This window comes from Photorhabdus namnaonensis, assembly GCF_001684335.1.
In the GTDB taxonomy this organism is placed as follows: Bacteria; Pseudomonadota; Gammaproteobacteria; order Enterobacterales; family Enterobacteriaceae; genus Photorhabdus; species Photorhabdus namnaonensis.
In genome coordinates, this window is the sequence record NZ_LOIC01000072.1 from 277,264 (window position 1) to 334,934 (window position 57,671).

A 57,671-nucleotide genomic window follows, 5' to 3' on the forward strand; every position below is an offset into this window, starting at 1 on the left:
ATGGAACTGGTGCAAAAACATATTCGCTGCCGGGATATACAGGAATGGCTTCTCCAATTGGTGGAACTCTTGAATGCGGGTTATAATACAACCGAGCAGCGCAATGTGGTGTTACGCTATATTTTACTGAATGGACATACGCCGGATCTCTCCCAATTTGTCCATCAACTGATTGAACAATCTCCGGAGCATGAAACGATGTTGATGACTATTGCAGAACAGCTTGAACAAAAAGGGCTTGAGCGAGGTATTGAACTAGGTCGAGAGGAAGGTATTGAACTAGGTCGAGAAGAAGGTATTGAACTAGGCCAAGAAAAAGGTATTGAACTAGGTCGAGAGGAAGGTAAAGTGGAAACGGCTCGCGCCTTATTACGGCATGGCGTGAGTTTGGATATTATTGTCACCAGTACCGGGTTGAGCCTGGATAAAATTGAAGCGTTAAAGCATTAAATTAATCTTTTCTGTATACAGTAAAATGCCGATATTCAAAATCGGCATTTTTGTTCTTATTTATACCCTATGGATTTCAAGACGCATCGCGGCAACAAGAGCACGAATCCCCGGGAGCATAGATAACTCTGTGACCGGGGTGAGTGAGTACAGCCAACAAAGAGGCAACTTGAAAGATAACGGGTATAAATCCTTGAATTAATGAAGGGCTTATGGTTGCTCCCCTTGTGTTTCATTTATCCTTCGAAAAAAGCAAATCATAGGTTCAACACGATCTTCATTTACTAATTCTTTTTATCCTCAATTGATCGATAAAATAGAAAATAATCACCCCTTTATAATTTCCCTACCCCTAAAGCCAAATAAAACCGCACCAATACCCAAAATGGGTACCCATTGCCATACCAATTAATAATTATCAATCACTATTAATTAATATTCCCTCTAAAGATTCATTACTTATAATCATGCCGCTTTATTAAATTCGAACTAAATAATCTCGAAGTAAATTTTTCCAGCATAAATAATAACCGCCGCAAGGCAGGTTGCTGCGGTAGCTATAGCCATAGCTCAGTGCTAATCAAAATCAAAACAAGGTAACAACGCTCTGTTTATCTTTTAAACGTAAAGAACTAATCAAGGAAAAATTATGCCTACAACTTCTGAACAAATTGCTGTTGAATATCCTATTCCTACTTACCGTTTTGTTGTTTCCATCGGTGATGAAAAAGTCGCCTTTAATAACGTTTCCGGGCTAGATATTTCTCATGACGTCATCGAATATAAAGATGGTACAGGCAATTATTATAAAATGCCCGGTCAACGTCAGGCGATCAATATTACCCTGCGTAAAGGCGTCTTCTCCGGTGATACTAAGCTTTTTGATTGGATTAATTCTATTCAACTTAATCAGGTCGAGAAAAAAGATATTTCAATTAGTTTAACCAACGAATCCGGTACTGAAATTTTGATGACCTGTAGCGTGGTAAATGCTTTCCCAACCTCATTAACCGCTCCTTCTTTTGATGCCGCCAGCAACGAAGTCGCCGTGCAGGAAATTACCTTGACCGCGGATCGAGTCACCATTCAGGCAGCTTAAGACTCATTTATAAAGCTGTTTACTCAGAATATTGCATAATAATTGGAGGTTACATGCCAACAACACCAACTTATCCCGGCGTCTATATTGAAGAATATGCATCACTGGCTCTCTCCGTTAGCCAGGGGAACACGGCAATCCCGGTTTTTATTGGCCGTTTCTCGCCGAAAAAAATCAGCGCAACGCCACAAATAACACGTGTGAGTAACTGGTTGGATTTTACTAATCAGTTTCATGTGGGTTGTATTACGTCGGTAGCAGTCAAATTAACGAAACCTACTCCACCACCGGCCCCTTCCCATCCTGAGAAAAACGAAGGCAATACAAAAGCCAAAGATAATGTAAAAAATTTTGCCGCCCAAAATATTACGCTTGATACAGACGATAAAAATAACAGTGATTCTTACGATGTAACTACCGTCACCTACACAACAAGCAGTGATGCCTTAAAACTTTATTTCCAAAATGGTGGCGGACCTTGTTATATCCTGCCAATTCCTGATTCAGAAGATTCTCACACGCTGGCATTAATTCCTGAGTTAATTAAGCAGGCTTTAGAAATTACCTTAATCGTCTGCCCTGAACAAGATTCTAATTACCAGAGCAAAATATATAACAGTCTGACATCTTCATTATTAAATGAAGGCTATTTCCTTATCACTGATAATCAAGATAAAGAAACCGCACTCAATGTGAGCCTGCAATCACAAACCGCGACTTATTATCCCGCGGTTAAAGTCTCACAACTTATTCAGGTAGAGGAGAATAGCATCGCGATTTCAGGTTATCAGGATGCAAAAATTACCCATCTGGCGGAACTCAAAAAACAAAACCCAGAACTCTATAAGCAAGTTATCGAGGCAATAAAACGAAAAATTGCAGATAACAAAAAACTCATTCCTGCCAGTGCAATCATGGCAGGCGTGTACTGTGCTACCGATGCTCGTCGTGGCGTCTGGAAAGCACCGGCGAATGTTGTTCTCACGGGAATTAGCGATGTCGCGGATCGACTCAGCGACAATGAACAAAGCACTATGAATCAAAAAGGCATCAATGCCATCCGTTATTTCAGCAACAAAGGATTTGTCGTCTGGGGCGCACGTACTTTGCAAGATGATGACAACTGGCGCTACATTCCGGTTCGGCGTCTCTTTAATGCGGCAGAACGGGATATCAAACAAGCCATGCGAATTGCCGTTTTTGAACCCAACAGTCAGCCCACTTGGGAACGGGTTCGGTCAGCCATTGACAACTATCTCCATCAACTCTGGCAACAAGGAGCGCTGGCCGGCAATAGCCCGCAGGAAGCCTATTTTGTCCAGATTGGTCAAGCTCTCACCATGTCCGATGGCGATATTAAACAAGGCAAAATGGTGGTTAAGGTTGGCATGGCGGCGGTTCGTCCGGCTGAGTTTATCATCCTGCAATTTTCGCAAAATGTAACACAGTAACCGTACTGAGGCGCGGTTCGCCGCGCCTGTTCTATTGAGGAACCGAGAATGGAAATAACACAGCCCGGCGTCACCATCACAGAGAACCTGATATCCCAGAAACCAGATGAGGCATTTATCGGTATCCCGGTTTTTATCGGCTATACTCAACCGACTGAAAATAGCCATGTCAGTGATAAAACCGCCGCCAAGCGAACCAAGACGTTATAATCCAATGACCAGCACATTATTACCGGGTTGGGTCAATATCAATTGTAACTATTTAATTATTTATTGGGACACCAGTAAACCATCAAGCGATAGCTCAAGCCCGGATAGCCAACCCAATAATTAAGCAGCGCAAGTGATGACTCGTATTCTGAATGTATTAATTAATAACCGCCAATTAACCGACATTCCCGGCGCCTATACCCGAATTATTCCCCGACAGGAGAACTTAAATAGCTTAGGTAATTTCTGGCAAGCTCTCGGTAATCACCCTCGCCTCTCTCTAATGTATTCCATTACCGTACCCATGAAATTACAAGATATTAAATATAATATTACCCCGATTAGCCAAATTTCCGCTTCTGTGGATCAGAAACCAAGCCTAAATAATTTACAAATTAATCAAGCTCTGACAGATAAATTATGTGCCGATTTAGGTGGAATTGAAGCCGATACCGTTACTTCCGAAAACATGAAAGTCTCTGGATATAACAGGAAGAATATCAATGATAACTAATCTATATATTATTTATTTCTAATATATTTATCATTATAAAATCAACAGATGGCAATATGCCAGACAAAAAACAGGGAGGATTAATTACCTTGGAAAAATAATACCACATCAAATTTAATATTATCTAACGATATAATAAACAGAAAAGAGACCAATAAAATGAAATTTAATTATCAAATAAGTGAACCATCCTATAGCGGTTATCATTCAGATATTCCTGTAGCAATTTTCTCTGAACAAGACTTTACTAAGGCTTATGAAATATACCACGCTAAAAATTTTAATTATTATGGATTAAGGGTAGAACAAGAGCCTTATGCAAGATATTTCAGGGCCTTTCATCATACGGATATTCATCAACAAACTTATTCAATATTTGAGTTAGAAAATAAATATGAGGAGATGATCTATCTTAATAAAAATCGACAATTTAAACCTGATGCCGACGCTATTACTGTAATGTCCAATCATATTTCTTATAATTATGATTTTTACGGCTACACTTCATTACAATATTTAAAGACTAAATATTCCGAAGAGTTGAATCGTTATCATGAATCTAATTTTGAAAATGAGGAGCTTAATAACATAGTTCTGATTGATTACTTTGAGGGATGGCGTCAAGAACATAACCTGGCTTCTAAGATTGATATAGAAACTTGCCTTGCCATTGAAGATAGTATTGCCTGCATTTCGATTCTGGGATTACTGAAAGGTAATATATCAGATGATATTAAACAAAAAATTATTTTCCCTGAAGGGATCACCTTTGAAATGCAGCAAGATCTGCTTAATAATGATTTAGGTAATAAAATAGGTGAATTTAATCAGAACGTTATTGCAAAACTTCAAAAATTAGCAAAAGCGGAAGATACGGTTTCAAAAATATTATCACCTTATCAGTATATTGAATCTAGAGTTAAAGAGATTTCTGGTAATCGTGTTAATTTAGATAAAAAAGTTACTGTTATTGTTTCAAAGAGAAGACTTGATAAATGCAAACCTAAGATTAATAGAAATTTTGATGTATGTAAAAACCACCCAAAACCCATAACTAAATATTTCACAGTTTATGATTTAATTAGAAACATTAATCACAAAGAGTTTAATAAGATTGAATATAGTGGTAAAGATATAGAGTATCGATTAAATAGCGATATTGAAAATGTTTTAATTAAATTGCACGATGTTGCCGGTGATTATGAAAAATATATCAATAAATTTAGAAACAATGAAGATGTGAAATATTATATCAATGAAGGAATTAATAAACTTTCTGGCTCCACAGGAACAACAGTAGATGAATTTCTTGATAAATATATAGAACATATGGATGAGATAAGCTATACGGAAAGTGAAATTATAGCTGATTATTACCTTAATATAATCAGACAAATTTTTGAGGCTATCTCAATGACTCTCCCTATCAGCCCGCTCAAAGGTTATTTAGCCAATATTACGGCCAATACCATCATACCACTTATTCAATCAGCGATTGTGAACACTAATGAGGAGAGTCACGCATTACAACAAGAGGCTTGGGTTAATTTTGCTGTTTCATCCTCTTTCCATGCAATTTTCAGTAATCGGGCAATCAGTAGAAAAATTGCTAAAGGCGCAAAGTTAATTGAAAATAGCGGTGGATACATTACCAACAAATTCAACATCAAAAAAATAAACATTAATTATAGAGGAAATTCTCAATTAGCCAGAGAGAGTGTCAAGAAAATTCCTGGCTCAAGCACTAATCCGTGGAAATTAGAAAATATCCGCAATAGGTATAAATGGTTTTTTGATCGAAAATATTGGTCAAGATTTAATACTGAGAAAAAGACAGAAGTTTTACAATCATATCTGATGAAAACGCAAGAGGCCAAAGAGTTGGCTGAAATTGTTGGCTGGGAAAAACTTAATAAGATGATAAAGGATTCGGTCACATTAGATTATGAAGGGAATCTAATCAATAAAATATCCTTCAGGAAACTTGAAGATGAAGTAGCAGCAAGAAGTTATACTTTAAGAAATGACAGAAGACGAATTAATGATATATCAATTTTCCTCGATGAGGAATTAACCTTTTCAGATCAGCTAGGAAAAATAATTAATGTTGAAGATATTTCAGGGAGCAGTCATTTAAATAAAGCAGCCAATTGGATTGTCAGTAAAAGCACATCAAACGCTAATGACGCACACCATGTTACAGGAGTACTGTCCAAATATATTAACAAAGATATCAGTGATTTTAATATATTGACACAACTGCACGATGAACTCTATCGCTTAAAACCGGGTGTTAATTTAAGATATTATCGTGGCTTCGGTGATCAAATATTTCCACATATGGAATCATCTAAAACGATTCTTCCTTATTATTTGACCAGAACCAAAAGCGTTAACGGCGTTGATCCTTTCCTCATCTATTCAACTTTAATTGAAATTCATCCATTTGGTGACGGAAATGGCAGAGTCGCCAGATCAGCTTATGCTCTGGCTTATATTAATAAGCATAGAAAATTCCAAGCATTAACAAACTCATCAGAAAAATTTTTGACCGAGAATGCTAATAGACCTAAAACATTTGTTAGATCGCCGACCGGGGATACTCGTCAGGATGCATTTTATCTACCAAGAGATAAAGGAGAAGTTGGTAAATTTAAAATATTGGATAACAGTGATTCAAACTATGCGGTGGGGGTTGATGAATCTAATCCTAAATTCAATGTCTATACCGCCTGGAATAGAAATGGCACTCCTGCCACCAGTAAAACCGCCATATTTTCCGCTCATGGCGGCCGTGAAAATTCAGCCAGACCAATTATATTTCCAAAGAGTAAAAACCTTATATTTTGGGCGCCAGATGAATACCGGTTAGATGATCCTCTTATTGAACGATTTGTTAATGAGTTTAATAAATTAAATCCTCACTCAGCGGTTGGTGGAAATTATGAGAAATTCTGGACCACATTCCCTAACAGATATAAAGATTATGATTTATTAAAATCGCTATTCACCGAAAAGAAATTTGAACAATTAAAGGACATTGGTAATATTATAGAAAAACATACAAATTTAAGAGCAGAAGATGCAGCAGGTATTAGCGCCTCAAAATTAAAAAATAGTTCAGTGCCAAAAGTCGCAGAATATCAATTTTCATGGTATGAAAAAGATAAAGAAAAAGAGTATGTTCTGGCATTAATCGAAAACAGAAAAACAGTAATAAGGGTAAATGATGGCACACCGGCAGTTGACTTAATAAGCATTAGCCCAAATGTTCCTATTGATAAAAAAGTCAGTATTAAAGATCTTATTGAATTCATTAAAGAAAAAAATTATGAAAATATTCATGTATTAGCGTGTAGAGAAATTTGGGATAACGGCAAACCCAGAAGTACAACTCGTTCTTATGCGGTCACTCGTGGCTATCGAAACGAACATGAAAAGTATTGGGAAAATAAAGAATTAACAACCCTGCCACAATCTAAGGCTATGGGTTCAAGCAGAACTAGACGAGATACTTATGCTATTAACGTCAATGAATATCTTAATGAACCACGAGATATAAAATATCTTTTAACATCGATGTTATTTACTAATAGTAATAACACCATCAGTTATAGCGAATATGTGATTGGCATGGTAACACTAGATGATAAAGTCATTACTTTTGCTGACTCTTTAAAACAAGAAAATTATGATATTTTTTTACCCGGCAGAGAAGAAGATAGCCCTGAATTAATGCAAATACAAACAGTACTGGATAATCATGCTCTATCCAATTTTAATATATATAGTAATAACTTGCTTGATTTCAGTGAAATAACAGTAGGAAAATACCTATATTTTAAAGGCGGAGAGAAATCAGAGGGAAATGTCATTTTAGAAATTAATGATTCAGAAGGTTTCCGTTCATTGGCGATAAAGGTTACAAATCTAAACATGATGGGAGTCTATCTGGCAAATATTATCAATAGCAATTCCCAAGATTTTAAAGCCGGAAGAGTAGAAAATGGGAAACTTGAAACAAGTATTCTAAATGTTAATAATTTATATCTAAATCGTAAAAGTGAAAACAGTTATTACATCAAAGTAAAATTTAGTATTATAGACGTTAAATAATATAGCATAATTTATATGTAAAACCCGGGGGCTATATTTAATAATATAGCCCTCGTTATTTCCAATGATAATTAATTTTTAAAATCCATACATTTTGTTATTTTTCTGATTAATCAGATAATTATTGCACTAAAACGTTGATAGTAAAAACAAGACAAATCTGAAAATAGATCTCAATTAAATACCCATTATTCAACTTTATGATTAAATACACATAGTTAAACAACAAAGTAAAAACGGATAACATTATGCTGTAAACTAAAACTATTGCACTAAAGAAACATCTATGAAAGTTTGTTTGTCAATCGAAAATAGATGCATTATTTAAATATTTATATTCGTAGTATCAGATTATCTGAATAATCATTATCAGATAAATCTTAAAGGTAAAAAATTTAATTATTATAGAGGAATTATCAATGTTAAAATACTTCACCGCGGATAATAAGCTTAATAAAGGGCATATTTCTCCGCTCAAGAGAAAAGGATTACTGGTGGGTAGTGATAATGCGCCAATCGATATACCGGTGATAGCGCATCGTTATGATAGCAATAATCAGCTTGAGCAGGCCAGCTCTTTGAGAAATAGTGACTCTGGTCAGGAGATCCCTTTTCATGATGTTGTTACGGGATTTCGTGGTGACCAAGTAACCTCTTCAGAATCGGGTTCAGGAGCTATAGGAAAGCATTGGGGGAAAAATAAATTAGACCACAATATTACCGGTATTAATGTGGTTAATGGCGCATCGGGAACTGTGGGAATAAAAATTGCCTTGCGAGATATTCGGCCCGGGTATCCGGTCATTGTCACGTCAGGGGCGTTAAGCGGTTGTACTATGGTGTATGCCGTGAAGGATAATTATTTCTTTGCTTATCATACCGGCCAAAAACCGGGCGATGATGAATGGAGAACCGGCCAGGATGGTGTTGTCACTACCGCTCAGAGTCATAAAGCCCTTTTATCAGATAGCAGACCAATTGCAGTTAATAAACAAAATAACGATTTAGTGAATATTTTTGCAGAATATGATCAGAGTGTTATTACCTATATGGGAAAACAGGCAGTTGTGATTGATAATACCGCAGAAAATGTCAGCGTTTTTAACTATGATGAAATCAAACCCGGAAAATCTGCTATTAGAGCCGGTTATAGCTACGCGCTATTAGCTAATGATAACGGCAAAGTGAGCGTCAAAGTATTGTCGGAGGACGCTATCGTTTCCCCTGGCAAGAACGGTAATAGTATTAAGGTTATCAATTCACTCAAAAAACGGTTGTTATAGCCTGCCCGAATGACACACTCCACCGTTTTATAGCGCCTAACCTGATATCCGAGATAGCTATCTCGATATTAATAAGTTGCAAGAATCGGTAATATCAGGCAGGGCTTGATTAAGTAAATAATCTATAATGGCAACTTTCTTAAAAAGAAAGTACCATTATATCTGACACGATTATCTTTTCACTCTATTATTAATTTATTGGTAAAACCAAAAATAGATAAATCAAACCAATTTCTTTATTCCAATCAATATAAAAACAACCCCAATCAATTATCCTGACTTTACCACCCTAAAAACAAAATAATCTAAAAAAAATAAAATAAAAATATTTACCAACAAAGAATTTTATAGATGCTAAATATCACTTAACATTAAAGTTACATTTCGTTATTTATCTTTCCGCTATAAAAAACAATAGAAAATTGTCGATAAATAACATTATTAAAATAGGCTACATCAATTAACAATCACCATTATTATTAATTGATAATCCGCCTAAAAATTCATTACCTATAATTACTCTGTTTTACGAAAGGCAATTTAGATAATCGTAAAATAAGCTATTTAATATAAACAATAACCTATATAAATCAGGTTGTTGCGGTAGCTATACCCAATCGTTAAGTAATAAGAAAAACAAAATAACAGACGTTTTTCTTATATTTCAAATGTAAATAATAAAGGAAAAAAATCATGGCTATAACTCCAGAGCAAATTGCTGTTGACTATCCCATTCCTGCTTATCGATTTGTTGTCTCGGTTGGTGACGAGCAAATCCCTTTTAACAACGTTTCCGGGCTTGATGTTCATTATGATGTCATCGAATATAAAGATGGCACCGGCAATTACTATAAAATGCCGGGTCAACGTCAATCGATCAATATTACCCTACGTAAAGGGGTCTTCCCTGGCGATACTAAACTGTTTGACTGGATTAATTCTATTCAACTTAATCAGGTTGAGAAAAAGGATATTGCAATTAGTCTGACCAATGAAGCCAGCTCCGAAATTCTCATGACTTGGAATGTGGCAAACGCCTTCCCAACATCATTCACCTCCCCCTCTTTTGATGCTGCCAGCAATGATATTGCCGTTCAGGAGATAGCACTGGTCGCGGATCGCGTCACTATTCAAGCACCTTAATACGCCCACAATAACGATCTATTACGGTGTTTATATTGAACAAGATAATTATCTGACAGCATCAATTACCGGTACACCAACACATGATGATCAACATTCTCATGGCTCATCTATCCGGCTGAATTCATCATCCCACAGTTTACGCAAAATATCGTATTATAATTCGGAGGCAATAATGCCAATAACCCCAACTTATCCCGGCGTTTATATTGAAGAGGACGCCTCACCGGCCCTCTCCGTTCGTTCGGGTGCAACGGCGGTGCCTGTTTTCGCCGTCGCAAATGATAATTCATTAATACCCGACAATTCCTATGTTCGTATTAGTAGCTGGTTGGAATATTTAAATCTAAAAAGCGGGCAATTCGATCCTACTAATAAGCTTGATGCCTCACTGCGCGCCTATTTTATTAACGGCGGTGGATATGGCTATCTTGTCAAAACCACAAATTTAGAAGGGCAGGTCCCAAAGCTTGACGATGTGACATTACTGGTTGCCGCCGGAGAAGATATTACGACCGCTGTAGGAACACTTTGCCGATTAGGCAGAGGATTATTCGCTATTTTTGATGGCCCAACAACCCAAATAACCTCAACTCAAACACCCGATGATGTACTTAAATCTTATCCGGCAACCCAATATGGCGCGGTTTACTATCCTTGGCTAACCGCTGCATGGGGAGAAAATAAGGCCTCCATTGATATTCCGCCTAGCGCCGTGATAGCCGGTATTTATGCCAGTGTCGATAACAACCGAGGTGTTTGGCAGGCCCCCGCTAATGTCCCTGTTCAGGGCGGACTACAACCTAAATATCCAATGACCGACGACCTGCAAGGAAAATATAACCAAGGTAAAGCACTGAATATGATCCGTACTTTTCCCAAGAGCGGTACGCTGGTTTGGGGAGCCAGAACCCTTGAAGACAGCGATAATTGGCGTTATATCCCGGTTCGCCGCCTGTTTAACAGCGCGGAACGGGACATTAAAAACGCTATGAGTTTCGCAGTCTTTGAACCTAACAGCCAACCAACTTGGGAAGCGGTGCGCCGGGCTATTGATAACTATCTCCATTCTCTCTGGCAGCAAGGCGGATTGATGGGCAACAAAGCTGAACAAGCTTATTTTGTTCAAATCGGTAAAGGCGTCACCATGACTGATGACGATATCAAGCAGGGCAAAATGATCGTCAAAATCGGTATGGCGGCTGTCCGTCCCGCTGAATTTATTATCTTGCAGTTTACGCAGAATATCGCTCAATAATGGGAGGCAGCATGCCAACAACACCGACCTATCCCGGCGTCTATATTGAAGAAGATGCGTCATTATCGCTCTCTGTCAGCCACGGGAACACCGCAATACCCGTTTTTATTGGCCGTTTCCTGCCTAAAAAAACCAGCGAAACGCCACAAGTGACGCGTGTTAGTAGCTGGCTGGATTTTATCAATCTATTCAATGTAGGGTGTATTACGTCAATCACCATAAAATCAACTGCGCCAACTCCACCGCCTTCTCCTTCTGGGAATGTTGAAGGCAATACAGCTACTGCCGATATTGCTCTTGACGCAGACGATACAGACCCTAGTTACACTTACGATGTGACTGTCGGTACCTACACAACAAGTAGTGATGCAGTAAAACTCTATTTCCAAAATGGCGGCGGACCTTGCTATATCCTGCCAATTGCCGACTCAGCAGATACGAAAACTACAGCATTAATTCCAGAGCTAATTGAACAAGCGTTGGAAATTACGTTAATCGTTTGCCCGGAACAGGATTCTTCTTACCAAAGTGCGATATACAACAGCCTGACACCCACATTATTGAATGCCGGCTATTTCCTTATCGCTGATAACCAAGGTAAAGCAAACGCCCCTAGTGTTAGCGTGCAATCACAAACCGCGACTTATTATCCGGCGGTTAAAGTCTCACAGCTTCTTCCAGCGGAAGATAGCGTTGTCGCAGTTTCAGGTTATGAAGATGCAAAAACAAAACCCGATGAAGTCAAAAATCTGGCGCAACTCAAAGAGAAAAACTTGGATGTCTACAAAAAAGCGGTCAAAGCAATACAAGACAAAATAGCCGCCAATAACAACATCATTCCTGCCAGTGCTGTCATGGCTGGAGTTTATTGCGCCACTGACGCCAGCCGCGGTGTCTGGAAAGCGCCGGCGAATGTTGTACTGAGCGGAATCAGTGATATCACCGAACGGCTCACTGACGATGACCAAAGCACCATGAACCCGTTAGGCATCAATGCTATTCGCTATTTCAACGGGCGTGGCTTTGTCGTGTGGGGCGCTCGTACTCTGCAAGATGATGACAACTGGCGCTATATTCCGGTTCGACGTCTGTTTAACAGCGCAGAACGGGATATTAAGCAAGCCATGCGCACCGCCGTTTTTGAACCCAATAGCCAGCCCACGTGGGAACGGGTGAAGTCCGCTATTGACAACTATCTCTATTCCCTCTGGCAACAAGGCGCATTAGTGGGAAATAAACCGCAGGAAGCCTATTTTGTCCAGATTGGTCAAGGTATCACCATGTCCGACGACGATATTAAACAAGGAAAAATGATTGTTAAAGTGGGGATGGCGGCGGTACGTCCGGCTGAATTCATTATCCTCCAGTTTTCACAAAATGTAGCACAGTAACCGTGCCGGGACGCGGTTGAACGCCGCGTCTATTTAGTCTTACAAGGAGACGATAATGGAGATAAAACAGCCGGACGTCACCGTCACCGAAAACCTGATATCCCCAGAACCGGATGACGCATTTATTGCTATACCGGTTTTTATTGGTTATACTTCGTCGCTGGTCAATAAAACAGCTATCAAACTCAACAGCCTGGCCGATTTTACCCGGTCATTTACCCTGTCATTCCCTGAGTCAGGATTAATGTACTATTCCGTGCGCCATTTCTTCGAAAACGGTGGCCAGCAAGCCTATGTCCTGTCGCTGGGTAGTGATGAAACGCTAAACGATTTCCCATCATTTATCACCGCGCTGCGACAAGTGTGGATTACCCAAGCGATTTCCGCAGAGAACGACATTACCCTGATTGTCACCCCGGATGCGATTCGTTTTAATCGGCCGGATACTTCCTATATCCAACGAAATCTCTGGTTAAAATTTTGGCAATCGGTACTCAATCTGTGCAAAAGTCGGCGCGGCATTATGGCATTGCTGGATGCCCCGGATGACCCAGAACTGGCCGCAAAATGTTTAGCGCAATTTTCCTCCAATGATAGGCAATGGGGCGCCGTATACTGGCCTCAGCTAAACAGTGCCTATCGGGACCAAGCGCAAAACCCTATCGTGCTTTCACCCACCGCCGCAGTCGCCGCCGTTATCCAGCGTAACGATAACCAGCGAGGTGTATGGACCGCCCCCGCCAACATCGCGTTAGCCAAAGTGATTAGCCCGGTCCACTCTTATATTGAAGCTAACGCACTTTTTAACCCCGATGGCGCCTCGCTGAATCTGGTGCGCAGCTTTCCCGGCAAAGGCATTCGGATCTGGGGATGCCGAACCTTGGAAAACACCCCCGGTTCCCTCTGGCGCTATATCCAAATTCGCCGTCTGGTTTCTTATATCGAAGCCCATATGACCCAACTTGGCCGCGCTTTCATCTTTGAACCCAATAACGCTATCACCTGGATGAAGTTTAAAGGCCAAGCTTATAACTGGCTGCGTCAGTTATGGTTAAACGGCGGGCTACGGGGCACTCAGGAAGATCAGGCATTTGAACTGTTATTGGGAGTGGGTGAATCAATGAGTGAAGCCGATATACGGGCCGGGAAAATGATCATGAAAATTAAACTGGCGGTGTTAATTCCAGCGGAATTTATCGAACTAAGCCTGACATTTGATACCCGAACCACCCGCTAAGTTAAACCGAGGCAACATATGAACAACCTCTACACTCCGGCTGTGTCACACCGTTTTATCGCCAGTTTTCTTTTTAACAACATTCCCAGCCCCCTCGATATCGCTTTTCAACGCATATCGGGCCTCAGCCGTGAATTGCAAACCACTCAACACAGCCAAGGCGGGGAAAACGCCAGAAATATTTGGCTGGCCGAGAAGATCCAACATGGCAGCCTACTGCTAGAACGCGGCGTGATGACGGTGACACCGCTCACGCTGGTGTTTGATCGTGTCCTGCGTGGCGAGAAAGCGGTCTATGCCGATGTCGTGATTATGTTACTGAATGAAAATTCGTTACCCGTGGCAAGCTGGACATTAAGCAACGCGCTGCCGGTTCGCTGGTCCACCGGCGATTTCGATGCCAATAGCAATGCTGTTTTGGTCAACTCGCTGGAATTACGTTATCAAGATATGCGCTGGTTAGGAGTAAAAGTATGACCGTCGAAATTAAAGAGCTGATTATTCAGGCCAAAGTGACTGATTCCACGAGTCATTCTCCTTCATCACCAACCTTAGCCCAAGAGACGTTGGATAATGCCCGTCTGATCGAGATAGTGAAACGGGAAGTGCTAGAAGCGTTGCGTGAAGCAGGAGGCGATTATGAGCCTAATTGAACGCAGCCTATCCAAACTCACCCTTACCGCCTTTAAAGACCGGGAAGGGAAAATTTCCGTAGGCAGTTTACAGGCAATGTATAACCCCGATGGAATCCAACTGGATTATCAAACTCACTATCAACAGGATGAGAGTGTTAACAATGCCAGCCAAAGCAGCCGCTATATGTTATCGCAACCCGCCGGTCTGACATTAGTGCTATTATTTGACGCCACTATGCCGGGCAACAGCATCCCGGTAGAAACACAATTGGCAACCCTGAAAGCCTTGTGTGCGGTGGATGCCAGCACCAACGCGCCCCACTTCCTTAAAATCAAATGGGGCAAAATGCGTTGGGAAAACAAAGGCTATTTCGCCTGCCGGGCCAGTGGTCTCACCATCCATTACACCCTGTTTGACCGGGACGCCACCCCGCTTCGAGCCAGTGCCACTTTATCGCTGATCGCGGATGAAAGTTTTGTGATACAGGCCACCGAGCAACAATTAAAATCGCCGCCAATCACCGCAGTCAGCGTCACCGATATGCTCTCCCTGCCATTAATCGCTTTAGGCGCCGGTGCGACTCTGGCGGGCGGTATTGATTATCTTTCTCTCGCCTGGCAAAACGATCTGGACAATCTTGATGATTTCACTCCCGGGCAAACGCTACAAGCACAGGGGGACGCATGAAAATCCCAGCGATAGACATTAAAATAGCGGGAAAAACCCTCAGCCAGTTTTCTGTCATTAGTCTGACCGTAAACCATCAAATCAACGGCATCCCCACAGCCAATATCACTCTTGGCGTAGCCGGTGACGCCAACGCGATTTTTGCCGCCCAAGCTCAGGCTGAACTCACCAACTGTCGGCCCAATCAAGAACTGATCGTGCAACTGCAAAAAACTGTGTTGTTCAAGGGGATCATTGTTCGGCAAGCGCTTAAGTTCAAAGGTCAGGACAGTTTGCTTACCCTAACAGCAAAACATCCTCTGCAAAAACTCACTGACGGTTTCCATTCACAGCTATTCAGCCAACAGAGTGATGAAGCCATTATCAGAAAGCTATTCAATCAGGCAGGCATACCCGTCACGATCAAACAGGCTCCTCAGCTTAAAACTGAACATGAGCAAATGGTGCAGTTTCGCTGTAATGACTGGAAATTCTTAAAAAGCCGACTGGCCGCCACCAATATCTGGCTGTTGCCCGGTAACGAAACTGTCACGCTGGCGACACCGGAATCACTTAACCAATCAACCGTGCATACGATTAAACAACGGGCCGACCATCAGGATATTGTACTGTTTGAAGCAGATATGCAATTTGATAATCGGTACAACCCCAAAACGGTGAGCGTACAATCCTGGGATATCGCCCAACAAAAACTGTCTCAGGAAACTCAGGCAAAAAACAGCGGGCTTGGTAGTGGTCAACTCGCGTCAGACAGTTTAGCGACTTTGTCCGATCAGGCATGGCAATGGACTTTCAGTTATCCCCAAGATAATGAACAAGCCAAATACCTTGCTCAGAGCCTCTTGAATAACCTGCGAAGTGATAACGTCTCCGGCAATTTTGAGGTGACAGGGGATAGCCGCTATCAACTAGGGGAGCTGCTGGAACTAAACGGCTTTGGTCAAGGGATGGACGGTGAAGGCGTTATCACCGGCGTCAGTCAAACCATCAATCAACGGCAAGGCTGGCGCACCCGGTTAACCTTGGGACTGTCGCCGGAGACAGAACCCGCTGTTCCACCGGTCAGAGAACTACATGTAGGTATTGTTGAAAAATATCAACAAGATAAGCTATCGCTGGATCGTATTCCGGTCAAAATCCCGGCGTTAAACCTAACCAACAGCGTACTTTTTGCCCGGCTAGGTAAACCTTATGCCAGTCATGAAAGCGGGTTCTGTTTCTATCCTGAACCGGGGGATGAAGTGATTATCGGTTTCTTTGAATGCGATCCTCGCTTCCCGGTGATATTAGGCGCGATGCACAACCCGAAAAATAAAACACCGATAGAACCCAGTGAGAAAAATCCAATAAAAACTCTGGTCATTAAACAAGGGGATAATCAACAAGAACTAATATTCAATCATCAAGATAAAATTGCCGCTCTTAATAGCGGAAAAAATTCGTTATCTCTGCGACAGGATAAAGATATCACGCTAGATTCAGCGAAAAATATTATCACCAAAGGCCAAGAAATTAATATACAGGCCGAGAAATCCCTGTCAGCTGCTGGAAAATCCAGCGTCGATATTAAAGGTGCGAAAATTAACTTAACACAATAATAGGACCGTGAGATGACAGACAACATATTAGCCGATATTTATGGCCGAGGTTGGGCATTTCCGCCGCAATTTTCTATCCAAGAGAATATACCATCAGGAATACCCACCGGCGTCACAATGGCAGCAGGCGCGGAAAATGTTCGTCAAAGTATGAAAATTCTTTTTCTGACTGAACCCGGCGAACGGATTATGCGAGAAGATTACGGTTGCGGCCTGAATGATCATCTGTTTGCCAACATCAATGATGAACTGATAGCAGAAATCCAAACTCGAATTGAAGAACGGGTATTGCGCTATGAACCGCGTGCAAATATTACCGAGATTCAAATAATTCAGAGAACAGACTTGCCCAATACTCTGCATGTTCAGGTGACTTACGCCTTGCGAGGCAGTGATATCAATCAACAACTTGAAGGCGTCCTTGAAGTGAGTGAAGGCCGAATACAGGTGAACCTATGAGCAAACAACTGATAGTTGATGGCGACAACCTGCTATTTGAACCGTTATTCGGCAACCGACAAGTGACAATCCTGGGACCGGCAACTATTCGGGCCAGCGGGCATGCACAGATCCAGAATAAAAAAATTGCCATTGTGGGCGATGAAAAAAAGGTACAGCTTCAAGCGCAGTATATTGCTCCCGGTTATCCAATACCCGGCATGGGAATGGTCACCATTGCCCAGTTAGATGCCAGCCAGCAGGCAAATTTTTGCCGCAGCCCCGCCACGGTAATTATCGTCGGGCAGCAATTTACCGCCCGTTTTACCCCGACACAACCGGCGAATAATCCATTGAGTGGCCCGGATGTGACAACACCGAGTATGGGAAAAGGCCGTTTTATTGCCAGTCAATATATCGTTACCGCCGGATAAATAACACCTTCAATCTTATTTTTAAACAACAACCATCTCCTGCAAACATCTCAGGAATATATTCAAATCACAGGTGGTATAAATATGGGACAAGCCGAGTTAGATAATAAGCTCTCTGCTATCGTGCCGGATACTGCATTCAAACTTGATGAAAGAAGTGCGCTGGATATTTTAAACTGGCTCAAAGAATACGCCGCAATTATTCCTTTCGAACAAGAGAAAAAACAGTTCTGGGACAGTTTCTACTTTACGCAAGAAAATAATCCTCAACAATTAGCGGATTTTTACCAGAACATTAATAAAGCGGATGGTCTTTTACCGGCCCATCAAGCTTTTATACTGGCTTTTTTAAAGCTCTTAGAAACACCCAAAGTATTATTTAATACCTTCCCGGCACGACACCGTAATCTTTATTACCGGGAATTATTGGGACTGAACCCCAAAAACGCTCAGGCGGATAGTGTCGCCATCGGCATTACCCTGAATACGGATAACGCGGAATTTCTGGTAGCGCCAGGCACACTGTTCGATGCCGGGCAAGATAGCGCCGGTAATCCATTACACTACGCGTCAAATGCAAATTTATTGGCGAATCAGGGAGCATTAACCGACTTGCGTTGGTATCGAAAAGATAACGATGGTTGGCAATCAGCGATACCCCTTAGCCTCTCAGATAACATTAAATTACCGGAAAACGGTATCCAACTCTTTAGCCCAACCGCCAATGACGCGCCAGTTTTATCCGGTTATCTGATTACCTCCTCTCTGTTTGCCATGTCCACAGGGGAACGTCATATCACATTAACGCTGGAAAACGATTGGCAGGGTACAGCGGAACATCTCACCGCTAAAATCAGTGCAAAAGATCACTGGTTATCGTTATCGGCAAATCTTATCGACAAAAATAAAATTGAACTCGGATTATCACCCACTGATGATCCTATCAGCCCGCCAGATAACCTTGATGGCATGACATTCGACGTACCGGTATTAAAATTAGGCACTACTCAGAAACCCATATTGCCCAAAATTACCGGTATTGAAATCAATATCAACGGCAACCACAGTGTGCGCTATGCCTCTGATAGCGGCATTGAACAAACCGATAAAACCAGCTTCCCCTTTGGTCAACTGCCATTATTAGGTTCTGGTTTTAATCTGGTTGCCCCTGAATGGTATGGTTCTGCAAACGCGACACGGACCCTGACCCTGATTCCTCAATGGGTTGGCTTACCTACAGAGAACTTTTCAACGTGGTACGGACAATATAATCCTAAACCTGCCGATAATAGTGCGTTTAAAGTACAGGCTTACTTAGTCACATCTCAGGAAAGAAAGGCCATTGATGGCCTCCAGTCATTATTTGGCGGAACCGATGCACCACAAGGACAAAGCCTGACATTTACCTTACCGGCAATGGATTATCCTGTTGCAGACAGCCCATCGCCCAATGACTGGCCTGCGTCAGTGCGCATAGAATTGACGGGGCAGGATTTTATGCACAATCAATACTGGCAAGATCCGACAGGTAAAAATTTACCCTACACCCCGCAAATCAGTGCGTTACAAGTTACATTTAACGCCTCAACGAAAACAGAGCAAGACAAAGCAGAACAATACACGGTTTATCCCCTCACTCCTTTTGGTTGGGGAAACGCGAACGCTGAAACGCTTTCATTCGCTCATGACGCACTCTATTTAGGCTTCACTAACGTGTCACCGGGACAAACCTTATCCCTATACTGGCAATTGGTCGGTGTTCAAGAACTTGCGCTATCCTGGTCTTATCTGAATCAACAAAACACCTGGCAGCCATTAAATCAACTGGTTCACGATCAAACTCACAACCTGTTTGACCGGGGGATATGGAGTACATTATTGCCACAAGACGCGTCAAATCAGGCAACCTTAATGCCGTCAGGACGATACTGGCTAAAAGCGGAGATCACTCAGCAAACCGCCCCGCAAAATTACCCAAAAATGCAAGGCATACTGTACAACGCCGCCACCGCTAAATTAACCAACCCAGAAACCATTGAAAATACTCATTTTATCAATGGATTGTCCGCCAATAGCATCAAGCAAACCGTCAGTGCGTCCGACGCCATTAGCAGAGTGACTCAACCTTGGGCCTCTTGGGATGGTCGTCCAAAAGAAACAGAACAAACTTTTCTCGCGCAAGTTCCACCCCGATTATCACATCGTAATCGTGCTTTAAGTTGGAGCAACATTGTCACTTTACTGAAAGAAAATTTCATCAGCATCTTTGATGTCAAATACCCTTCCTCCAATGAATTAACCAGAATCCCGGCCCCAGAAACGCAACAACTGATTGTGATCCCTGATAGCCGTTACAAAGATAACGACGATGCGCTGCGCCCGATCCTGAATCCGGCCAGACTGGCGGAAATGGTCTACTGGATAAGCCAACTCAGCAGTCCCTGGACCACCCTTAAGATTGACAACCCTGCCTACGTTGACGTGCTAATCAGCTATCAACTGGTGTTTACTGCGGGGGTTAATCCCGACTATGGCCGTCATCAGTTACAACAGGAACTAAGCCGAAAATATATGCCGTGGGCAGAAGATCCTACTATCAGCGTAACAACCGGTAATCGTATTGATTATTACCAGTTATTAGCCACCATTCAGCAATCACCTTTAATTGAACGGGTCACCAGCTTAACGTTGAAAAAATACATCCAAACCACAGAAGCGATGGGTGACAGTGTAGAAGCTGATGATAATGAAGTGCTGATTTTAGTTTGGTCAGAAAATAATTCACCAAATAAAGGAGCAGACCATGAGTAATCAAGATGCCCTGTTTCCCACCGTTAAAGACGATATCGCCTTTGATACCTTACTGACTCAGGCTAAAACAGTGATTGAACAACAATCCGGCCAACTTTGGAGCGACACGGGTGAAAGTGATCCCGGCATGACTTTACTGGAAGCCTGTTGTTATGGTGCGTCCGATCTGGCCTATCGTCTTTCGCTGCCACTCACCGATCTCCTAACCCCTGAACAACAAGAACAGACACCCGGTGACGGTATTTTTCCACAAGAATTTGGCCCGCAACAAATGCTGACTTGTGGCCCCATTACCGTGGAGGATTATCGCCGGGCCTTATTGGATTTGAATAGAAGAGATAATATTAACGGCAACAGCGCGGATTATTTTTTCTTTAACGATGTACAGCTAGTTCGTGAACCTGAAAATCAACGCTATAAATACTGGTATGACAAAGAAAAACGTGAATACAGTTTTATTGAAGCTACAGGCAGACAACAATTAACACTGAGAGGAAACTATTGGCTTTATTTACTGCCTAGTCGGGAAACTCAAGCTGACAATACACTGGCTAAACAAAGTCTGACGGCTTTCTTAAAAAACAACCGCAACCTGGGAGAATCTGTCAGTAAAATTATCTGGCTACAACCGACGGATTTCCTGTTGCAGCTTGCTATTGAGCTGGATGATGATGTAAAAGATATTGCTGACATCTTCGCCAAAATCTATATGACAACGGAACAGACTGTACTGGAAAAACCATTACGTTATACCACTCAAGCCATGAAAGAATTAGGTTACAGTAATGAAGAAATATTCGCGGGACCTTATTTACATCACGGCTGGATACCTGAATTACCCGCGGACAAAGATTACACCAAGCCGACAGAATTAAAACTCAGCCATTTGGCTAATCGCTTATTGGCTATCCCCGGAGTACAAAGTATTACCCAATTAGCATTAGGCAAACACGATGAACACATTTCTCCGTTGGCGGACGATAATTGGTCCTGGACAATCGCTCAAAGATATTATCCCAGGCTATGGGGCAGTGATCCCTTAAGCTTAATTACTTCACCAGCAAGCCCGCTCATTATTACCGCCAAAGGCGGGGTAAAAGTCGCCGTATCTAAACAAGATATAGAGAAAAAAATTATTATTGCACCATTAATTCAGACACAACCCGAACTATTAAACTGGGGCAAACATCGTAAAGTTCTGGACTACTATCCGATCAGCAATAAATTACCCGCCTGCTATGGATTACAGACCTATGCGGAAACTCAACAGCAAATACACTTGCACCAATTTATGCTGCCTTTTGAACAGATGCTGGCTAACGGCTGCGCTGAACTTGCTATTTTGCCGAAATTGTTAGCCTTTAAACAACGGGGAAATGCAGTATACGGTGCTCAATGGCCTTTTAAAGACAATACTGTTGGTTATAAAGTTCATCAGCAAATCATGCCTGATTTAATCAAACAACTAAATGATGATTCCCAAATCAATAATGATGACGGAATTCACCCGCAAAATTATGCAAAAGAATTATCAATCCTAAATTACTTATTGGAATATTTTGGCACCCATCGCGCAGCCAGACCACTCACTCTGGATTCATTGGATTTTCTCTCTACTCAGCGCGGCTATTTGGCGCAACAACCTGAATTGACCTATCAGCGTAATAATATTCGTGTTGATAAAGTATCCGCGCTGCAAAAACGGATCGCCGCCCGCATTGGCTTAGGTGGAGAATGTTTTAAAGACAACCCCAACTTGGCTAATTTGCCTTTCTATCTGATTGAACATCTTCAGCTATTACCGGTAAAACCTGACAAAAAGTTCGATAGCGAGCAAAAGCCCGATAATCTGGAAATAAAAAGTGAACCCAATGCTAAAAATCATCAATTAATCATTACCCAGAAAGGAACAGCGGACCAATTATTGCACGGGCAGGTCATTAATCTGATTATTATTGAGGGCGACAGGAAATTCATATTACGAGGCCAAATGATCACCGATATTACAGGAGACGCCTTCTCTCTTAACACCCGTAATAGCACCGATCTAGAGCGCAATTTAAACCGCGTGGAACAAGCGTTTAAGCAAGGTAATTTACGCTGGTGTAATAGCCCGGTATGGATGGAGGATATGGATTACCAACTGGTTTATGCCAGTGACACATATCAAACGGGAACAGAAGATGAACGTTGGATCACCTCCAGCACCCAAAGTCCCTTCCCTGCCATGATCGAAGTCAATGATGAAATTACGCTGAAATATGTTATTACCCCCGATGGACCGCCAACAACAATATTAGCTAATAGTGATTCTCCAACCGATTATGAGCTTAAAGCACAAGTTGTAGAATTTGATCGCATTAAAGGCCGGATATTAATTAAAAAAATACCGGGCCAACAATATAATTTTCCAAAACCAGAAGACGCATGGCGCTATCATTGGTACTTTTCCAATGACAAATATGCCCTGGCTGACCGCTTTTCATTTATGGTCAGTGTGGTAATTAATCGTCAACTTATTGAGAATGATAAAGTCGATCCTTATAAACTGGAGGCGTGGGTAAAAACGGAGATCTTAGCTGAATTCCCGGCACATCTTTCCATGATTTTCCACTGGCTATCACCAGAACATTTCAAAAATTTTGCCAGTACTTACAAGCGTTGGCAAAACAATGGCGCGCCTCTGGGTGATGAAGCCTATAATATTTTAGAAACATTAACGTTAGGGCGTTTACCTTCAGAGGCAACCGGTACGGGTAATATGCGAATCGCCACCGAACAGCAGCGCAAAGAGGTTATTGGCGACTCTGGAACCGAATGGAACGAAAAGGTAATAGAAGATAATCAGTTATTATATGTACCTAAAATTCAAGCTAATATTCAATCTAAATAAAAATAGTTGCAGAAATTAATATCGCACTATAAAAATAACCATCAATTTCATTACTAAATAAAATATCCTCCGATTATTCTCTTATGATCAGGCAATATTTACAGGATATTTAAAACAGAATAATTCAATATTATATATAAGGTCACTAAAATGGAAAAAGAATATAATCTATCTACTGGGCAATCCAATACAGAAAATGCCAATCCTGAATCAATAGGGCCTTCATCAGATGAATTAAAAAATCGTTTTAAAGCGGGCAGTATTCCCCTACAAACTGATTATTCAGACCTGATTGATATTGCTGATATCGGGCGCCGAGCAGTGGGCAAAGCACCAGATCAAACTAATAATCCAAATTCAGCGCTGGAACTGGATAATAGCTCTGGACTGAAAGTAAAAACTAACCCTACCGGCGGTATTTCTGTTGATTCAAGCGGCATAGCCGTTAAATGTTGGCCGAGCGGTGGTATTACAGTCACTGACGGTTCTGGTCTTTATTTAAAATTAGTGGGAGGTAATTCCGGTAATGGCTGGAGTGGTGTAAGTGGATTGGGACTGGGTTCAGACGGTGTAAAAGTTAAGGCGGGTAATGGTATTAATGTTGATGGTAGTGGCGTCTCTGTAAAAGCTAAGGCCAACAGTGCTATTGCCGTTGATAACGAGGGGGTAGCTGTTAAATGTTGGGATAACGGTGGTATTACAGTCACTGACGGCTCTGGCCTTTATTTAAAATTAGCAGGGGGTAATTCCGGTAATAGTTGGAGTGGTGTAAGTGGATTAAGCCTAGGTTCAGACGGTGTAAAAGTTAAAGCAGGCAACGGCATTAATGTTGATAGTAATGGTGTCGCTGTAAAAGCCAAAGATAACACAATTAACGTTGACCCTACAGGGATATCCGTAAGACTTGGTTGGGGAATAAAAATAGGTGATGGATTAGATGTCAAGGCCGGCAATGGTATTACTGCTGATTGGAATGGTGTCTCTGTAAAATCCAAAGATAATACAATTAGCGTTGATCCCACAGGAATCTCTGTGAATCTTGGTTGGGGGGTAAAAGTTGGAGGAGGATTGGATGTTAAGGCCAGCAATGGAATTAATGTTGATAGTAGTGGCGTCTCTGTAAAAGCTAAGGCTGGTAGTGGTATTAAAGTAGACAGTGATGGCGTAAGCATTGATATACAATCAATTGCATCAGCACTCGCAGATCTAATTATTCCATCAGGAACAATTGTGCCATTTTATAGTAATGGTAGTTTACCTAATGGTTGGGTATGGTGTGATGGGAATAATGGAACACCTAATTTAAATAATTATCACGAAAAATATGATTCAGATGGTTATGTTAATATAATTTCAGGCTTTAGTTCAATAACAACGGAGCATTGGCAATTAGGATACGGAACACATTTAAACATAAATACATTTTTCATGAAGTATATCATGAAAAAATAAATATGTCAGTTATAACAATATATTTTACAAATAGATTTACTCATATTTATTAATCAAAAAGGAAACATTAATATGCCTTGGGAGCCAAATCTGTTAAACCGGATAATCATTACTATTGATGCTAATAATTCACAGGTAGCTAAAAAAGTATTGCATGGCTCCCTGCTTAATCAAGCCAATATAAGTAACTTATTTAGTACATTCTTTACTCAATATCCCATTAATCGGGATATCCATTTAGAAACATTAACCTTGGATCTTGGAGAAATAAACTTTCATAGTTTTAATTCACTATTCCCGGCACGGCTTAATACTGCTCTGAATAAAGCATTAAGCCAATATCAAATTAATCATCAGGAGAAAAAAACATCCCTAACACAATCAAAATCGCAAAAAATAACCAAAAAATCTTCTTTATTATATGATAATAATTCAATTAATATTGAAGATTTCATTCATTATTTAAATCAAAAGAATTTCCCATTCAAGTCAATAGAGATTAAAACTTATCATCAAAATATTGACATCAATATCCAACAATTAGTTAATCAATTAGCTGGAATAGAAGATAAATGGGTTTTGTTTTTAGCAAAAAGCTGTTTATCTGAACCAAGTCTACAACGGTTATTAGCGCTCAAGCAACCCATGTTATTAAGCGCTATTAACCACAGATTATCCGCAAGGATAAACAGATCACAATATTGGGGGGAACCTGTCTCCCCCGGACAACTGATACTCAATGCGTTGCAATATATACAGATAAATAATACACAGGAGATACCTAAACTGGATGCCAAAGTGCTATTACATATCACCACTGAATTAGATAACGGTATACTTAATGCAGCATCTATTATTACGTTATTTCGCCAGATTATCACGCACAATATTCCATTAAATAGTTGGTTAAAACAGATCTGGCAAACTATTACTGTTGCAAAACTCAGTAAAAAACATCTATCGGCTAAAGAATATCAATATTTATCTGAGCGTTTAATTTCAAATCATATGAATAAAGATATGCTCAGTGAAAAATTAATTGTCACTAATCATGACAACATTAATACTCAGGAAGATCAATATTTACCTGAGCATTTTATTTCAAATCATACAGATAAAGATATACTTGGTAGAAAATCAATTATTACTAATCATAACAATATTAATCCTCAGGAAAATCAATATTTACCTGAGCATTCTATTTCAAATTATAAAGATAGACTCGGTAAAAAATCAATTATTACTAATCATGACAATATTAATACTCAGGAAAATCAATATTTACCTGAGAATTCTATTTCAAATTATAAGGATAAAGATAGACTCGGTAAAAAATCAATTATTACCAATCATGACAATATTAATACTCAGGAAGAGCAATATTTACCTGAGTATTCTATTTCAAATCATACGAATAAAGATACACTCGGTAAAAAATTAATTACTACCAATCATGACAAAATCAATGCTAAGGAAGATCAATATACTCCAAAACATTTTATTTCAGATCATGCAGATAGAAATAAATCTAATAAGAAATTAACCGTTACTCACGCTGATATTAAAGATACTCAGACACATCAATACACTGCAAATCAGGAAGTAATATCCGAAAACCAGAGAATATCACCAATATCGAATAACCGACATATTACAGGAAATAACGCTAACCAACTACAGAATATCAATAAAACACATTCTGAATACGTTCTATTACCTAAACAAACCCTTCCATATCAGGTAAATAATGCTGGAATATTAGTTTTATGGCCGATGCTACCCGCATTATTTAATCAATTTGGCTTACTTGAAGAGCAAAAATTTATTCATCGTCAAGCCCCATTTAGCGCAATTAATTTCCTCAACTATCTGACTTGGGGAAACGAAGAAATACAGACAGAACTAAATATATTGAATAACGTTCTGTGCGGATTAATGGCTGACGAAGTTATTCAATTAACTCCTCTTGAACTGGAAAAGCAGTTAATAATAGATCAATGGTTAGACGCTATTATCAGCCAACTTCCCGGCTGGGAAAAATTAAGCCGCAATGACGCCCGCCAGCTGTTTTTACAACGATCGGGTGAATTACTAATAAATGAGAAAGAAATCAAAATCACAATAAAGCATCAGCCATTTGATGTGCTATTAGCCGATTGGCCGTGGCCATTAAATATCGCCAAATTTCCCTGGCTGGATCGCCATTTATTAATCGACTGGCAAAAAATTTAGAAGGTTTATATGGATTACCTACTGACAAATAACCCCTATAGAGTGACTGAATTACGCTGGATTTATCCCCATTTGGAGCGTATCGATCTGCTATTACAGCAATACTATTATCAAAAGAGCGACCTGTACGATTCATTACCAGAAAGTTTTTTATTAACCGAAGATGAAGTCGAACAATGTTTAACATCACCGCAAGGTATTCCTCATTGGCTAACTCAAGTAAATAATCCTATTCACTATCCAGAAATCGAGGAAAACCCTGCCATTGATGCATTATCATTATTAATTGAACGTTTTGAACTGACCGAATTTGAGCGTGATGTTTTACTATTAGGTTTATTACCCCATTTTGACAGCCGTTATCATGCATTATTTGCTGCGCTGAATGGTAATAGTAAAAAACAATGGCCCAGTTTCTCATTAGCGATTGAATTATTTAGCCAACGCCAAAGTGATCGACAATTACTGCAAAACAGCTTTTTACCGCAAACACCGTTAATTCATAACCAACTCTTACGGCTTAATAATCACGAAGAAGCTATTTGGTTACAAACACAATTCTCAACTCACAGCGCGGTATGGCATTTTTTATCGGGACAACGAACGCTTTTACCACCAGTAATAACCTGTGCTAACTGGTGTATTCCTACCTCACATAATTGGTATCCACAAACTCTTTATCATTCACTGGAAAAGATATTATTAAATGAAACCGATAAAATACGTCCACTGGTCATACTCAGAGGAAAAGAAGGCAACGCCAGAGAATTAGCGGTCAGTAATATTATGGCATCTCATGGCATTAATACCTTAACCGTTGATTTAGCCCACCTGTCGAATGAAGAAAACAGAGTCAGAATATCCAGCTTATTAACGGACGTAATACGCGAAACCCGGTTACATGATGCCTGTTTATTGATCCGAAATTTCTCTTTGTTTACAGCGGAGAAGAAAATACTACACCATGAATTATCTATTTTACTAAATCAGCCAAAATTACGCGTGGTTTGCTTGGTAGAATCGGGAGATGGATTAGTCTGGCTTAAACATCTACCAATGGTGCAGATTGACATGCCAGTAATGACTTTAGCAGAAAGAAAATCAATGCTAATAGCAAGTTTACCGGAGAATGTCGCTCAGGGCATCAATATTACTCAGCTCTGTCAACGCTTTTCCTTTACCGCGGAAACATTACCGCTCATTCTTGCAGAATCGCATCAATATCAAATAATTCGGCAACCAGAAGATCAAATAAAAGAAACAGATCTGCGTAAGGCATTAAGTTCTCGCGCGCAACAGAATTTCGGTAAATTAGCCCAACGCATCACCCCAAAACGCAATTTTAATGATTTAGTGGTTTCAGATACATTAGCGCAACAATTAAAAGAAATTATCGCAGCGATTAATTATCGTGACCAAATTCTAAGCGCAGGATTTCAGGAGAAAATCAGTTACGGTACCGGTATTAGTGCATTATTTTACGGTGAATCAGGTACCGGCAAAACAATGGCTGCCGAGGTCATTGCCGGTTATCTTGGGGTTGATCTGATTAAGGTTGATCTCTCTACCGTGGTAAATAAATATATCGGTGAAACGGAAAAAAACATCTCCCGTATTTTCGACCTAGCGGAAGCAGATTCCGGGGTGCTATTTTTCGATGAAGCAGATGCCCTATTTGGCAAACGCAGCGAGACCAAAGACGCCCAAGACAGACACGCCAATATCGAAGTTTCTTATTTATTACAGCGGCTAGAGAATTATCCGGGATTAGTGATTTTAGCCACCAATAACCGCAGCCATTTGGACAGCGCGTTTAATCGCCGTTTTACCTTTATTACCCGTTTTACTTATCCCGATGAAGCATTACGTAAGAAAATGTGGCAAAAAATTTGGCCTGAACAACTGACATTATCCGACGAAATTGATTTCGAACATCTGGCTAAACGGTCTGATTTAACCGGAGCGAATATCAGAAATATCGCCTTATTATCATCCATATTAGCCGCAGATGATAATATCGGACAGGTTGAAAATAAACATATAGAACGGGCCGTAATACTTGAATTAAATAAAACCGGCCGATTGGCATTTTAAAAATTAAGTAGAATTGGAGTCAACATGACAACTATCATTGCTTCTGATAATGTGATTATTGAGATTAATCAAGCATTAAATGACATTTTAATTAAATATTTAAATATTCCTGGTCAAAATATTGACATTCGTTTTGATCTACCAGAAATTAATTCCATTCAATCAGAACCGACAGTCAGTGTATTTCTTTATGAGATACATGAAGATCTGCAATTACGTTCTGCTGAACCAAGACGTTATAACCCGGCAACCAGTACATTATTACCGGGATGGGTAAATATTAACTGCAACTATTTAATCACTTACTGGGAGCCGAATAAGCCATCGAATGACAGCGCCAACCCGGACAGTCAACCGGATAACCAAGCGGCACAAGTCATGACGCGGGTTTTAAGAGCATTGATTAATAATCGCCAATTAGCCGGCATTCCCGGTGCTTATACCCGGGTTATCCCTCAACAGGAAAATTTAAATAGCTTAGGCAACTTTTGGCAGGCTCTTGGTAATCGCCCTCGCCTCTCTCTATTATATTCTATTACCGTGCCGATGAAATTGCAAAATATTGAAGACAATGTTATCCCAGTTAGTAAAATATCCGCCTCTGTGGATCAAAAATCCAGTCTGGATAATTCACAAATCAACCAAGCTTTAATAGATAAATTGTGTACAGAATTAGGTGGTACAGAAGATGTACTTCTCGCTCTTGCTAAAGTGAATCTAACAACCAAGCCTGATACAGAAAATAATCAAAACCTGGAGAATCAAAGTGTCATTGTCGAAGTTTCCGGCATTACCAGTACAACATATTTACCACAAATAAAAGATACACTTACCAAATGGAAAAACAGCCAAGAGGCTATTATTAATATAAATGGTGTCGGTATTGTTGTTTCTAAAGAAAATGCTGATAAGCTAGTCGGGATTTAAAATAAATTCTTATATTAAAATAACAAAAATAACGACCAATCATTTATATAATAAATAATTATTCACTAAAATTAATTATTTTTAATATGTTTATTTGAGTTTTCTATGTTATAGATTTAATCCATTAACAACATAAATATCAATTGGCAATTTCATAAAAAACAAGGCTTTCCCTATTTTACTAATATATTAAGGAGCAACTATGCCTATATATAGAGATCAAGAAAAAATTGATGAATCTGATAAGAGTAAATGGCTAAAAGATAATTCACAACAACTCTTAGCTTATAATCAACTTCCTGACGATGATGATAATTATGATTCAGATGAAGATGAGGATGGCCCACTGCCAGATGACATAACTTCCGGTCAATTTAAGACGTTGGAATATCACACAATAGCCAAAGCTATTAATGAAGCAATAGACCCAGAGGTATCTTTTATTTTATATCGTGGAGTAAGCAGCAACACAGCCTTCAACATGTATAATAATAACAGTGCTGGAGGAGAGCCTGCCAATATCAATACCCCGCCCCCCACAATAGAAAACGTTCGCCAACAAGTAGGAAAAGGCGCATATTTGCCAGAGTTTTCAGTAGATGAAAGTGTATTTGATCGTTTCTCAAGGAACAGATACGGAGTAGTTGTTAAAATAAAATCAAAATATTTATCACCAGGGAGTGAAAGTGAATCAGGATTTGTCGCAAATAAAGATGCGCCTATAGAAATTTTAAAAATATATGACAGGACATTCGGCAAGGCTGAAAAGTCCTTACCCAACGCATCATAATTTAGGATAAAAATATCACTTCTAAAATATATTTCTTACATCAGCCTAACAGGTGATAATATGGAACATGAATATAAAGAGAAAGAAAAGCAAAAAAGACCACCATTACAGTCAAAGAATGCAACTCATGATGAAAGCAATTCATTAGGGTTAGAACTAGGGAAACATTCCAATTCCGTGACACCTGCCGATCCTCGTAACAAATGGTTTACTTATGAAGGTGATAAAGAGATAGATCTGACTCCAGAAAGAGTAGAAGAAATATTCTCAAATAAACAGCCTAAGATTATTATTGCCGGTGATGGTCATAATAAACCACCATTTCAATACGCAAAAAACATACCTGATGTTAATAGCAGTTTTGATGCTGGCACACTTCAACTTTATATTGAAGCAACAGATGAACAGATAAATAAAAATAAAGCAGAGTATATACCAAAAGATTTTATGGCAAAATCATGGTCATTCATGAATAAAAATAGGCGAGCTGAAATTGTTGGATGGGAGGATTCAGCATTATCAAACGCCATGAAGGAGATGTTTGATCTATCGATGACATCAATAAGTGAACCAACGAAGTTAACAGAAAAAGATATTTCTTCATTTTATGAATTCTATATGACTGCTATTCAGAGCTTTTTACCTAATTTCAAAAAATTAGGTAATGAATTAAATGAAATTATGGCAAAAGCTGGCAGTAGAGGGGAGCTGGAGAACGTTGCGCCAGAAATGCTCCGTTTTACTTCTGGTACATGGCGTGATGAATATGTCAACCCAACGTTAGCAGAGAAAATTGCAAAACATGCCGCTGAAAAAGAAAATCATACATTTGTTGTCTCCATAGGAGATGCCCACCTCAGTATTAATCCTATGCAGGAACATTTAAATAAAATGAGGGAGAAATATAATTTCAAACACCAAATTATATTTACCAGAGATAAAAACCCTACACTTTCGGCTCACACAAAAGGAGGAAAGAAATAATGGCCAGATATAGAATGATCTATTCTATTAATATATTGATAGTTGTTCAAATCAATTCTTAAATGAAAGTAAAATATAAACAACAATTTAAACTTCATTTTCCCCTAATATATATTTTAATCAAGAATTAGGTGATAACATGTACTCCATATTCAATAAAAAAGATAGCCATGTAAGTAAAAAAACAAATCCAATGAAACATGAAGCAGCCAAAACAGGCCATCAAGGAGAGATTTCCACCGATTCATTTTTTAATCCTAACGGGATCTCACGGTGACGCTTTTGGGTTTAATTGGGATGCTAATACTAATGGAGTCAGAAGAAAAGACTTACGTGAAAAGCTATTTTTTAACGAAGACAAAGATGATAGAAAAGGCGAATATGATAGGAGTGAACCAATACATATCAAAGATGTCAGAAAAACTACCTATCAGGAGATGGAAGAAATGATTAATTCTTCAGATTATCATGTTATTTTAGGCTATTGTTTTAGTCGCAATGATCAGGCTTTGCGCTTTTATACCAATACCAATCCAGTAACAAGTTATGTTGATAATTAACCTGAACTTCGATTAAGAAGGAAATTCAAGACATCACAGTCCGCTCAGTTTCTTGCTTAATATTCCTTCAATATAAAAAAAGTATGCTATTATCCGCCTATGAAGAAAAAAAATACACCAACGCCGCATGACGCCATTTTTAAACAGTTTCTAGGTCATATTGATACGGCCAGAGACTTTCTAGAGATACATTTGCCTGCGACATTACAGGCAGTTTGTGATCTGGATACATTGCAATTGGCATCAGGGTCGTTTATTGAAGACAATCTGCGTGCGCATTATTCCGACATTTTGTACTCACTGAAAACGGTGCAAGGTGACGGTTATGTGTACTGCGTCATCGAACATCAAAGCTCTCCAGACAAAATGATGGCGTTCCGATTAATGCGTTACAGTATTTCAGCCATGCAACGCCATCTGGAGCAGGGACATGAAAAATTGCCGCTGGTCATTCCGGTGTTGTTCTATCACGGGAAAATACAGCCGTATCCCTGGAGTACCAATTGGCTCGACTGCTTCGATGATCCGGCTCTGGCGAAGGAGCTCTATTCCGGTCCATTCCCGCTGGTAGATGTGACGGTAATTTCGGATGATGAAATCCTGACGCATAAACGGGTCGCGCTACTGGAAATGGTGCAAAAGCATATCTGGCAGCGTGATATGATGGAGTCACTGCAAAAACTGTCTATACTGCTGGCGTATGATTACCATACGGAAGAACAGTTAAGAAGCGTGCTAAACTACTTATTACAGGCGGGAGATACCGCCGATCCAGAGGGTTTTATCCGGCGACTGGCAGAACAGTCCCCGAGGTATGAGGAGGTACTGATGACAATAGCGCAAAGATTAGAACATAAAGCACGTCAGGAAGGACGTCAGGAGGGACTCCAAGAAGGACGTCAAGAAGGACGCCAAGAAGGACGTCAAGAAGGACGCCAAGAAGGACGTCAAGAAGGACGCCAGGAAGGGCGTCAGGAGGGACGCCAAGAAGGACGTCAGGAGGCAACATTAAAAATTGCTCATGCATTGCTGAACAGCGGAATCGATCGTGAAACGGTGATGAAGACCACCGGTCTGAGTCAGAACGAACTTGAGCAAATACGCCACTAACTCGTGCTGAGAGTTCTTAATCAGTATTCAACGATTCGTGTTAAAAGAGAATCTTACGGTGACTGGCAGGACAGTCACCGAGGTATGAGGAAGTACTGATGACAATAGCGCAAAGATTGGAACATAAAGCACGTCAAGAAGGATATCAGGAAGGACTCCAAGAAGGACGTCAAGAAGGACTCCAAGAAGGGCGTCAAGAAGGACGCCAGGAAGGACGTCAGGAGGGACGTCAGGAGGGACGTCAAGAAGGAAGCCAGGAGGCAACATTAAAAATTGCTCATGCATTGCTGAACAGCGGAATCGATCGTGAAACGGTGATGAAAACCACCGGCCTGAGTCAGAACAAACTTGAGCAAATACTCCACTAACTCGTGCTGAGAGTTCTTAATCAGTATTCAACGATTCGTGTTAAAAGAGAATCTTACGGTGACTGGCAGAACAGTCACCGAGGTATGAGTCTTGACCGTGAAACGGTGATGGAGATCACCCAAAGTGAACTGGAACCAACGTCCAACAAACTTACTTTTGATACGTTATCGGCATAAAAATGCTTGAGTCAATGCACAAAATGCATAGAAGCCGCACATTTACATTCCAAGCGAAAGACCCGGTTTGAATCCACATGCTTCTGAAATCTCTGTTCTCTCTTTTCACCCCAATAAACATTCTAACTAATTTCACCAACAATCATTTTTATGATTATATTTTCATTCAGTAATTAATTAAATTATCAAAGCACAAAACTACCTGACAATGAAAAATCGCATAACCACATGATATTACTCAACATTAAAATCACAGCTTGTTATTTGTTTGCATGTTTACATACAGCAATAAATTGGCCCTGATACATAAAACTATCAAAACCCACCACATCAATTAAAAATCGACATCATTATTAATTTGATGCTATCGCATAAAGATTCATTCTCTATAATCACCTCGCTTGATAAAAGCGATTTAAATAATCATTGAGAAAATCCCAAATGAAAATAATAACCCGTGTAAATCAGGTTATTGCGGTAGCTATACCCAATCATTAGGTCCTAAGAAAAACAAAAAAAATAGACGTTTTTCTTATATTTAAACTGTAAATAATAAAGGAAAAAATCATGGCTATAACTCCAGAACAAATTGCTGTCGACTATCCTATTCCTACTTATCGATTTGTTGTTTCGTTTGGTAATGAACGCATCCCCTTTAACAGCGTCTCCGGGCTAGATATTTCTCATGAGGTCATTGAATATAAAGATGGCACTGGTAATTACTATAAAATGCCGGGTCAACGTCAATCCGTCCATATTACCCTGCGTAAAGGAGTATTCCCCGGCGATACGAAACTTTTTGACTGGATTAATTCTATTCAGCTTAATCAAGTCGAGAAAAAAGATATTGCAATTAGCCTGACCAACGAAACCGGCTCGGAAATTTTAATGACCTGGAATGTAGCAAACGCGTTCCCTACGTCATTAACTTCCCCCTCTTTTGATGCCACCAGCAATGATGTCGCCGTTCAGGAAATCACGCTGGCAGCGGATCGCGTCACTATTCAAGCGGCTTAATACATCCATAATAATGAGCCATTCCGATATTTATATCGCACTATAACTTGGAGACAATATGCCAATAACCCCAACTTATCCCGGCGTTTATATTGAAGAGGACGCCTCATTGGCTCTCTCTATTCGTTCGGGTGCAACGGCAGTGCCTGTTTTTGCCGTCGCAAATAATAATTCATTGATATCAGATAATTCCTATATTCGTATTAGTAGTTGGTTAGAATATTTAACGCTAAAAGATGGGCAATTTGATCCCACTAATAAACTTGATGTCGCATTGCGCGCCTATTTTATTAACGGCGGCGGATATGGTTATCTCGTCAAAACCGCAAGTTTAGAAAGTCAGGCGCCAAAGCTTGACGATGTGACACTACTGGTTGCCGCCGGAGAAAATATCACCACAGCGGTAGGAACACTTTGTCAATTAGGCAAAGGATTATTCGCCATTTTTGATGGCCCAAAGACTCAAATAATCTCAAACCAAACACCAGACGATGTACTTAATCCTTATCCAGCAACCCAATATGGCGCGGTTTATTACCCCTGGCTAACCGCTGAATGGGGAGAAAATAGAGCCAGTATTGATATTCCGCCCAGCGCCGTGATGGCCGGTATTTATGCCAGTGTCGATAGCAGCCGAGGAGTCTGGCAAGCTCCCGCTAATGTGGCGATTCAGGGGGGATTACAACCTAAATATCCCGTTACTGATAATCTTCAAGGGCAATATAACCAAGGTAAAGCACTGAATATGATCCGTACCTTTCCTAAGAACGGTACGCTGGTCTGGGGAGCCAGAACCCTTGAGGACAGCGATAACTGGCGTTATATCCCGGTTCGCCGCCTGTTTAACAGCGCGGAACGGGACATTAAAAACGCCATGAGCTTCGCGATGTTTGAACCCAATAGCCAGCCAACCTGGAAAGCCGTGCAACATGCGATTGATAACTATCTCTATGCCCTCTGGCAACAAGGCGGATTAATGGGCAATAAAGCCGAGCAGGCTTATTTTGTTCAAATCGGTAAAGGCGTCACCATGACCGATGACGATATTAAGCAGGGCAAAATGATCGTCAAAGTCGGCATGGCGGCTGTCCGTCCCGCCGAATTTATTATCTTGCAATTCACGCAAAATATCGCTCAATAATGGGAGGCAATATGTCAACAACACCGACCTATCCCGGCGTTTATGTTGAAGAAGACGCGTCATTATCGCTCTCTATTCGTCATGGGAATACAGCTATACCCGTTTTTATTGGCCGTTTCTTGCCTAAAGAAATCAGCGCAACCCCGCAAGCGATACGGGTTAATAGCTGGCTGGATTTTACTAATCTATTTAATGTAGGTTGTATTACGTCAATCGCTATTACATCAACTAAACCTAAAGCGACTCCAACGCCGCTTCCTCAAGATGTTGAAGATAATACAGATTATACTTACGCTATAAATGTAGTTACTTCGACAACGAGCAGTGATGCGCTAAAACTTTATTTCCAAAATGGCGGCGGCCCTTGCTACATTCTGCCAATTGCTGATTCAGCAGATGTGAAAACTATAGCGTTAATTCCAGAGTTAATTGAACAAGCTTTGGAGATTACATTAATCGTCTGCCCTGAGCAGGATTCTTCTTACCAAGGGAAGATATACAGCAGCCTGACCCCTTTATTGAATCTCGGCTATTTTCTTATCGCTGACAGTCAGGATAAAACAGCGACACCTGACGTTAGTGTGCGATCACAAACGGCGACTTATTATCCGGCAGTTAAAATTTCATACCCTATTCAAGCGGAAGAGAGCCTAATCACCGTTGCCGGTTATGAAGACACAAAAACAAAACCCGATGCAGTCAAAAATCTGGCACAACTCAAAGAGAAAAACCTAACCGTCTACCAACAAGCTGTCAAAGCGATACAAGACAAAATAAAATCCAGCAACAGCGTCATTCCTGCCAGTGCCGTCATGGCAGGTATCTATTGCGCCACCGACACCAGCCGCGGCGTCTGGAAAGCGCCGGCGAATGTCGCACTTAGCGGGATCAGTGATGTCACCGAGCGACTCACTGACGATGACCAAGGCGCCATGAATCTATCAGGCATCAATGCTATTCGCTATTTCAACGGGCGCGGCTTTGTTGTATGGGGCGCCCGTACTCTGCAAGATGATGATAACTGGCGCTATATTCCGGTTCGGCGTCTGTTTAACAGCGCAGAACGGGATATCAAACAAGCGATGCAATCCGCCGTTTTTGAACCCAATAGCCAACCCACCTGGGAACGGGTGAAGTCAGCCATTGATAACTATCTCTATTCCCTCTGGCAACAAGGCGCATTAGCGGGCAATAAACCGCAGGAAGCCTATTTTGTCCAGATTGGTCAAGGTATCACCATGTCCGACGACGATATTAAACAAGGGAAAATGGTCGTCAAAGTGGGAATGGCGGCGGTACGGCCGGCTGAATTTATTATCCTTCAATTTTCACAAAATGTAGCTCAGTAACGCAGTCACTGTGCCGGGACGCGGTTAAACGCCGCGTCTATTCAGCCTAAAAAGGAGACGATAATGGAGATAACACAGCCGTGCGTTACCATCACCGAAAACCTGATATCCCAGAAACAGGATCATGCCTTTATTGGTATACCGGTTTTTATTGGCTATACCTCATCTCCCGTCAATAAAAACTATGGCGATAAAACAGCTATCAAACTCAACAACCTGGCCGACTTTACCCGGTCATTTCACGAATCAGGACTAATGTACTATTCCGTGCGCCACTTCTTTGAAAATGGCGGTCAGCAAGCCTATGTCCTGTCACTGGGTGATAATAAACAGTTAAGCGATTTTCAATCATTAATCACCGCGTTGGAACAAGAATGGGTTAAACAAACCATTTCCGCAAAGAGCGACATTACCCTGATTATCACTCCGGATATTATCCGCTTTAATCCGTTGGATGTGACCCATATCCAAAGGGATCTTTGGTTACAATTTTGGCAATCGGTGCTTAATCTGTGCAAAAGTCGGCGCGGTATTATGGCATTGCTGGATGCCCCGGATGACCCGACATTAGCGGCTGAATGTTTAAAACAATTCTCTTCCGCTGATCGGCAATGGGGCGCCGTATACTGGCCGCAGCTAAAAAGCGCCTATCGGGACCAAACGCAAAACCCTATCGTGCTTTCACCTACCGCGGCGGTTGCCGCCGTGATACAGCGTAATGATAATCAACAAGGCGTATGGACCGCTCCCGCTAACGTCACGTTAGCCAAAGTGATTAGCCCGGTACGCCCCTATATTGAAGCTGACGCGCTTTTTAACCCGAATGGCGCTTCATTGAATCTGATCCGCAGCTTTCCCGGTAAAGGCATAAGGATCTGGGGATGCCGGACGTTGGAAAATACTCCCGATTCCCTCTGGCGCTATATCCAGATCCGCCGTCTGGTTTCCTATATCGAAGCCCATATGACTCAACTGAGCCGTACCTTTGTCTTTGAACCCAATAACGCCATTACCTGGATGAAACTCAAAGGACAAGCCTACAACTGGCTGCGTCAGTTATGGTTAAACGGCGGGCTACGGGGCACTCAGGAAGATCAGGCGTTTGAAGTATTACTGGGCATTGATGAGTCAATGAGTGACGCCGATATACGGGCCGGGAAAATGATCATGAAGATCAAACTGGCGATGTTAATGCCAGCGGAATTTATTGAGTTAAGCCTGACATTCGATACCCGAACCACCCGCTAAGTTAAACCGAGGCAAAATATGAACAACCTCTACACCCCGGCAGTGTCGCACCGTTTTATCGCCTGTTTTCTATTTAATAGTATTCCCAGTCCCCTTGATATCGCTTTTCAACGGATATCGGGCCTCAGCCGCGAACTGCAAACCACTCAACACAGTCAGGGCGGGGAAAACACCCGGAATATCTGGCTGGCCGAAAAAATTCAACATGGCAGCCTGCTGCTGGAGCGCGGTGTGATGACGGTGACGCCGCTCACGCTGGTGTTTGATCGCATCCTGCGCGGCGAAAAAGCAATGTATGCCGATGTGGTGATCATGTTACTGAATGAATATTCATTACCCGTGGCAAGCTGGACATTAAGCAACGCGCTGCCGGTTCGCTGGTCCACCGGCGACTTTGACGCCAATAGCAATGCCATTTTAGTGAACTCGCTGGAATTACGTTATCAAGATATGCGCTGGTTAGGAGTAAAAGTATGACCGTTGAAATTAAAGAGTTGATTATTCAAGCCAAAGTGACTAATGCCACGAGGGCTTCCACCGCCTCGCGCACATTAGCTCAGGAGGCGCTGGATAATGCCCGTTTGATTGAAATGGTGAAACGGGAGGTGTTAGAGACGTTGCGTGAAGCGGGAGGCCATTATGAGTCTCATTGAACGCAGTCTGTCCAAACTCACCCTCACTGCCTTTAAAGACCGGGAAGGCGGCGGCCTTGTAGGCAGTTTACAGGCCATGTATAACCCCGATGGGCTCCAACTGAATTATCAAACCCGCTATCACCAGAATGAAAGCGTTAACAATGCCAGCCAAAGCAGCCGCTATATATTAGCGCAACCCGCCGGGCTAACATTAGTCCTGTTGTTTGACGCCACTATGCCCGGCAACAACATCCCGGTAGAAAGCCAACTGGAAACCTTGAAAGCCCTGTGCACAGTAGATGCCAGCACCAAGGTATCTCACTTTCTTAAAATCAAATGGGGCAAAATGCGCTGGGAAAACAAAGGTTATTTCGCCTGCCGGGCCACTGGCCTCACCATCAATTACACCCTGTTTGACCGGGACGCCACTCCGTTACGAGCCAGTGCGACTTTATCTCTGGTGGCGGACGAAAGCTTTGTGATTCAAGCCACCGAACAGCAATTAAAATCGCCGCCGGTTACCGCAATCAGCGTCGCCGATATGGTCTCTCTACCATTAATCGCGTTAGGCGCCGGCGCGACGATGGCAGGCGGCATTGACTATCTTTCCCTGGCCTGGCAAAACAATATGGATAATCTCAATGACTTCACCCCGGGGCAAACGCTACAGGCAAAGGGGGATGCATGAAGATACCAGAAATAGACCTGAAAATAGCGGGAAAAACCCTTAGCCAGTTTTCTGTGATGAGCCTGGCCATCAACCATCAAATCAACGGTATCCCGACCGCTCAAATCACCCTTGACATAGCCGGTGACGCCAACGCGATTTTCACTGCCGAAGCTCAGGTTGAACTGACAAGCTGCCGACCCAATCAAGAAATTATCGTGCAGATGCAAAAAACCGTGTTGTTCAAGGGGATCATTGTTCGGCAAGCGCTTAAGTTCAAAGGTCAGGACAGTCTGGTTACCCTAACGGCAAAACATCCACTGCAAAAACTCACCGACGGTTTCCATTCGCAACTCTTTAGCCAACAGAGTGATGAAACCATTATCAAGAAGTTATTTACTCAGGCGGGGATAGCCGTCGCGATAAAACAGGCGCCTCAGCTTAAAATTGAACATGAACAGATGGTCCAGTTTCGCTGTAACGACTGGCGATTCTTAAAAAGCCGACTGGCCGCGACCAATATCTGGCTGCTGCCCGGCAACGAAACTGTCACGCTGGCGACGCCGGAATCACTTAACCAGTCAACCGTGCATACAATTAAACAACGTGGCAGCGATCAGGATATTGTGCTGTTTGAAGCGGATCTGCACTTTGATAACCAACACAGCCCCAAAGCAGTGAGCATACAATCCTGGGACATTGCTCAACAAAAACTGTCTCAGGCTCCTCAGGCGAAAAACAGCGGGCTTGGCGGCGATCAGCTCGCGCCGGACAGTTTGGCAACCTTGACCGATCAGGAATGGCAATGGGTTTTTAGCTATCCGCAAGATAATGAGCAAGCCAAACACCTCGCTCAAGGCATCATGAATAACCTGCGAAACGATAACGTCTCCGGCAATGTTGAAGTTGTCGGAGATAACCGCTACCAACCGGGTGATCTGCTGGCATTAACCGGCTTTGGGCAGGGAATGGACGGCAAAGGCATTATCACCGGCGTCAGTCAGACCATCAGTCAGCGGCAAGGCTGGCGTACCCGGTTAACTCTGGGCCTGTCGCCGGAGACGGAACCGGCGGTCCCGCAGGTTAAAGAACTGCATATCGGGATTGTGGAAAAATACCAATTAGACAAGCTATCGCTAAATCGTATTCCCGTCAGGATACCGGCGTTAAACTTAACCAACAGCATACTTTTTGCCCGGCTAGGTAAACCTTATGCCAGTCATGAAAGCGGATTCTGTTTCTACCCAGAACCAGGGGATGAGGTGATTATCGGTTTTTTTGAATGTGATCCGCGCTTCCCGGTGATATTAGGCGCCATGCACAACCCGAAAAATAAAGCGCCGATAGAACCTAGTGAAAAAAACCCACTAAAAACGCTGGTCATTAAACAAGGGAATAATCAACAAGCATTAGTGTTCAATCATCAAGATAAAATTGCCGCCCTTAATAGCGGAAAACATTCACTATCACTGCAACAAGATAAAGATATTACGCTTAATTCGGCTAGAAATGTAAACACAAATGCTCAGGAAATTAACCTACAGGCCGAAAGATCCCTATCAGCCACAGGAAAGTTGAGTGTCGATATTAAAGGTATAAAAATTAACTTAACACAATAACAGGACCATGAGATGACAGACAAAATATTAGTCAATATTTATGGCCGTGGCTGGGCATTTCCGCCACAGTTTTTTATCCAAGATAATGCGCAACCTGAAATAACAACCGGCGTCAAAATGTCTGAGGGTGCGGCGAATGTTAGCCAGAGTATAAAGATTCTTTTTCTCACCGAACCTGGCGAACGAATTATGCGTGAAGATTACGGTTGTGGCCTGAATGATTATCTATTTGCCAATATCAGTGATGAATTAATGGCAGAACTCCAAACCCGAATTGAAGAGCGGATATTACGTTATGAACCACGGGCAAATATTACCGAAATTCAAGTCATTCAGAAAATGGATTCACCCAATATTCTGCATATTCAGGTCATTTACACCCTAAGAGGCAGCGAAATCAGCCAACAGCTTGACGGCATTCTTGAGATCAGCGAAGGACAGATACGAGTTAACCTATGAGTGAACGATTAGTAGTTGATGGTGACAACCTGCTATTTGAGCCGTTATTCGGCAACCGACTCGTCACCCTGCTCAGACCGGCGACCATCAGGGGTAGCGGGCACGCCCAAATTCGAGGCAAGAAGATCGCTATTGTAGGTGACGAAAAACAGTGCCAATTTCAAGCGCAATATATTACCCCTAATCACCCGATACCCGGCATGGGGATGGTCATTATTGTCCAGTTGAATGCCAACCAGCAGGCAAACTTTTGCCGCAGCCCTGCCACAGTGATTGTTGTCGGGCAGCAATTTACTGCCCATTTTATCCCGATACAACCGGCAAATGGTCCGTTAGGCCCGGATATCATCATACCAAGCATGGGAAAAGGCCGATTTATTGCCAACCAAGATATCGTCAGAGCTAAATAAGTCATCCCCTCAACGCTATTTTTAAATAACCATGATCTCCTGAGATCTATCAGGAAATTATTCAAATAATAGGTGATATAAATATGGGACAAGCCGAGCTGGAAAATAAACTCTCCGCTATCGTACCGAATACTGCGTTTAAACTTGATGGAAGAAGTACGCTGGATATTTTAAACTGGCTTAAAGATTACGCCGCAATCATTCCTTTCGATCAAGCCAAAAAACAGTTCTGGGACAGTTTTTATTTTATTCAGAAAAATGATCCTCAGCAATTAGCCAATATTTACCAACAAGTTAATCAAGCCGATGGTCTTTTACCGCCACATCAAGCTTTTGTACTGGCTTTTTTAAAACTATTAGAAACAACCAAACTCTTATTAAACACTTTCCCGGCACGACATCGTGATCTTTATTACCGAGAATTATTAGGATTAAGACCCAAAGGCGCCCAAGCGGATAGTGTCGCCATCGGCATTAATCTCAATACAAATAACGCGGAATTTCTGGTAGCACGAGGCACCCTGTTTGACGCCGGGCAAGATAGCACCGGTAATCCGTTACAATATGCGTCAGACACCGATTTATTGGCGAATCAGGGAGCGCTCACCGATCTGCGTTGGTATCGGAGAGACAATGATGGCTGGCAATCGGCGATTCTCCTCAACCACTCAGATAACGTCGCATTACCTGAAAACGGTACCCGGCTTCTTAGCCCAACCGCCAATGATGTGCCGATTCTGTTCGGTTATCTGATTACCTCCTCTTTGTTTGCCATGTCCACAGAAGAGCGTCGAATTAAAGTGACGCTGGAAAATGATTGGCAAGGTAAAGCTGAAAATATCACCGCTAGCATCAGCGCAAAAGATCGTTGGTTATCGTTGTCGGTAAGACTTATCGACAAAAAGAATATTGAACTGGGATTATCGCCCTTTGATGATCCGACTAGCCCGCCGGACAACCTCGATGGGATAACGTTTGACGTACCGGTATTAAAATTAGGCACAACGCAAAAACCGGCCTTACCCAAAATTACCGGTATTGAAATCAACATTAACGGCAACCGCAGCGTGCGCTACGCCTCTGACGCGGGTATTGAGCCAGCAGATAAAGCCAGCTTCCCCTTTGGTCAATTACCATCATTAGGCTCCGGCTTCAATCTGGTCGCCCCTGATTGGTATGGTTCTGAAAACGCGACACTCACCCTTACGCCTCAATGGATTGGCTTGCCCAAAGTGAACTTTTCAACATGGTATGAAAAGTACGATCCTAAACCCGGCAACAATGGCGTATTTAAAGTACAGGGGTATTTAGTCACGCCACAGGGAAGAAAGGCACTCAACGCAGCCCAGTCATTATTTGGTGGAACAGGCGCGCCACAAGGACAAAACCTGAATTTTACCTTACCGGCAATGGATTACCCTGTCTCAAACAGCTCATCCCCCAATGAATGGCCTGCATCAGTACGCATAGAACTGGTCGAACAAGATTTTATGCATCCCCAATATTGGAAAGATCCAACAGGTAAAAATCTGCCCTATACACCACAAATCAGTGCGTTGCAGATCCAATTCAAAGCTAAAACCGCGCAATTCTCCGTCTATCCCTTAGCGCCTTTCGGCCGAAGCGCGACAACCGCGGAAATACCGACATTAACCCATGAAGCATTCTATTTAGGCTTCACCGATGTCGTTCCGGGACAGACTTTATCTCTATATTGGCAGTTAGAAGGCTTCAAAGCGCTCAATTTATCCTGGTTTTATCTCAATAAGCGCAATAACTGGAACAAATTGGATCAATTAGTTGACGACCAAACTCATAATCTATTTAACCAAGGTATCTGGCGTGCGCGACTGCCACTAGACGCGTCAAATCAAACGGCCATGATGCCGGCAGGGCGGTACTGGATAAAAGCCAGAATGGCACATCCGCACGCACCTCAGGATTATCCCATCATTAAAAGCATACTGTATAACGCCACCACCGCCACCTTAATCAACGCGGAACAGGTTGAGAATGCCCACTTTATTAACGGATTGGCCGCCGACAGCATTCAACAGCCGGTCAACGCATCAGTTGCAATCAGCCGTGTCACTCAACCTTGGTCATCCTGGAACGGCCGACCAAAAGAAACAGAGCAAGCCTTCCTGACGCGCATCCCGGCCCGTTTATCTCATCGTAACCGGGCGCAAAGTTGGGAAAATATTGTCACCTTACTCAAAGAGCGTTTTATCAGTTTATTCGATGTCAAATACCCTTCCGGTGATGACTTAACGAAAATCCCGGCCCCGGAAACACAACAATTGATTGTGATCCCCGACAGCCGCTACAAAGATAACGATGATGCGCTGCGTCCAACGCTGAACCCCGCCCGATTAGCGGAGATGGTCGCATGGATAAGCCAATTAAGCAGCCCCTGGACAGAGATTAAGATCAATAATCCAAAATACATTAACGTCAACGTCAATTATCAAGTGAAATTTATTTCAGGTGTTAACCCTGAATATGGTCATCATCAGCTACAGCAAGAAATCAGTCGGAAATATATGCCGTGGGGAGAAAATACCGCTATCAGCGTGACAATCGGTAATCACATTGACTATTACCAGTTATTAGCCACCCTCCAACAATCTCCTCTGGTTAAACGAGTCACGGATTTAGTACTGGAAAAAGTAATGCCGACAGAGAGTCATATTCGTGAAAATAAAGATGATCAACCCACAACGACCATAGGTAACAGTATCGAGGCCGCCGATGATGAAGTATTGATTTTAGTCTGGCCAGATAAGAATTCCTCAAGCCAAGGAGTGAATTAATGAATAATCAAAATGCCTTATTTCCTATCGTCAAAGACGATATTACCTTCGATACCTTACTCACTCAGGCCAAAATAGTGATTGAGCAGCAATCCGGCCAATATTGGAGCCATACCAATATCAGTGATCCCGGCATCACTTTATTAGAAGCGTGTTGTTATAATGCGTCCGACTTGGCTTACCGCCACACATTACCCCTCAAAGATCTGCTTACGCCTAAAAAAGAGGAGCAGGTATCCGGCGAGGGTATTTTCCCTAAAGAATTCGGCCCACAACAAACCCTGACTTGCGGCCCCATCACCGAGGAAGATTATCGTCGGGCTTTACTGGATCTCCATAGCAGCGACGCCATTAATGAAACAAAAGAAGGTTATTTCTTCTTTAATGATGTACAACTTATTCGTGAACCTGAAAGTGAGCGCTATGAATATTGGTATAACAAAAAGAAACGTGAATACAGCTTTAGAAATTCCGGTTCAGACAGCAAATTAACACTGAGAGGAAATTACTGGCTCTATTTACTCCCCAGTCGGGAAGCTCAGGCCGATAATAAACAGGTTCAGGAAAAGTTGGAAGCTTTCTTAAAAGAGAACCGTAATTTGGGGGAATCGATTAGTAATATTATCTGGCTAAAACCAACAAATTTCTTATTACAAATTGATATTGAACTGGATGATGACGTTAAAGATATTGCCGACATCTTCGCTAAAGTTTATATGACAACCGAACAAATGGTGCAGGCAAAACCAATACGTTATACCACTCAAACCATGATAGAACAGGGTTATAATCATGAAGAAATTTTTGACGGACCTTATTTGCGTCACGGCTGGATACCCCAATTACCCCCAGCCAAAGATTACACCAAATCGACAATAGTCAACTTAAGCCTGCTGGTTAATCAGTTATTGGACATCCCTGGGATACAAAGTATTACCCGGCTGACATTAGATTCAAGTAAGGAAAATAAGACCATTACTCCTCTTCAAGAGAAAGATAATTGGTCTTGGGAAATCGCTCAAGGATACTATCCTAAACTATGGGGTCATGACCCACTGAAACTCATTACCTCATCATCAGCAACAAATCCACTCAAAATTACCGCTAAAGGTGGGATAAATATTCTCGTTTCCAAAAAAGAGGTCGCAAAAAAGATAATTGCAGAGCCGCTAATTGAGACAAAAGCGGAATTATTGCATTGGGGAAAATATCGTAAAGTCCTGGACTACTACCCAGTAAGCAATAAATTACCCGCCTGCTATGGATTACAAACCCGCGCCAGCACCCAACAACAAATACAGTTGCACCAATTTATGCTGCCTTTCGAACAAATACTGGCTAACAGCTGCGCCGAACTCGCCCTATTGCCGAAATTATTGGCCTTTAAACAACGGGGAAATACGATACATGGTGTACAGTGGCCTTATAAAACCAATACCATCAGTGGAAAAGTGCTGGAGAATACAGAATCCGATTTAAAAGAAAAATTTGATAGTGATGCTCAAATCTATAATAAAGGTAAAATCCAAGATCAAAACTATACTCAGGAACTGGCTATTCTGGATTATCTGTTAGGATATTTTGGCACTCATCGCACAGCCAGACCACTTCCCCTAGACTCACTGGATTTTCTCTCTACTCAACGCGGCTACCTGGCGCAGCAGCCCGAGTTGCTTTATCAGCGCAATAATATCCGCATTAATAAAGTATCAGCACTACAAAAACGTATTGCCGCTCGGCTTGGCTTAGGCGGAGAATGTTTCAATGAAACACCGGATTTGGCTAACCTGCCTTTCTATCTGGTTGAACATCGTCAGCTATTACCGATAAAACCCAACAAGAAATTCGACAATGAACAGAAGCCCGACAATCTTGAAATAAAGAACCAACCCAACTCTACCCATCATCAATTAATCATTACCCAGAAAGGAACGTCAGGCCAATTACAATATGGGCAAGTGATTAATCTGATTATTAAAGACAAAGAGGTTAAAACCAAATTCACCCTGCGGGGCCAAATGATTACTCATATTACAGGAGACGCCTTCTCTCTGAATACCCGTAATAGCACGGCTCTGGAGAACAATTTGAATGACATACGGAAAGCGTATAATGACGGCAATCTATACTGGTGTAATAACCCGATATGGATGGAAGATATGGATTATCAATTAGTTTATGCCGACGCGACATATCAAAATAATGCCGAAGATGAACGCTGGATCACCTCCAGCCCTCAAAGCCCCTTTCCTGCCATGATTGAAGAGAATGACGAAATTACCCTGAAATATGTCATTACACCTTCCAGGCCATCCGAACCAATATTAACGGATAAAGTTCAGACTGAACCACAGCCCGAATACGAATATGAACTCAAAGCACGCGTCATTAAATTTGATCGCATTAAAGGTAAGATATTAATTAAACGCAACGCGGATTCACGGGATAATTTCCCCCTTGAGACAGAAGCATGGCGTTATCGCTGGTACTTCTCCAACAAAGAATATGCTTTAGCCGATCGCTTTTCATTTGTGGTCAGCGTAGTCGTAGATCACCAATTCATTGAGAGTCAAAAAGTTGCCCCTTACAAACTAGAATCTTGGATAAAATCGGAAATTCTAGCGGAATTTCCCGCTCACATTTCTATAATCATTCACTGGCTGTCACCGAAACATTTTGAAAATTTCGCCAATACCTATAAACGCTGGCAAAATAATGGAGCGTCTTTAGGGGATGAGGCATACTATATTTTAGAAACCTTAACCTTGGGAAGACTTCCTTCCGCCGCGACAGGTATTGGCAATATGCGAATCGCCACCGAACAACAACGTATTAAGGTGATTGGTGAATCAGGAGATCAATGGAACGAAGAAATTATTAAAGATAATCAGTTATCATATGTTCCTCACTCCATCACTGAATTGCCTCTCTGATCCTAATGACCTTAAAGGAGAAGTCCATACAACATTTTACTTTTATTTAACTTACGAAAGAAATAAGACGTTTAAAATATAAAATAGATATCTCATCTATTCCCATATCATAAAAATTTAAAAATCCCGCTATTACTTAAATACATTTTTAATGCAATAGCACACATAATATCAGGTGATAAAAATGGAAAAAGAACATAATTTACACAACACAAAACAGAACTCAGAGAATACCAATACCCAATCAATTGGCCCATCCACAGATGATTTAAAACAGCGTTTTAAAGAAGGCAGTATTCCATTACAGACCGATTATGCCGACTTGATTAATATTGCTGATATAGGTCGCAAAGCCTGTGGTCAAGCGCCACAACAAAATGGACCAGGAAAAGGATTAAAATTGGATGATGACGGTACACTTAATTTAAAAATGGGCACCCTTTCCAACCAAGATTTTTCTCCATTAATCCTAAAAGATAATATTTTATCTGTAGACCTTGGTAGTGGCTTAATTAATAAAACCAATGGAATATGTGTTGGTCAAGGCAATGGCATTGTTGTAAATGGTGATAATGTGGCAGTCAAAGCCGCTAACGGTGTTATTGTTGATGACAATGGTGTCGCAGTCAAATTCGGTAATGGTATCAATGTTGATACTAATGGCGTCTCGGTCAAAGTTAAAGACAAAGATAAAACAATTAACGTCGAATCTACAGGGATATCAGTAAGACTTGGTTTGGGCGTCACAAAAGGTGATGGAATCAATGTTAAAGCAAGTAATGGAATTAACGTTGATAATAATGGAGTTTCCGTCAAGGCCGGTAATGGGATTAACGTCGATAGTAGTGGTGTTTCCGTCAAAACCGGTAGTGGGATTAATATTGATAATAATGGTATTTCAATCAAAGCCGGTAATGGAATTAACGTTGACAATAATGGTGTTTCAGTCAAAGCCGGTAAAGGTATCAAGATTAACGCGGACGGCATCAGTATTGATCCCCATAAAGTATTCTCCAAAGGAATGATTATGATGTTCTCTGGCTCTGCCGTACCACCAGGTTGGGCATTTTGTGATGGCACCAATGAAACACCTGATTTACGCGACAGATTTATTTCAGGCGCCGCAACGCTAAATGATATAAATGGCACTAACGGCAAGAGTATGACCGGAAATAATAATGAAAAGGTATTCAATGTTCAAACCAGCGGTAATAAAACCAATCTCACTATTAGTGTAAAAGAGATAGCGTCAGCGATGGAGCCACGTCATATCGAAGGAAAGGCAATAGAAAACACACATGCGTCAGAATCTGGCAAAAAGTCCGCTTCCAATACGGAAAAAAACAGACAAAATTCAAATAATCAAACTGTTTATAGCGTTAATGAAAAATCTCACCTGCATACTGTAAATGTGGTGCCGCCTTATTATATTCTGGCATTTATTATGAAGATTTAGTTCTATTTCACACCAGAAAAAATTAAACTAATTATTCACTGTTAATTATTAAAGGATATATTAGCATGACCTTGGGGCCAAATCTGCTAAACCGGATAGTCATTACTATTGAGGCTAATGATTCACAGGTTGCTAAGAAAGTATTACATGGCTCCCTGCTTAATCAAGCCAGTATAAATAACTTATTTAATACATTCTTTACTCAACATCCCATTAATCAGGATATCTACTTAGAAACATTAACGCTAAATCTTGGAGAAATAGATTTACATAATTTCAATTTATTATTCCCGGCACGGCTTAATACTGCTCTAAATAGAGCATTAAGCCAATACCAAATCAATAATCAGGAGAGGAAAACAGCCTTAAAACAATCAACGTCACAAGAAATAATCAACCAGCCTTCTTTATTACATGAGAATAACTCAATAAATATCGAAAGTTTTATTCATTATTTAAATCATAAAAACCCCATGTTAAATTCTCAGGAGATTATAGCTAACCACAAAAACGTCGATAGTAATATTCAGCAATTAATTACTCAATTAGCTGAAATAGAGAATAAATGGGCGCTGCTATTAGCAAAAAGCTGTTTATCCGAACCAAGCCTGCAACGGTTGTCAGCACTCAAGCAACCGGCTTTATTAAGCGCCATCAACCACAGGCTATCCGGGAAAATAAATAGACCACACCATTCAGGGGAGCTTGTCTCCCCCGGACAACTGATACTCAATGCTTTGCAATATATACAGAGAAATAATATATCGGAGATACCTAAACTGGATGCGAAAGTGATATCCCATGTCACCATTGAATTGGATGACGGTACACTTAATGCAGAATCTGTTATGACGTTATTTCGCCAAATCATCACTCATAATATTACACTACACAATGCTCCATTACACAATGTTTCATTACACAAGATTCCATTATATAATATTTCATTAAATAGTTGGTTAAAGCAGATCTGGCAAACCACTGCTATCGCAAGATTCAGTGATAAATATCTATCCACTGAGGAATATCAATATTTTTCAGAACAATTTACGTCAAATAATATAGATAAAGAGAGTGATAATATCGCATTAGCTGTTACTCATAAAAATATCCAAAATACGCAGAAGGAAAAATATTTACCTGAACATTTCATTCCAAATCATACAAGTAAAAACGAATCCAGCAAACAATCAACCATTATTAATGCTCCTATCTTGAGCACTCAGGAACAGCAATATCTTCCTGAACACTTTATTCCAAATCACACTAATAGGAATAAACTCAGTAAATTATCAACCATTAATGACGCTAATATCCAACATGCACATAAAAACCAATATATTTCAGAGAGCTATATTCAAAACCATAAAAATGAAAATAAACCCGGTAAACAGTCAACTATCATTAACACTCATCTCTCTAACACTCATGAAGAACAATGTTTTCCTGAATACTTTATTCCAAACAACACGAATAAAAATAAACCTAGTCAGCCACCCACCATCGCTGACACTGACAATAAACAAACGCAGAAAGATCAATATATTCCTGAGCACTATATTCAAAACTATGAGAATAAAAATAAATCTAGCAAACAGTCAATCATGACTAACACTAATATACATAATACTCATGAAAAACAATATATTTCCAAAAATCTTATTTCAAACTATGCGGATAAATACAAATCCAGTAAAAAATCAGCCGTGACTCAGTTTGATATTCACAAGACTCAACAATATCAATATATGTCAAATCCGCAGATAATACCCAAAAACCAGAAAATATTATCAACATCGAATAACCGGCATATTACAAGTAATCATTCTAACCAATTACGTACTATCAATAAAGTACGTACTGCGCAGGTTTTATTACCTGAACAAACTCCTCTATATCAAGTAAATAATGCTGGAATATTAGTTTTATGGCCGATGTTACCTATGCTGTTTAATCAACTTGGCTTACTTGAAGATCAAAAATTTATCCATCGTCAAGCCCAATTCAGCGCGGTTAATTTTCTTAACTATCTGATTTGGGGAAGTGAAGAAATAAAGATAGAACCAAGGATTCTGGATAACATTCTGTGTGGATTAATGGTTGATGAAACTATTGAATTATTCCTGCCTGAACCGGAAAAACAGTTGATAATCGATCAATGGTTAGACGCCATTATCAACCAACTTACCGGCTGGAAAAAATTAAGCCACAACGACGTTCGCCAACTGTTTTTACAACGACCGGGTGAATTGCTGATAAATGAACAGGAAATCGAAATCATGGTAGAGCATCAACCGTTTGATATTCTGTTATCCGATTGGCCTTGGCCACTAAATATCGCCAGATTTCCCTGGCTAAATCGCACTTTACAGATTAACTGGCAAAACATTTAAAAGGTTTATATGAATTACCTAATAACAAATACCCCCTATGGCGTGGCTGAATTACACTGGATTTATCCCCATTTGGAACGTATCGATCTGCTATTACAACAATACTATTATCAAAAGGGAAATCAGTATAATTCATTACCTGAAAGTTTTTTACTGACCGAAGATGAAGTAGAACAGTGTTTAATATCACCGCAAGGTATTCCTCATTGGCTGACTAAAACGAATAATCCTGTTCGCTATTTAGAAATCGAGGAAAGCCCTGCCCTTGACGCATTATCATTATTAATTGAACGTTTTGAACTGACTGAATTTGAGCGTGATATTTTATTATTAGGTTTATTACCCCATTTCGATAGCCGTTATCATGCATTATTTGCTGCTCTAAATGGTAGCAGTAAAAAACAGTGGCCCAGTTTCACCTTAGCGATTGAATTATTTAGCCAATGTCAAAGTGATCGACAATTACTACAAAACAGTTTTCTCCCACAAACACCGTTAATCAGTAACCAATTATTACGGCTCAATAATCATGAAGAATCTATCTGGTTACAGACGCAATTTTTAACTCATAACGCAATCTGGCATTTTTTATTGGGACAACGGGTTATTCTACCACCACTGATAATCTGTGCTAACTGGCATACTCCGACCTCACATAATTGGTATCCACAAACCCTTTGTCATTCACTTGAAAAAATATTATTAAATGAAACCGACGAAATACGCCCATTGGTCATACTCAGAGGAAAACAGGACAGCTCCAGAGAATTAGCGGTCAGGAATATTATGGCGTCTCACAATATTCACACCTTAACGCTTGACTTAGCCCATCTACCCGACGAAGAAAACAGAGCCAAAATATCCAGCTTATTGGCGGACGTAATACGGGAAACTCGGCTACATGACGCCTGTTTATTAATCCGCAATTTCTCTTTACTTGCAGAGGGAAAAAAAACATTACACCATGAATTATCTATTTTATTGAATCAGCCGAAATTAAAAATCATTTTTCTGGCAGAACCGGGAGATGCATTAGTCTGGCTTAAACATTTATCAATGGTAAAAATTGATATGCCAGTAGCAACTTTGGAAGATAGAAAAACAATGCTGAAAGCAAGTTTACCGGAGAATGCCTCTCAGGAAATTAATATGACTCAACTCTGTCAGCGTTTTTCTTTTACCGCGGAAACATTACCGCTCATTCTTAAAGAAGCACATCAATATCAAATGATTCGTCAATCAGAAGGGCTACTGGGAGAAATAGATCTGCGTAAAGCATTAAGTTTTCGCGCCCAACAAAATTTCGGCAAATTAGCTCAACGCATAACCCCAAAGCGCGGTTTTAATGATTTAGTAATTTCAGACACATTAAATCAACAACTAAAAGAAATTATCGCTGCCATTAACTACCGTGACCAGATTCTGGCTGCTGGCTTTCAGGAAAAAATCAGTTACGGTACCGGTATTAGCGCACTATTTTATGGTGAATCAGGTACCGGCAAAACGATGGCCGCAGAAGTTATTGCCGGTCATCTTGGCGTTGACTTGATTAAAGTTGATCTTTCCACTGTAGTGAATAAATACATTGGTGAAACCGAAAAAAATATTTCGCGCATTTTCGACTTAGCCGAAGCGGATTCCGGCGTACTGTTTTTCGATGAAGCCGATGCCCTATTCGGCAAACGCAGTGAAACCAAAGACGCCCAAGACAGACACGCCAATATTGAAGTTTCTTATTTATTACAACGGCTGGAGAATTATCCGGGGTTAGTCATTTTAGCCACCAATAACCGCAGTCATTTAGACAGCGCGTTTAATCGTCGCTTTACTTTTATTACCCGCTTTACTTACCCAGATGAAGCATTACGCCAAAAAATGTGGCAAAAAATTTGGCCTAAGCAATTGACATTATCCCACGGCATTGATTTTGAACATCTGGCTAAACGATCTGATTTAACTGGAGCAAATATCAGAAATATTGCCTTATTATCATCCATATTAGCCGCCAATGATAATATTAAAGAAATTGAATATAAACATATAGAGCGGGCTGTCATCCTTGAATTAAATAAAACAGGAAAATTGGTTTTTTAAAAAATTAATAAAATTGGAGTTAACATGACAACCATAATTGCTTCTGATAATACGATTATTGAGATTAATAAAGCATTAAATAATGTCTTATCTAAATACTTAGACATTGCAGGTCAAAAAATTGATATTCGTTTTGATCTACCAGAAATTAATTCCACCCAATCAGAGCCGACGATCAGTGTATTCCTTTACGATATACATGAAGATCTGCAATTACGCTCTTCCGGAGCAAGACATTATAACCCGGCAACCAATACATTATTACCGGGATGGGTCAATATCAATTGTAACTATTTAATTACCTATTGGGACGCGAATAAACCGTCCAGCGACAGCTCCAGCCCGGACAGTCAGCCGGATAATCAAGCGGCACAAATCATGACCCGCGTTTTAAACGCATTGATTAACAACCGCCAACTAACCGGTATTCCCGGAGCATACACCCAAATTATTCCACAACAGGAAAATTTAAATAGCTTAGGTAACTTTTGGCAGGCTCTTGGTAATCGCCCTCGCCTCTCTTTATTATATTCCATTACCGTACCGATGAAACTGCAAAATATTAAAGACAGGGTTGTACCCATTATCCAGACTTCCGCTTCTGTGGTACCAAAAACAAATCTGGATAACTCACAAATAAACCTGGCTTTAATAGATAAATTATGTGCGGAATTAGGCGGCACAGAAAATGCGCGTCTTGCCCTTACTAAAGTAAATCTGATCACAAAGCCCGATACAGAAAATAATCAAGTTCAGGGAAAAGAAAGAGTTATTGTTGACGTTTCCGGTGTGACTAAAGCAGCGTGCTTACCACAAATAAAAGATACGCTTGCAAAATGGAAAAACAGTCAAGAGGTTGTTATTAGGATAAATAGCATTGATATTATTGTTTATAAAGAAAATACTGATGGATTAATTGGGATTTAAAAATAACCTCACATTAAAATAAAAAAATAACCACTAACCATTTACCTAGCAGATCGGTTAAATTACAAAATTAAGTGGCCAATTAACGTTGATAAACCAAATCAATTATTAAATAATGAATTTAACAGACTATCTTAAATTAAAAAAAGGAATTAATTGCTGAATTACTTGAGATAAATAAAAATATTCACAATGTAAAACCAGACAAGGTTAAAAAAGATAAAAATATAGACATTTATTTAAGAAAATATGATATAAATAATTCACTTTAAAATGTTAAAAGAAAAACTTGATATTTTATTTTAGTTAAACAACCCACTCTCCATTCAAATATCAAATCGTGATTTTAAATGTAACGAGTTCAACCATTATAGAGGATTTCTAAATGTTCAAAAATGATGTTTGTAAAAAAATACGCGAATCTCGCGAAAACAAAACTTCAGATGAAACGTTATTAGATGCATTACATCTGGATATTCCTGATTCCCAAGCAGTCATGTCTGCTTATCAGAATAAAACGCCTAAACTATCTGATTTTAGTGCAAAGACCCAATTAATCCTCAACTCTTCAAGACAATTTGGTCAGCAAAGATCTGCAACAAAACAACGTAATTTTTCTGTACCTGGTTTAAAAGAGAATGGTGCTCCTGGTGGAAGTTTTATTTATTCAAAAAAATCTTTAGATAATTTCGCTGCTCATGCAGGATATGTACATAATGATAATTATGATGATGAATTTGTCAATTTTAAGGATAATGATAGGAATTTAGCTGAAGGAAAACTATTTCCTGGTATCAAATTATTTAAACATCATAAAGAATTAATAAAGAAAAATGGACAGGGGCAAACGGAAATTCAACCAACAGATGAACCTATAGCTTATATCATCACTGACTCTAAATCCTTTATTTCAGGGATAAAGGATATGTATGAAAAAGCAGGAAGTCCTTTACATCCAATAACTGAAGCCTTAATTAAAGAGCACATGATTAATAATGCGGGTGTATTACCCACGATGGCTGGTATTGCCGGTATGCATGCAGAGGTACAAGCACTTAACCATTTATTAACTTCAAATGACAAAAAACAAGAGAAAGCTATTGGAAGTCGAAAAATAGGTGAATATATGCGGGATATGCTGGAGTCATCTATTTTTACTCATCGATTGACAACAAGACAAGCTGGAGATGATTTTGCTGCTTGCCATAATTGCTCAGGAATATTATCAGCGCCAGTCAATGTTGTTACGGGTAAGGTAGAAAGTGCGGGAAGTAATTTTTCATCAACAATATCGAAAAATTATGAGACAAAAGAATCACCAGTGTAGAATGGTATTTGATTAAATAGATAATTCACTTTCCATATTTTTAAGAAGTTCGTTAATCCGCTTAACGGGCTTCTTATCATTCTGTTGTCAGTAAAGGTTATTTTGCCAGAATTTACCAACAAAACGCTTATTTATTTAATTATCCTTCCTGAAAATTTCCGCTACTTACCTGCTCTAATAATTTAAGTCAATGTTTAGTATTATCCGGTGAGCGTAATAAATAAACGATTTCTTCAAAACTTGCATATTCTGCACTTGAAATGATAACTCAATCGCCACAGTTTTGTCTGGTTATCAATATTGGCGCACAAGCCTGAACAGCTTGATCATAATAGAAGCAAGATTTACCTTTGCAACGCTATATGTTGTCTTCCACATAATATGTCCTTTTCTCGTATCAATAATACCGAATCTAATAAGAAAAAAATAATGGTACAATCTCAGAATAAATATCTATATCCGTCATCTTTTAAGTTGCCTCTTTGTTGGCTGCACTCGCTCCCCCCGGTCACAGAGTTACCTATGCTCCCGGGGATTCGCTCCTTTGTCGCTCCGATGCATCTTGAAATCCATAGGGTATAACTAAAATATTATATTACTGACTCACAACTTGATCTTTAGGGTTAAATGTAAATACGGCATCTGTTGCCTGTTTTACATTTGTACCTTTAGGTAATTCGATTTTAACAATAGGTAAAAATTTACCCGTTGCATTTTTATAATCACGTTGATCTTTTTGTGCATTAATTAAACCTGCACCGTTTGAATAAAAAAGGGCTTCAATAGGTAATATTTGTGGCTTATTCTCATCCCAAGGTTGAACGACTATCTCATTATAAT

The 57,671-nt window shown here is 40.6% G+C and carries 43 protein-coding genes and 3 pseudogenes (1 of these 46 running past the window's edge); 45 read left to right on the forward strand and 1 reads right to left on the reverse strand.

Annotation, left to right across the window (positions count from 1 at the left end):
• From Phpb_RS26895 to Phpb_RS13885, 45 genes and pseudogenes are all read left to right on the forward strand, one after another.
• The coding region (locus tag Phpb_RS26895) for an Rpn/YhgA-type helix-turn-helix domain-containing protein (protein ID WP_476742269.1) at positions 1-450 on the forward strand (450 nt) is incomplete at its 5' end.
• Positions 451-1,099: 649 nt separating this feature from the next.
• On the forward strand, positions 1,100-1,549 hold the full coding sequence (locus Phpb_RS13670; RefSeq protein WP_065390805.1) for a phage tail protein: 450 nt from the start codon (positions 1,100-1,102) through the stop codon (positions 1,547-1,549).
• A 53-nt stretch (positions 1,550-1,602) separates the two neighbouring features.
• Positions 1,603-3,000 (forward strand): phage tail sheath family protein, encoded by a 1,398-nt coding sequence (locus Phpb_RS13675; RefSeq protein ID WP_065390806.1) that lies wholly within the window; start codon positions 1,603-1,605, stop codon positions 2,998-3,000.
• Between the two features lie 48 nt (positions 3,001-3,048).
• Positions 3,049-3,192 (forward strand): annotated as a pseudogene (locus Phpb_RS26075) (phage tail sheath family protein); the annotation flags it as partial.
• Positions 3,191-3,655, forward strand: a pseudogene (locus tag Phpb_RS13680) (Pvc16 family protein); the annotation flags it as partial. The pseudogenes Phpb_RS26075 and Phpb_RS13680, both read left to right, overlap by 2 nt.
• Before the next feature lie 228 nt (positions 3,656-3,883).
• Positions 3,884-7,840 carry a putative adhesin gene (locus Phpb_RS13685; protein ID WP_065390807.1) on the forward strand — a complete coding sequence of 1,319 codons (3,957 nt, stop codon included), beginning with the start codon at positions 3,884-3,886 and terminating at the stop codon, positions 7,838-7,840.
• A gap of 419 nt (positions 7,841-8,259) precedes the next feature.
• Entirely contained in the window at positions 8,260-9,123 is an 864-nt protein-coding gene (locus Phpb_RS13690; RefSeq protein WP_065390808.1) for a cytotoxic necrotizing factor Rho-activating domain-containing protein, read from the forward strand.
• Positions 9,124-9,816: 693 nt separating this feature from the next.
• The gene (locus Phpb_RS13695; RefSeq protein ID WP_065390809.1) at positions 9,817-10,266 is read left to right on the forward strand and encodes a phage tail protein; all 450 of its coding nucleotides are present in this window, start codon (positions 9,817-9,819) and stop codon (positions 10,264-10,266) included.
• Positions 10,267-10,441: 175 nt separating this feature from the next.
• Positions 10,442-11,524, forward strand: coding sequence for a phage tail sheath family protein (locus Phpb_RS13700; protein WP_065390810.1), 1,083 nt, complete (start codon positions 10,442-10,444; stop codon positions 11,522-11,524).
• An 11-nt stretch (positions 11,525-11,535) separates the two neighbouring features.
• Entirely contained in the window at positions 11,536-12,915 is a 1,380-nt protein-coding gene (locus tag Phpb_RS13705; protein ID WP_065390811.1) for a phage tail sheath family protein, read from the forward strand.
• 55 nt (positions 12,916-12,970) lie between these two features.
• Complete coding sequence (locus tag Phpb_RS13710) at positions 12,971-14,152, forward strand: phage tail sheath family protein (RefSeq protein ID WP_065390812.1); 1,182 nt, start codon at positions 12,971-12,973, stop codon at positions 14,150-14,152.
• 18 nt (positions 14,153-14,170) lie between these two features.
• Positions 14,171-14,629 carry a phage tail protein gene (locus Phpb_RS13715; RefSeq protein ID WP_065390813.1) on the forward strand — a complete coding sequence of 153 codons (459 nt, stop codon included), beginning with the start codon at positions 14,171-14,173 and terminating at the stop codon, positions 14,627-14,629.
• A complete protein-coding gene (locus tag Phpb_RS13720) occupies positions 14,626-14,805 on the forward strand; it encodes a DUF5908 family protein (protein WP_065390814.1) in 180 nt (59 codons plus the stop codon). The genes Phpb_RS13715 and Phpb_RS13720 overlap by 4 nt, the downstream gene beginning before the upstream one ends.
• Complete coding sequence (locus tag Phpb_RS13725) at positions 14,792-15,475, forward strand: CIS tube protein (RefSeq protein WP_065390815.1); 684 nt, start codon at positions 14,792-14,794, stop codon at positions 15,473-15,475. The genes Phpb_RS13720 and Phpb_RS13725 overlap by 14 nt, the downstream gene beginning before the upstream one ends.
• A complete protein-coding gene (locus tag Phpb_RS13730) occupies positions 15,472-17,073 on the forward strand; it encodes a phage baseplate assembly protein V (RefSeq protein WP_065390816.1) in 1,602 nt (533 codons plus the stop codon). Before Phpb_RS13725 ends, Phpb_RS13730 begins: the two co-directional genes overlap by 4 nt.
• A gap of 12 nt (positions 17,074-17,085) precedes the next feature.
• Complete coding sequence (locus Phpb_RS13735) at positions 17,086-17,532, forward strand: GPW/gp25 family protein (RefSeq protein ID WP_065390817.1); 447 nt, start codon at positions 17,086-17,088, stop codon at positions 17,530-17,532.
• Positions 17,529-17,945: a hypothetical protein gene (locus Phpb_RS13740; RefSeq protein ID WP_065390818.1), complete on the forward strand. Its 417-nt coding sequence runs from the start codon at positions 17,529-17,531 to the stop codon at positions 17,943-17,945. Before Phpb_RS13735 ends, Phpb_RS13740 begins: the two co-directional genes overlap by 4 nt.
• A gap of 84 nt (positions 17,946-18,029) precedes the next feature.
• Complete coding sequence (locus tag Phpb_RS13745) at positions 18,030-20,756, forward strand: hypothetical protein (protein WP_065390819.1); 2,727 nt, start codon at positions 18,030-18,032, stop codon at positions 20,754-20,756.
• Positions 20,749-23,649: a hypothetical protein gene (locus tag Phpb_RS13750; RefSeq protein ID WP_065390820.1), complete on the forward strand. Its 2,901-nt coding sequence runs from the start codon at positions 20,749-20,751 to the stop codon at positions 23,647-23,649. The genes Phpb_RS13745 and Phpb_RS13750 overlap by 8 nt, the downstream gene beginning before the upstream one ends.
• Positions 23,650-23,799: 150 nt before the next feature.
• Positions 23,800-25,101: a hypothetical protein gene (locus Phpb_RS13755; protein WP_065390821.1), complete on the forward strand. Its 1,302-nt coding sequence runs from the start codon at positions 23,800-23,802 to the stop codon at positions 25,099-25,101.
• A gap of 72 nt (positions 25,102-25,173) precedes the next feature.
• Positions 25,174-27,333: a contractile injection system tape measure protein gene (locus Phpb_RS26335; protein WP_205634780.1), complete on the forward strand. Its 2,160-nt coding sequence runs from the start codon at positions 25,174-25,176 to the stop codon at positions 27,331-27,333.
• A gap of 9 nt (positions 27,334-27,342) precedes the next feature.
• Positions 27,343-29,427 (forward strand): ATP-binding protein, encoded by a 2,085-nt coding sequence (locus Phpb_RS13770; RefSeq protein WP_065390822.1) that lies wholly within the window; start codon positions 27,343-27,345, stop codon positions 29,425-29,427.
• Between the two features lie 24 nt (positions 29,428-29,451).
• Complete coding sequence (locus Phpb_RS13775; protein WP_065390823.1) at positions 29,452-30,354, forward strand: Pvc16 family protein; 903 nt, start codon at positions 29,452-29,454, stop codon at positions 30,352-30,354.
• A gap of 202 nt (positions 30,355-30,556) precedes the next feature.
• The gene (locus tag Phpb_RS13780) at positions 30,557-31,144 is read left to right on the forward strand and encodes a DUF4765 family protein (protein WP_065390824.1); all 588 of its coding nucleotides are present in this window, start codon (positions 30,557-30,559) and stop codon (positions 31,142-31,144) included.
• Positions 31,145-31,204: 60 nt separating this feature from the next.
• Positions 31,205-32,128 (forward strand): hypothetical protein, encoded by a 924-nt coding sequence (locus Phpb_RS13785; protein ID WP_065390825.1) that lies wholly within the window; start codon positions 31,205-31,207, stop codon positions 32,126-32,128.
• Between the two features lie 200 nt (positions 32,129-32,328).
• Positions 32,329-32,688, forward strand: coding sequence for a hypothetical protein (locus tag Phpb_RS13790; RefSeq protein WP_065390826.1), 360 nt, complete (start codon positions 32,329-32,331; stop codon positions 32,686-32,688).
• Between the two features lie 99 nt (positions 32,689-32,787).
• Positions 32,788-33,798, forward strand: a complete 1,011-nt coding sequence (locus tag Phpb_RS13795; protein WP_065390827.1) for an Rpn family recombination-promoting nuclease/putative transposase — start codon at positions 32,788-32,790, stop codon at positions 33,796-33,798.
• A 62-nt stretch (positions 33,799-33,860) separates the two neighbouring features.
• Positions 33,861-34,166, forward strand: a pseudogene (locus Phpb_RS13800) (Yae1 family protein); the annotation flags it as partial.
• A gap of 744 nt (positions 34,167-34,910) precedes the next feature.
• Positions 34,911-35,360, forward strand: coding sequence for a phage tail protein (locus tag Phpb_RS13805; RefSeq protein ID WP_065390829.1), 450 nt, complete (start codon positions 34,911-34,913; stop codon positions 35,358-35,360).
• Between the two features lie 58 nt (positions 35,361-35,418).
• On the forward strand, positions 35,419-36,501 hold the full coding sequence (locus Phpb_RS13810) for a phage tail sheath family protein (protein WP_065390830.1): 1,083 nt from the start codon (positions 35,419-35,421) through the stop codon (positions 36,499-36,501).
• Positions 36,502-36,512: 11 nt separating this feature from the next.
• A complete protein-coding gene (locus Phpb_RS13815; protein WP_065390831.1) occupies positions 36,513-37,850 on the forward strand; it encodes a phage tail sheath family protein in 1,338 nt (445 codons plus the stop codon).
• 63 nt (positions 37,851-37,913) lie between these two features.
• Positions 37,914-39,098, forward strand: a complete 1,185-nt coding sequence (locus Phpb_RS13820) for a phage tail sheath family protein (RefSeq protein ID WP_065390832.1) — start codon at positions 37,914-37,916, stop codon at positions 39,096-39,098.
• A gap of 18 nt (positions 39,099-39,116) precedes the next feature.
• A complete protein-coding gene (locus tag Phpb_RS13825; RefSeq protein WP_065390833.1) occupies positions 39,117-39,575 on the forward strand; it encodes a phage tail protein in 459 nt (152 codons plus the stop codon).
• Positions 39,572-39,751 carry a DUF5908 family protein gene (locus Phpb_RS13830; RefSeq protein WP_065390834.1) on the forward strand — a complete coding sequence of 60 codons (180 nt, stop codon included), beginning with the start codon at positions 39,572-39,574 and terminating at the stop codon, positions 39,749-39,751. Before Phpb_RS13825 ends, Phpb_RS13830 begins: the two co-directional genes overlap by 4 nt.
• The gene (locus tag Phpb_RS13835; RefSeq protein ID WP_065390835.1) at positions 39,738-40,421 is read left to right on the forward strand and encodes a CIS tube protein; all 684 of its coding nucleotides are present in this window, start codon (positions 39,738-39,740) and stop codon (positions 40,419-40,421) included. The genes Phpb_RS13830 and Phpb_RS13835 overlap by 14 nt, the downstream gene beginning before the upstream one ends.
• Positions 40,418-42,019, forward strand: coding sequence for a phage baseplate assembly protein V (locus Phpb_RS13840; protein ID WP_065390836.1), 1,602 nt, complete (start codon positions 40,418-40,420; stop codon positions 42,017-42,019). The genes Phpb_RS13835 and Phpb_RS13840 overlap by 4 nt, the downstream gene beginning before the upstream one ends.
• Positions 42,020-42,031: 12 nt before the next feature.
• Positions 42,032-42,478: a GPW/gp25 family protein gene (locus tag Phpb_RS13845; RefSeq protein WP_065390837.1), complete on the forward strand. Its 447-nt coding sequence runs from the start codon at positions 42,032-42,034 to the stop codon at positions 42,476-42,478.
• Positions 42,475-42,888 carry a hypothetical protein gene (locus Phpb_RS13850; RefSeq protein WP_065390838.1) on the forward strand — a complete coding sequence of 138 codons (414 nt, stop codon included), beginning with the start codon at positions 42,475-42,477 and terminating at the stop codon, positions 42,886-42,888. Before Phpb_RS13845 ends, Phpb_RS13850 begins: the two co-directional genes overlap by 4 nt.
• Before the next feature lie 83 nt (positions 42,889-42,971).
• Positions 42,972-45,701, forward strand: a complete 2,730-nt coding sequence (locus tag Phpb_RS13855; RefSeq protein WP_065390839.1) for a hypothetical protein — start codon at positions 42,972-42,974, stop codon at positions 45,699-45,701.
• Complete coding sequence (locus tag Phpb_RS13860; protein ID WP_065390840.1) at positions 45,701-48,634, forward strand: hypothetical protein; 2,934 nt, start codon at positions 45,701-45,703, stop codon at positions 48,632-48,634. The genes Phpb_RS13855 and Phpb_RS13860 overlap by 1 nt, the downstream gene beginning before the upstream one ends.
• A gap of 184 nt (positions 48,635-48,818) precedes the next feature.
• Positions 48,819-50,090, forward strand: coding sequence for a tail fiber protein (locus Phpb_RS13865; RefSeq protein ID WP_065390841.1), 1,272 nt, complete (start codon positions 48,819-48,821; stop codon positions 50,088-50,090).
• A 65-nt stretch (positions 50,091-50,155) separates the two neighbouring features.
• Positions 50,156-52,483 carry a contractile injection system tape measure protein gene (locus Phpb_RS26340; protein ID WP_065390842.1) on the forward strand — a complete coding sequence of 776 codons (2,328 nt, stop codon included), beginning with the start codon at positions 50,156-50,158 and terminating at the stop codon, positions 52,481-52,483.
• Between the two features lie 9 nt (positions 52,484-52,492).
• Positions 52,493-54,577, forward strand: coding sequence for an ATP-binding protein (locus tag Phpb_RS13875; RefSeq protein WP_065390843.1), 2,085 nt, complete (start codon positions 52,493-52,495; stop codon positions 54,575-54,577).
• A gap of 24 nt (positions 54,578-54,601) precedes the next feature.
• On the forward strand, positions 54,602-55,504 hold the full coding sequence (locus Phpb_RS13880) for a Pvc16 family protein (RefSeq protein ID WP_065390844.1): 903 nt from the start codon (positions 54,602-54,604) through the stop codon (positions 55,502-55,504).
• 385 nt (positions 55,505-55,889) lie between these two features.
• The gene (locus Phpb_RS13885; RefSeq protein WP_065390845.1) at positions 55,890-56,831 is read left to right on the forward strand and encodes a YwqJ-related putative deaminase; all 942 of its coding nucleotides are present in this window, start codon (positions 55,890-55,892) and stop codon (positions 56,829-56,831) included.
• A 595-nt stretch (positions 56,832-57,426) separates the two neighbouring features.
• Here Phpb_RS13885 and Phpb_RS13890 read toward each other — a convergent pair.
• On the reverse strand, positions 57,427-57,671 hold the final stretch of the coding sequence (locus Phpb_RS13890; protein WP_065390846.1) for a hypothetical protein. It continues 625 nt past the right edge of the window; 245 of the gene's 870 nt are visible here — the last part of the coding sequence; its start codon lies off the right edge, out of view; the stop codon is at positions 57,427-57,429.

What these genes read in the sequence shown, in the direction of transcription:
- Phpb_RS13670 (WP_065390805.1), top strand. Translation starts at nt 1,100, where the DNA reads ATGCCTACAACTTCTGAACAAATTGCTGTTGAATATCCTATTCCTACT.
- Phpb_RS13675 (WP_065390806.1), top strand. Translation starts at nt 1,603, where the DNA reads ATGCCAACAACACCAACTTATCCCGGCGTCTATATTGAAGAATATGCA.
- Phpb_RS13685 (WP_065390807.1), top strand. Translation starts at nt 3,884, where the DNA reads ATGAAATTTAATTATCAAATAAGTGAACCATCCTATAGCGGTTATCAT.
- Phpb_RS13690 (WP_065390808.1), top strand. Translation starts at nt 8,260, where the DNA reads ATGTTAAAATACTTCACCGCGGATAATAAGCTTAATAAAGGGCATATT.
- Phpb_RS13695 (WP_065390809.1), top strand. Translation starts at nt 9,817, where the DNA reads ATGGCTATAACTCCAGAGCAAATTGCTGTTGACTATCCCATTCCTGCT.
- Phpb_RS13700 (WP_065390810.1), top strand. Translation starts at nt 10,442, where the DNA reads ATGCCAATAACCCCAACTTATCCCGGCGTTTATATTGAAGAGGACGCC.
- Phpb_RS13705 (WP_065390811.1), top strand. Translation starts at nt 11,536, where the DNA reads ATGCCAACAACACCGACCTATCCCGGCGTCTATATTGAAGAAGATGCG.
- Phpb_RS13710 (WP_065390812.1), top strand. Translation starts at nt 12,971, where the DNA reads ATGGAGATAAAACAGCCGGACGTCACCGTCACCGAAAACCTGATATCC.
- Phpb_RS13715 (WP_065390813.1), top strand. Translation starts at nt 14,171, where the DNA reads ATGAACAACCTCTACACTCCGGCTGTGTCACACCGTTTTATCGCCAGT.
- Phpb_RS13720 (WP_065390814.1), top strand. Translation starts at nt 14,626, where the DNA reads ATGACCGTCGAAATTAAAGAGCTGATTATTCAGGCCAAAGTGACTGAT.
- Phpb_RS13725 (WP_065390815.1), top strand. Translation starts at nt 14,792, where the DNA reads ATGAGCCTAATTGAACGCAGCCTATCCAAACTCACCCTTACCGCCTTT.
- Phpb_RS13730 (WP_065390816.1), top strand. Translation starts at nt 15,472, where the DNA reads ATGAAAATCCCAGCGATAGACATTAAAATAGCGGGAAAAACCCTCAGC.
- Phpb_RS13735 (WP_065390817.1), top strand. Translation starts at nt 17,086, where the DNA reads ATGACAGACAACATATTAGCCGATATTTATGGCCGAGGTTGGGCATTT.
- Phpb_RS13740 (WP_065390818.1), top strand. Translation starts at nt 17,529, where the DNA reads ATGAGCAAACAACTGATAGTTGATGGCGACAACCTGCTATTTGAACCG.
- Phpb_RS13745 (WP_065390819.1), top strand. Translation starts at nt 18,030, where the DNA reads ATGGGACAAGCCGAGTTAGATAATAAGCTCTCTGCTATCGTGCCGGAT.
- Phpb_RS13750 (WP_065390820.1), top strand. Translation starts at nt 20,749, where the DNA reads ATGAGTAATCAAGATGCCCTGTTTCCCACCGTTAAAGACGATATCGCC.
- Phpb_RS13755 (WP_065390821.1), top strand. Translation starts at nt 23,800, where the DNA reads ATGGAAAAAGAATATAATCTATCTACTGGGCAATCCAATACAGAAAAT.
- Phpb_RS26335 (WP_205634780.1), top strand. Translation starts at nt 25,174, where the DNA reads ATGCCTTGGGAGCCAAATCTGTTAAACCGGATAATCATTACTATTGAT.
- Phpb_RS13770 (WP_065390822.1), top strand. Translation starts at nt 27,343, where the DNA reads ATGGATTACCTACTGACAAATAACCCCTATAGAGTGACTGAATTACGC.
- Phpb_RS13775 (WP_065390823.1), top strand. Translation starts at nt 29,452, where the DNA reads ATGACAACTATCATTGCTTCTGATAATGTGATTATTGAGATTAATCAA.
- Phpb_RS13780 (WP_065390824.1), top strand. Translation starts at nt 30,557, where the DNA reads ATGCCTATATATAGAGATCAAGAAAAAATTGATGAATCTGATAAGAGT.
- Phpb_RS13785 (WP_065390825.1), top strand. Translation starts at nt 31,205, where the DNA reads ATGGAACATGAATATAAAGAGAAAGAAAAGCAAAAAAGACCACCATTA.
- Phpb_RS13790 (WP_065390826.1), top strand. Translation starts at nt 32,329, where the DNA reads ATGAAGCAGCCAAAACAGGCCATCAAGGAGAGATTTCCACCGATTCAT.
- Phpb_RS13795 (WP_065390827.1), top strand. Translation starts at nt 32,788, where the DNA reads ATGAAGAAAAAAAATACACCAACGCCGCATGACGCCATTTTTAAACAG.
- Phpb_RS13805 (WP_065390829.1), top strand. Translation starts at nt 34,911, where the DNA reads ATGGCTATAACTCCAGAACAAATTGCTGTCGACTATCCTATTCCTACT.
- Phpb_RS13810 (WP_065390830.1), top strand. Translation starts at nt 35,419, where the DNA reads ATGCCAATAACCCCAACTTATCCCGGCGTTTATATTGAAGAGGACGCC.
- Phpb_RS13815 (WP_065390831.1), top strand. Translation starts at nt 36,513, where the DNA reads ATGTCAACAACACCGACCTATCCCGGCGTTTATGTTGAAGAAGACGCG.
- Phpb_RS13820 (WP_065390832.1), top strand. Translation starts at nt 37,914, where the DNA reads ATGGAGATAACACAGCCGTGCGTTACCATCACCGAAAACCTGATATCC.
- Phpb_RS13825 (WP_065390833.1), top strand. Translation starts at nt 39,117, where the DNA reads ATGAACAACCTCTACACCCCGGCAGTGTCGCACCGTTTTATCGCCTGT.
- Phpb_RS13830 (WP_065390834.1), top strand. Translation starts at nt 39,572, where the DNA reads ATGACCGTTGAAATTAAAGAGTTGATTATTCAAGCCAAAGTGACTAAT.
- Phpb_RS13835 (WP_065390835.1), top strand. Translation starts at nt 39,738, where the DNA reads ATGAGTCTCATTGAACGCAGTCTGTCCAAACTCACCCTCACTGCCTTT.
- Phpb_RS13840 (WP_065390836.1), top strand. Translation starts at nt 40,418, where the DNA reads ATGAAGATACCAGAAATAGACCTGAAAATAGCGGGAAAAACCCTTAGC.
- Phpb_RS13845 (WP_065390837.1), top strand. Translation starts at nt 42,032, where the DNA reads ATGACAGACAAAATATTAGTCAATATTTATGGCCGTGGCTGGGCATTT.
- Phpb_RS13850 (WP_065390838.1), top strand. Translation starts at nt 42,475, where the DNA reads ATGAGTGAACGATTAGTAGTTGATGGTGACAACCTGCTATTTGAGCCG.
- Phpb_RS13855 (WP_065390839.1), top strand. Translation starts at nt 42,972, where the DNA reads ATGGGACAAGCCGAGCTGGAAAATAAACTCTCCGCTATCGTACCGAAT.
- Phpb_RS13860 (WP_065390840.1), top strand. Translation starts at nt 45,701, where the DNA reads ATGAATAATCAAAATGCCTTATTTCCTATCGTCAAAGACGATATTACC.
- Phpb_RS13865 (WP_065390841.1), top strand. Translation starts at nt 48,819, where the DNA reads ATGGAAAAAGAACATAATTTACACAACACAAAACAGAACTCAGAGAAT.
- Phpb_RS26340 (WP_065390842.1), top strand. Translation starts at nt 50,156, where the DNA reads ATGACCTTGGGGCCAAATCTGCTAAACCGGATAGTCATTACTATTGAG.
- Phpb_RS13875 (WP_065390843.1), top strand. Translation starts at nt 52,493, where the DNA reads ATGAATTACCTAATAACAAATACCCCCTATGGCGTGGCTGAATTACAC.
- Phpb_RS13880 (WP_065390844.1), top strand. Translation starts at nt 54,602, where the DNA reads ATGACAACCATAATTGCTTCTGATAATACGATTATTGAGATTAATAAA.
- Phpb_RS13885 (WP_065390845.1), top strand. Translation starts at nt 55,890, where the DNA reads ATGTTCAAAAATGATGTTTGTAAAAAAATACGCGAATCTCGCGAAAAC.